This is a genomic window from Salmonella sp. SAL-020, assembly GCF_017372215.1.
GTDB lineage: Bacteria > Pseudomonadota > Gammaproteobacteria > Enterobacterales > Enterobacteriaceae > Salmonella > Salmonella enterica.
Genome location: NZ_CP071690.1, coordinates 288358 through 346028, shown reverse-complemented (window position 1 = coordinate 346028; position 57671 = coordinate 288358). Strand labels below are relative to the sequence as shown.

Below are 57671 nucleotides of genomic sequence, written 5' to 3'. Positions count from 1 at the left end.
TGCCAGCGCATCGCCTATCCCGGAAACCAAAAAGCGTACCGGCGCGGCAGCAATAATACTGCTGTCCACCAGCACAAGCGTCGGGTTACGTGGAATCATCAGGTAGCGTTTGAATTTCCCTTCTGGCGTATAGATAACAACCAGTGAACTGCACGGCGCATCCGTTGAGGCCAGAGTAGGAACCACGGCAATAGGCAGCCGCAGGCTGGCGCCGGTTGCTTTTGCCGTATTCAGGGTTTTCCCGCCCCCCATACCAACAATCACATCGGCGCCAATTTCCTGCGCGCGTGCGGAGATGCGAGCAATTTCCTCATCACTGCACTCGCTACTGAACACTTCGATATCAAATTCAATCACCCCGTGCAGTGCTGTTGCAACTGTATCCCGGTAGGTGTTGTGAACAACAGGATCCTGCAAAATCAGCGCCTTATGACCGAGTGCGGCCAATTCCTGCGGGAGATGCGTTGTCAACGCTCCTTTACCCTGAACATATCGTGACGGAAAGATCGCGGTAGTAACCATTGTTTCTCCTTAAAAAGCATTAAAGTTCAATATACAGAACACAAATTCCACATAAAGAATTTAATGCTGTTTACTCTGAACGCACAATGACCAGGTGAGAGCATAATCTTATCCTGTGAGGCAGCGCACAATTTTGGCTATGTATTAGACCGATGAGCAGTTTCCATTGGGTTATCCGCTCTTTCTCACCTTATCTCCGTTCATTTTTGAAGCAAATCACAAAATATAACCTTCCTTAGAGTATGGAATTGACGCTGTATGAATACGTCGGCATAGTGTCAATATACAGAACAGTAGTTCCATATACAGAACACATTTTTGATACTAAAGGGATGCAATGATGAGCATTGAAATAGAGAAACCGACCACACGAGGGCGCTGGCTGCATATTATTCCAGCCACGATCCTCGTTTATATCGTGGCCTATATGGACAGGACCAATATCGCCATTGGGATCGCAGGCGGCATGGATGAAGATTTAGGCATGACGGCTTCTTTTGCCGGTCTGGTCGCCGGGATCTTCTTTATTGGTTATATCTTCCTGCAAATTCCCGGCGGTCAGATAGCCGAGCGGCTAAGCGCCAAAAAGTTAATTGCCTGGACAATCGTCGCCTGGGGGGGCTTTGCCCTGCTGACCGGTTTTGTTCAGACACCGACGCAGTTGTTGATTATCCGCTTTGTGCTCGGCGTGGCGGAAGGTGCTGTGTATCCCGCCATTCTGGCGCTGATTGGCCACTGGTTCCCAAATGAGGAGCGCGCCAGGGCTATCGCCTATTTCCAGATGAACCTGGCCGTCGCTTCTATTATTACCGGGCCGCTTTCCGGCTGGCTTATTGAAACCTACGGCTGGCGGGAGATGTTTATCATCGAAGGCTTGCTCTCTCTGGGACTGCTCTTTGTCTGGCTACCTTTGGTTTCCGATCACCCGCATCAGGCAAAGTGGCTGGATCCGAAAGAGCGCGCCTGGATCGAACAAAAATTGCTGGCCGATCGCGCGTTGAGTATTGGCGGAGAGCAAAGCAGCATTCGCGGCGTATTAAAAAGCATCAACCTGTGGAAGCTTGTCGGTATCTATTTCTTCGTACAGGTCGGCTTCTATGGCTTCGCGCTATGGATGCCAAATCTGATTAAACACCTGACCGGCAGCGGCATGACCATCGTTGGGGTACTCACTGCGGCGCCTTACGTTCTGTGCATTATCGGTCAGTATTACATCGCCAAATGGTGTGATAAGACGATGAATCGCCGCCTTTACACGGCTATTCCTCTGCTGGGTTTCGCGGTCTGCCTCGCCCTCTCCTTATTACTGAAAGATAACGTCTGGCTCGCCTACGGCATGATGGTTATTTGCGGGTTCTTCCTGCAAGCCTATGCCGGTCCATTCTGGACGCTGCCGCCATTACTCTTCGCCCCCAACGTTCTGGGCGGCGTGCGCGGCACGATCAACGCCCTGGGCAACATTGGCGGCTTTATCGGTCCGTACCTCGTCGGGCTGTTAACGGTGACGTTCTCGCAAACAGCAGGAATGACCGTACTGGTTGCCGCCCTGCTTATCGCCGTTGGACTGCTTTTCAGCTTACCTTCTGTTACCGCTCGTCCTGCAGGTAGCAGTAACACACCTAACACCTCGACGCCGGGTGCGTCACTTAAACAGGAAGGAATCGCCAAATGAGCCAAAAATGTCAACATGCTCGCGACCTGTGGTCGCAGCTCGACGCCCTGCGTCTTGGAATGAATTACAGCAAAGAAGATGTCAATAAACTGCAGGTCCTGGTGGATGATTGCTATGGCGAAAGTCATCCGGGCAGTTTCCATCTTAACCAACTGGGCGATGAAGCCGTGCTGGGTGTTCATGAAAGCGGCGGGCGCGCGGTCCGTCACCATGTGACGGATATCTGCGACGGCTGGGGTCAGGGCCACGATGGGATGAACTACATCCTGGCATCTCGCGAAGCCATTGCCAACATGGTCGAAATTCATGCCTCAGTGGTGCCTTATGATGCCGGTATTCTGATCTCAAGCTGCGATAAATCTATCCCGGCGCATCTGATTGCCGCCGCACGCCTGAACCTGCCGCTGCTGCATATTCCCGGCGGTTCTATGCGTCCGGCACCGAATATGAGTACTTCTGACCTCGGCGGGATCACTGCTAAGTTGAAGAAAGGCGAAATCGGCATTCAGCAAGTAGAAGCCATGCAGCAATGCGGTTGCCCCACCGCCGGAGCCTGCCAGTTTATGGGAACGGCCAGTACCATGCAGTGCATGTCAGAGGCCTTGGGGCTGACCCTGCCAGGCAGCGCTTTGCTGCCATCGACCCTGGCGGAAATTCGCCGCGTTGCCAGAACCGCAGGCCACCAGGCGCTGTATCTGGCGGAGAAAAATATCACCACCCATAAGATCCTGACTCCTGCGGCGTTTGAAAATGCTATCAAAGTCCATGCTGCTATTGGTGGCAGCACCAATGCGATGATCCACCTTCCGGCCATCGCTCATGAACTTGGATGGGAGCTGAAGCCCGAACTGTTTGATCGGATCAATAACGAAATCCCTTATCTGACCAATATTCAGCCCAGCGGTGAATACGTTACCGAAATGATGTGGTTCGCTGGCGGCGTGCCAATGGTGCAATGGTATCTGCGCGATTATCTGGATCTTGATGTTCTTACCGTGACTGGCCGTACGCTCGGCGACAACCTGGAAATGCTCCATCAATCTGGCTTCTTTACCCGTAACCACGGTTACCTCAACAATTACAAAGTCAGTCCGGAGGAGGTGATCCGTAAACCAGAAAATGCCACCAAAAAAGGGTCGATTGCGGTACTGAAAGGCAACATCGCGCCTGAAGGAGCGGTCATTAAATACGCGGCCTGTGCGCCGGATATGCACCACCATACCGGTCCTGCTCGGGTCTTTAACTCCGAAGAAGACGCTCAGCAGGCCATCATCCATAACCATATCGAACCCGGCGACGTCATTTTCATTCGCTACGAAGGCGCAAAAGGCTCTGGCGCACCGGAAATGCTGATGACCACCGATGCCATCGTGTATGACAAACGCCTCGACGGAAAAGTCGCATTGATTACCGACGGTCGTTTCTCTGGAGCGACCAGCGGGCCATGTGTCGGACACGTCTCGCCAGAAGCCGCTGATGGCGGGCCGATTGCCCTGGTGGAAGATGGTGATTTAATCGAAATGGATGTGAAAGGCCGCAAGCTCAATATTGTAGGGATCGACGGGGTGTTTAAAACAGAAGAGGAAATACGCCGCTGCCTTGAAGAGCGTCGAGCAAGCTGGAAGAAACCTGATTATTCAAACCGTCACGGCGTCTTTAAACAGTTCACCGCTAATGCAACATCATTAATGGCCGGAGCCTGGCTTAAATAATATCCCTGGCGGGCTACGGCTCGCCTGTTTTAAGGATCAATACATGACTCAGATTACGAAATTTCACGGCGTATTTCCGCCAGTTCCGACCATTGTTAATGCGCAGGGAGAGTTAGATAAAGTCGGCATGGCAACCTTGCTGGATCATCTTATTGCAAGCAAGGTCAATGGCGTATTACTGCTGGGCAGCGGGGGGGAATTTTGCCATATGACCAATGCGCTGCGTCTGGAAACCGCAGAGTTTTGCGTCCGTCATATTAACCGCCGTATTCCAGTACTATTAGGTATTAGCAGCACCAGCACGCAGGAAGTGATTGAGTATGGTCAGCATGCCGACCGACTCGAAGTCGATGCCGTGCTGGTACTCAATCCCTACTATGCCAGATTGACCGATGAGTATATTTATCATCATTTCAAAACCGTGGCTAATAACATAAAAAGCCCGGTCATTCTCTACAACTTTCCAGCATTGACGGGACAGGACCTTAGCGTTGATTTAATTACCCGGCTGGCGCAGGATCACCCCAATATTATCGGCATTAAGGATACCGTTGATAATATCAGCCATATTCGTGAAATCATCAATAATGTCAGGCCAGTGCGTCCGGACTTCGTTATTTTCTCCGGCTATGATGAATATATGATGGATACACTTATCTTAGGCGGCAACGGCGGGATCCCAGCGACAGCGAACTTTGCGCCGCAGCTAACCTGCGGGATCTACCGCGCGTGGTGTGAAAAAGAGTATGAGACAATGTTCGGATTACAGCGCCGGCTGTCCGCGCTTTCCACTATTTACAGCCTGGATTCACCTTTCTTCGGGATAATCAAAAAGGCAATTCAGCTTAGCGGAGTCGATATTTCAACTCATGTAATGCCCCCCGTTTTGCCGGCAAATGAAGAACATATTTCGAATTTGAAGCAGATCTTACAGCGTGCGGGACTTTAAGCTATGACGAAAGCGGGCTTCTTGCCCGCTGTGTCTTTTTATTTCAGCACATCAGACGCGTCAGGCTACGGCTGGCATCCATCATCAGCGTAGCAAGCGACTCGCGTTTATCATCGGGGATCTGGAACGTAACGCCGGATACGCTCAGGGCGGCGATCACTTTCCCCTGCGTATTGAATACCGGCACCGCAATGCAGCGCACGCCAAGGGAGTCTTCTTCGTTATCATAACCCCAGCCGCGACGGCGAATTCCTGCTAACTCCTGCTTAAGGATATTCACATCTGTGATCGTCGTATCCGTAAAACGCGTTAATATCTGATCTGGAGGCAGCAACTCCTCCAGCTCTTCCCCGCTAAGCCATGCAATCAGCACCTTCCCCAGCCCTGAGCTATGTAATGAGAGGCGCTTGCCCTCCCAGCTTCGAATCACAATAGCCTGTGGGCTTTCGACTTTCAGAAGATAAATGGGGGCATCGCCCTCCAGAACGCCAAGATGGCAGGTCAGGCCGGTGTTATCGCGAATCTCTTCAAGAATCGGTAACGCGATTTTTTTAATGTCATACTGTTCCGCCGCTTTATTACCTAATTCATACAGGCGTAGCCCCAGATAATACTTGTCTTTTTCCTGGCGTAATAACCCATGCTCCACCATGCCGTTGAGCAAAGATGAGGTACTGCTTTTCGCAATCCCTGAATTTTGATGGATCTGGGTAAACGTTGCGCCATCGCACTCCAGAAGGTAAGCAAATACGCGCATAATTTTATCGAGAGCCGGAATAGATGTCGTAATCTTTTTCATATTATTATCAATTAATTATGGATTTTTCTGCTAATACTATACACCAGTACTCAACCCTTTTTCCATGACAGAGACCAAGTGCCGCTAACAGATTCAGCAGACGAATATCGGCATACCCCCCGAATATACCACGATAAAAAACGGGGCCGTTTGGCCCCGTTCTCAAGCGTTAAACCGCTACAACCGCACCGGATCAATATGCCAGATATTTTCGGCATACTCTTTGATGGTTCTGTCCGATGAGAAGTAGCCCATATTGGCAATGTTGAGCATCGCTTTCGTCGTCCATTCTTCCGGGCGACGATACAACTCATCCACCTTATCCTGGCAGTCCACGTAGCTGCGGTAGTCCGCCAGCACCTGATAGTGATCGCCAAAGTTAATCAGCGAATCTACCAGATCGCGGTAACGGCCTGGCTCTTCCGGATTAAAGACGCCGCTACCAATCTGCGTCAGTACCTGATGTAGCTCTTCATCTTTTTCATAATAGTCGCGAGGCTTATAACCCTGCCTGCGCAACGCTTCCACCTCTTCTGCAGTATTACCGAAGATAAAGATATTCTCCTCGCCGACATGCTCCTGCATCTCTACGTTCGCGCCATCCAGCGTGCCAATGGTGAGCGCGCCGTTCAGGGCAAATTTCATATTACTGGTGCCGGAAGCTTCTGTCCCTGCCAGCGAAATCTGCTCAGACAGGTCGGCAGCGGGAATGATCACCTGCGCCAGGCTGACGCTGTAGTTCGGGATAAACACTACTTTCAGCTTGTCGCCAATCTGCGGATCGTTGTTAATCACTTTCGCCACGTCGTTGATCAGATGAATAATGTGTTTTGCCATGTAATAGGCGGAAGCCGCCTTACCGGCAAAAATATTCACCCGCGGCACCCAGTCGGCCTCCGGATTTTCTTTAATGCGGTTATAGCGGGTAATGACATGCAGTACGTTCATCAACTGCCGCTTGTATTCGTGAATACGCTTAATCTGCACGTCGAATAACGCTTTAGGGTTCACCACCACATTCAGTTGTTGCGCTATCACTACCGCCAGCCGTTTTTTATTTTCCAGCTTCGCCTGACGCACCGCATGATTGACCAGCGGATAATCACAATGCTGCTTCAGCTCGCTGAGCTGACTAAGATCGGTACGCCAGGTACGACCAATATTCTCATCCAGCACGTCAGAAAGCGGCGGGTTTGCCAGCGCCAGCCAGCGGCGCGGCGTAACGCCGTTAGTGACGTTACAAAAACGGGTCGGAAAAATCTTCGCAAAATCCGCGAACAGCGACTGCACCATCAGGTTGGAATGGAGTTCAGAAACGCCGTTGACTTTATGGCTGACCACCACCGCCAGCCAGGCCATCCGTACCCGGCGGCCGTTCGACTCATCAATAATCGACGCGCGTCCAAGCAGGCTGGTATCGTTGGGATATTGCTCCTGCAACGTTTTAAGGAAATAGTCGTTAATCTCGAAGATAATCTGCAGGTGACGGGGCAGAATTTTCCCCAGCATATCGACGGGCCAGGTTTCCAGCGCCTCGCTCATCAACGTATGGTTGGTGTAAGAGAAGACCTGACAGCACACCTCAAACGCGTCGTCCCAGCTAAATTTATGTTCATCAATCAGCAGGCGCATCAGCTCAGGAATTGACAGCACCGGATGCGTATCATTGAGGTGAATGGCGATTTTATCCGCCAGATTCTCATAGGTTTTATGCAGTTGATAATGACGGTGCAGGATATCCTGCACCGTCGCCGAGACCAGAAAATACTCCTGGCGCAGGCGTAGCTCTCGTCCGGAATAGGTGGAATCGTCCGGGTAGAGCACCCGTGAAACGTTCTCAGAGTGGTTTTTATCTTCCACCGCCGCAAAGTAGTCGCCCTGGTTGAATTTACCGAGGTTGATTTCACTACTGGCCTGCGCATTCCACAGCCGCAGTGTGTTAGTGGCGTCGGTGTCGTAACCGGGGATGATCTGATCATACGCGACGGCCAGAATCTCTTCCGTCTCAATCCAGCGCGCTTTTTTACCTTCCTGCTGAATGCGCCCGCCAAAAAGCACCTTATAGCGTGTATTGTGGCGCTTGAACTCCCACGGGTTGCCATATTCCAGCCAGTAATCCGGAGACTCTTTTTGCCGCCCGTCGACAATATTCTGCTTAAACATGCCGTAATCGTAGCGAATGCCGTACCCGCGGCCCGGTAATCCTAGCGTCGCCAGCGAGTCCAGGAAGCAAGCCGCCAGCCGTCCTAAGCCGCCGTTGCCAAGCCCTGGGTCATTCTCTTCATCGATCAGCTCTTCGAGATCTAAGCCCATGGCCTCCAGCGCGCCTTTAACGTCGTCATAAATGCCCAACGAGAGCAGCGCGTTAGAGAGAGTACGACCAATCAAAAACTCCATCGACAGGTAATAAACCTGCCGGGTTTCCTGCGATAATTGGGCTCGATTAGAACGCAGCCAGCGCTCCACCAGACGATCGCGCACCGCGAACAACGTGGCGTTCAGCCATTCGTGTTTATTGGCAATGACCGGGTCTTTACCAATCGTAAACATCAGCTTATAGGCAATAGAATGCTTAAGCGCCTCAACGCTGAGTGTGGGCGATGCATAAGTAAACGGAGCATTCATATAAATGATTCCTGGATGACTATTTCAAGCGATAGTACAGCTCGCGGTATGATTTCGCGGCAACTTGCCAGCTAAAATCCATCGCCATCGCCTGCCGTTGTACAAACCGCCAAAGCGAAGGCCGTGACCACAACACAAAAGCACGCCGAATCGCGCGTAGCAACGACCAGGCATTACTGTCTTCGAAGACAAAACCGCTGGCGATACCGTCCGCCAGATTTTCCAACGAACTGTCGGAGACCGTATCGGCCAACCCCCCGGTACGCCGCACCAGAGGCAGCGTGCCATACTTTAAGCCATATAACTGCGTTAAGCCGCACGGTTCGAAACGACTGGGCACCAGAATAACGTCCGCGCCGCCCATAATGCGATGCGAGAAAGCTTCGTGATAGCCGATCTGTACGCCAACCTGCCCTGGGTGTTCCGCCGCCGCCGCGAGGAACCCTTCCTGAAGCACCGGATCGCCCGCGCCGAGTAGCGCCAACTGCCCGCCCTGCTCCAGCAGCCCCGGTAACGCCTCCAGCACCAGATCCAGACCTTTCTGGTTGGTCAGACGGCTTACCACGGCGAACAGCGGCACTTTGTCGTTAACCTTCAACCCCATCGCAATTTGTAGCTGACGTTTGTTTTCCGCCTTCTCTTCCAGGGTATCGCGCGTGTAGCGCGACGCCAGCAGCAGATCGGATTCCGGGTTCCAGATCTTCTCATCCACGCCGTTCAGTATGCCGGACAAGCGCCCTTCCAGATGACGCTGACGCAGCAGGCCTTCCATACCATAAGCAAACTGCGGTTCGGTAATTTCACGCGCATAGGTCGGGCTCACCGCCGTAATATGGTCGGCATAGTACAAACCGGCCTTCAAAAAGGAGAGTTGTCCGTTGAACTCCAGCCCATGCATATTAAAGAATGACCACGGCAGTTCGATGTCATCCATATGCTTTGCATAAAACATGCCTTGATAGGCCAGGTTGTGTACGGTAAAGACCGATTTCGCCGGCCGCCCGCGCGCCGCCAGATAGGCGGGCGCCAGCCCGGCGTGCCAGTCATGGGCGTGCACCACGTCGGGGCGCCAGAATGGATCAAGTCCGCAGGCCATTTCACAGCCGACCCACCCTAACAGGGCAAAGCGCAGCACGTTATCGGTATAGGCATATAAATTCGTATCGTGATAGGGACTGCCTGGACGCTCGTACAGATGCGGCGCGTCGATCAGATAAATGCCCACGCCGTTATAATGCCCGAACAGCAGCGATATCTTACCTGCGAAAGTATCGCGGCGGCTCACCACATGCGCGTCGGGTATCCCCCGACGGATATCGGGAAACCCTGGAAGCAGAACGCGAACATCAACACCATCCGCAATTTGTGCCGCAGGCAACGCGCCTATCACATCCGCCAGCCCCCCAGTCTTCAGCAGGGGGAACATCTCTGAACATACATGTAAAACCTGCATTATCGCTCCTGTTTGACCTGCAGTTTGCGCAGCATTTCACGCGTGACCAGTACAATACCTTCTTCTGAACGGTAGAAACGACGAGCGTCCTCTTCCGCATTTTCACCAATCACCATGCCTTCCGGGATAATACAGGCACGGTCAATAACACAGCGACGTAAACGGCAGGAGCGCCCTACCCAAACCTCAGGTAACAACACTGCCGAATCAATATTACAAAAAGAATTTATTCTCACCCGTGGGAAGAGCACAGATTGCACCACCACCGAACCGGAGATAATGCAGCCGCCGGAGACCAGCGAGTTCAGCGTCATACCGTGGCTACCGGAGCGGTCCTGCACGAATTTCGCAGGCGGTAGCGATTCCATATGCGTACGGATAGGCCAGTTCTGGTCATACATATCCAGCTCCGGCGTCACCGAGGCTAAATCCAGGTTCGCCTTCCAGTAAGCTTCCAGCGTACCTACATCGCGCCAGTACGGTTCGGCTTGCGGATCGGACTGCACGCAGGAGAGCGGGAAAGGATGCGCGTAAGCCATACCTTCGCGGGTGATTTTGGGGATAATGTCTTTACCGAAATCGTGGCTGGAAGCGTCATCTTTATCGTCTGCCGCCAGCAATTCATACAGGTAATCGGCGTCAAAAACGTAAATGCCCATACTGGCCAGCGATTTGCTGGCGTCACCAGGCATTGCGGGGGGATTCGCCGGTTTTTCGACAAAATCAATAATCTTGTCGCTTTCATCGACCGCCATCACGCCGAACGCCGTCGCCTCTTTGATCGGCACCGGCATACAGGCCACCGTGCAACGCGCGCCCTTTTCAACGTGATCGATCAACATACGCGAGTAGTCCTGCTTGTAGATATGATCGCCTGCCAGGATGACGACATATTCCGCTTTATAGCGACGAATAATATCCAGGTTCTGGGTCACCGCGTCTGCCGTGCCGCGATACCAGTTTTCGCCCTTCATACGCTGTTGAGCTGGCAGCAGATCGACAAATTCGTTCATCTCTTCGCTAAACAGTGACCAGCCGCGCTGAATATGCTGCACCAGCGTATGGGACTGATACTGAGTGATCACGCCGATACGGCGAATCCCGGAGTTCAGACAATTAGATAAGGCGAAATCGATGATGCGGAACTTCCCACCAAAGTGGACGGCTGGTTTGGCGCGTTTGTTCGTTAAATCTTTTAGACGCGTGCCACGGCCGCCGGCCAGGATTAGGGCAACAGATTTCAATGGCAGCTGGCGCGCCAACATTACACGATCGTTCTTCTCTAAACTCACCATGATTAACTCCTTTTTTATCCTCTCTGGAACACACACAGTCCATGCGCAGGTCCCTGCCAGACCGCCGTTATCACCGGATTATCCTCTCCAGCGAATGGGGGAACGGCGCGCCATTCCCCTTCGGGTAAAACTATATCTGTCACCTCAAGCGTGGCATTTATCGCAATCAGAAAACGGTCCGACAACAGAATTTGCATCAGCTTAGGCCCGTTTTGCCACTCATCCGCACTCAAGGGTTGCGCGTTTTTATTCAGCCAACGCACGTTGCCATCGCCCTCTTCCCACCAGCTATTGCCGGTTAAAGCCGGTATCTGCTGACGCAAACGAATCAGCGCGGCGGTAAACGTGGTTAACCCACGATTTGCCTGCTGCCAGTCCAGCCAGGTTAAGGCATTATCCTGACAGTAGGCGTTATTGTTGCCGTGCTGGCTATGGCCGTGTTCATCGCCTGCCAGCAGCATCGGCGTTCCCTGAGAGAGCAGTAGCGTCGCCAGCAGGGCATGAATGCTGTCGCGCCGCCGCTCCATTAAATCAAGCGGACCGCCTAATCCTTCTTTACCATGATTGTCGCTGTAATTGCTGTTGGTGCCGTCGCGATTTTCCTCACCGTTCGCCTCATTGTGTTTCTGATTGAAACAGACGCAGTCCCGGAGCGTAAAACCGTCATGCGCCGTGAGCAGATTGACAGAGGCGCCGGGCGCGCGGCCATTGCGTTTAAACACATCGCTGGAAGCGGCGAAACGACAGGCAAACTCCCCGGTCGTCAGGTTACGCGGCAACCAGAATCGGCGGGCCGCATCGCGAAAATGATCGTTCCACTCGGCAAACGGTGGCGGAAAATTCCCGACCTGATAGCCGCCCTCGCCAATATCCCACGGTTCAGCAATCAGCTTGACCGTTGATAACACAGGACACGCTTTAATCGCGGCAAACAGCGGCGCATCCTGGCGAAACGTCGGCGTGCGCCCCATGACGGACGCCAAATCAAAACGAAAACCATCGACATGACAGGTTTCCACCCAATAGCGCAAACACTCGCACGCGTATTCCACCACGCCGGGATGGCTTAAATTGAGCGTGTTGCCGCACCCCGTCCAGTTGTGATAATCGCCATCGTCCCTTATCCAATAATAGCTACGGTTATCAATTCCGCGCAGGGAGAAGGTTGGACCGTCCAGATCCAGCTCGGCGCTATGGTTTAATACGATGTCCAGAATGACCTCAATCCCCGCGCGATGCAGCGCTTTCACCGCATCGCGAAACTCGTCCAGCGCCATCTCGGGCGAACTGGCCCAGGCGGGATGCAGCGCGAACATCGCCATCGGGTTATAACCCCAATAATTGGTCAGCCCCATACGTTGCAGGCGCGGCTCGCTGGCAAACTGCGCCACCGGCAACAGTTCCAGCGCCGTAATGCCAAGCTGTTTGAAGTACGCCACCATGACCGGATGACCGAGCGCTTTATAGGTGCCGCGTATCTCCTGGGGGAGTTCCGGATGCAGATAGGTAAGCCCTTTGACATGCGCTTCATAGATGACCGTTTTTCCCCACGGCGTGCGCGGCGCGGCGTCATCTTCCCAGTCATAATGGTCGCTGATTACCACACTTTTCGGCGCCACCGCCGCGTTATCGCGGTAGTCCGGTTCATCGTGTCCGCCGTGCAACAGCGGATGATCTTTTAGTTCGCCCTCGACCCGGCGCGCATAAGGATCAAGCAGTAACTTCACCGGATTAAACCGATGCCCCTGCGCTGGCTGCCACGGGCCATGTACGCGATAGCCATAGCGCAAACCTGGCCTGGCGCCGGCCAGATAACCATGCCAGACATCGCCGCGACGTCCTGGCAGGTCATAGCGACGCTCATTCCCTCGGGAATCAAAAACGCACAGCTCTACGCGCTCCGCATGGGCGGAAAAGAGCGTGAAATTCACGCCATGACCGTCATACGTTGCGCCATGCGGCGTTGCTTCGCCGATCGCAAGCTGCGTCATTCCCCCTCCCGCATCAGCCAGATCGTCGCCAACGGCGGTAACGTCAGGTTAAGAGAGTGCTGACGGCCATGGCTTTCGATCTCATCGCTGTGCACCACGCCGCCATTGCCGGTGTTGCTACCGTGATAATGCATCGAATCAGTATTGAGAATTTCACGCCAGCGTCCCGGCTGGTTGATGCCAAAGCGGTAGTCGTGGCGAGGAACGGGCGTAAAGTTGCTGGCGACGATGATCTCGTTACCGGCTTTATCACGGCGTACAAAAATCAGTACCGAGCGTTCATTGTCATCGACCACCAGCCACTCAAAGCCGTAAGCATCAAAATCCAGCTCATGCAACGCTTTATGGTGGCGATAGGTGTGGTTGAGATCGCGCACCAGACTCTGAACCCCGTGGTGCCAGTTATCGCCCCCCTCCAGCAGGTGCCAGTCGAGGCTGGCGTCATGGTTCCACTCGCGTCCCTGGGCAAACTCATTCCCCATAAACAGCAGTTTCTTGCCGGGGAAGGCCCACATCCAGCCATAATAGGCGCGCAGGTTGGCGAATTTTTGCCACGCATCGCCCGGCATACGATCGAGAATGGATTTCTTGCCGTGAACCACCTCATCGTGCGACAGCGGCAGAACAAAGTTTTCGGTATGGTTGTACAACATACCAAAGGTCAGCTTGTCGTGATGATACTGGCGGTACACCGGGTCCAGCTTCATGTAGTCCAGCGTGTCGTGCATCCAGCCCAGGTTCCACTTGTACCAGAACCCCAGGCCGCCCGTTTCCGGTGGACGCGTCACGCCAGAGAAGTCTGTCGACTCTTCCGCCATGCTGACCGCGCCGGGCACCTGCTCGCCAATAATGCGGTTGGTATTGCGCAGAAACTCAATGGCTTCCAGGTTTTCACGACCGCCGAACTCGTTCGGTATCCACTCGCCCTCTTTGCGGCTGTAGTCGCGGTAGATCATAGAGGCCACCGCATCGACACGCAGCGCATCAATCCCAAAACGCTCCATCCAGTACAGGGCGTTACCCACCAGATAATTACTGACTTCACGACGACCATAGTTGTAGATCAGCGTATTCCAGTCCTGGTGATAGCCCTCGCGCGGGTCGCTGTGCTCATAGAGGTGGGTGCCGTCAAACTCCGCGAGGCTAAATTCATCGGACGGGAAATGGCCCGGCACCCAGTCGAGAATGACGTTAAGGCCCGCCGCATGGGCCGCATTGATGAAATAGCGGAAGTCGTCCCGCGTACCAAAGCGGCGGGTCGGCGCGTAGAGGCCGGTCGGCTGGTAGCCCCAACTGCCGTCAAACGGATGTTCGTTGACCGGCAAGAGTTCAAGGTGCGTAAAGCCCATCCATTTGGCGTAAGGCACAAGCTGATCCGCCAGCTCACGATAGCTCAGCCAGAAATTGTTATCCGTATGGCGGCGCCATGAACCTAAATGCACCTCATAAATCGAGATCGGCGCATCAAACTGATTGGCTTTTTGTCGTTCTTCGCTTGGCGTCACTTTCTCCGGCAGTCCGCAAATCATCGACGCCGTTTCCGGACGCATCTGCGCCTCAAAAGCATAGGGATCGGCTTTAATGCGCAGATTACCGTTCGCATCAAGCAGCTCGAATTTATACAGTTGTCCATTATGCGCGCCGGGGATAAACAGCTCCCAAATACCGCTCTCTTTGCGCAGACGCATCGGGTGGCGACGCCCATCCCAATAGTTGAATTGCCCGACAACCGAAACGCGACGAGCATTAGGCGCCCAAACGGAGAAACGGGTGCCGGTGACGCCATCCATCGTATCGGCGTGCGCGCCCAGCGTTTCATAAGGACGCAGGTGGGTGCCTTCCGACAATAGCCAGGCATCCATTTCCTGTATTAATGGACCAAAACGGTAAGGATCGTCGATGAGATTCTGCTGTCCGTGCCAGGTCACGGCGAGCTGATAGCGAAAGAAATTTTTACGTCGGGGTAAAACGCCGCAGAAAAAACCGCGAGCGTCGAGACATTCCAGTTTGCCGACTTTACGTCCGGTTTTGGGTTCAATCACCCATACGTCGGTGGCGTCAGGTAATAGGGCGCGGACTTCTAGTCCGGCTTGGGTCTGGTGCATTCCGAGTACGGAAAAAGGGTCCGCAAAATGTCCTGCAATTAGCGCATTAATCACGTCTCTATCGATACGACTGGACATGGTTTGTCATCCTGTTTTGTGGCGTCACTCCATCTCACTGAATTCAACATCAGGTAGTGACACTTCTTTGACCTGAACGGCGCAGCACACTGTGCATCCTATCTGCGTCGTCCTACCTTCAGGTTAGGCTTAATACCCGTGGGATTAAGCTACCCTTAAAGAATAGCCAATGCTCTGCTTAACTCCTGATAAAAATGAAACATCTGCGTTTACTCCTGTATTACGCAAAAAAAGGGTGACGATGCACCCCTGGTTTAACACAAATTTCCCCGCCGGATGGCGGCGCTGACGCGCCTTATCCGGCCTACAGAACCACACGCAGGCCCGATAAGCGCTGCAATAGCTACTACGCCAACTGGCGCAGCATTCGACGCAGCGGCTCGGCGGCGCCCCATAACAACTGGTCGCCTACGGTAAACGCCGACAAGAACTCTGGCCCCATGTTCAGCTTACGCAGACGACCAACCGGCGTAGTCAACGTGCCGGTCACCGCCGCCGGGGTTAATTCGCGCATAGTGATATCACGATCGTTCGGCACCACTTTCGCCCACGGATTATGTGCCGCCAGCAGTTCTTCCACCGTCGGAATGGATACCTCTTTTTTCAGCTTGATGGTGAACGCCTGGCTGTGACAGCGCAGCGCGCCGACGCGCACGCACAAACCATCAACCGGAATCACAGAGGCAGTATTGAGAATCTTGTTGGTTTCCGCCTGGCCTTTCCACTCTTCGCGGCTCTGGCCGTTATCGAGCTGTTTGTCGATCCAGGGGATCAGGCTTCCCGCCAGCGGTACGCCAAAGTTATCAACCGGCAGCTCGCCGCTGCGGGTCAATGCCGTAACTTTGCGTTCAATATCAAGAATTGCGGAAGACGGCGTCGCCAGTTCATCGGCGACATGGCCATACAACTGACCCATCTGGGTTAACAGCTCGCGCATATGGCGCGCGCCGCCGCCGGAGGCGGCCTGATAGGTCGCGACGGATACCCAGTCAACGAGATTATGGGCAAAGAGACCGCCCAGCGACATCAACATCAGGCTAACGGTACAGTTACCGCCCACAAAGGTCTTCACGCCATTGTTCAGGCCGTCGGTAATCACGTCCTGGTTAACCGGGTCGAGAATAATAATGGCATCATCTTTCATGCGCAGCGTAGAAGCCGCGTCAATCCAGTAACCCTGCCATCCGCTTTCGCGCAGCTTTGGATAAATTTCGTTGGTATAATCGCCGCCCTGGCAGGTCACGATGATATCGAGCGCTTTTAGCGCATCCAGATCAAAAGCGTCCTGTAGCGTGCCGGTGGAGGTGTCGCCGAAGGTGGGCGCCGCCTGTCCAAACTGGGAGGTAGAAAAGAAAACAGGGCGAATAGCGTCGAAATCGCGCTCCTCTACCATGCGTTGCATGAGAACAGAGCCGACCATTCCGCGCCAGCCGATAAAACCAACATTTTTCATAGCGTTTTTTTCCTGCAAAGAGATGTGCTGTGTATGAGCGCCAGTATCCTGTGGCGCATCCTTCACCATACAAAAAGCAGCCAAAGTCGCAAGTGAAATTAATCAATGATAGCGAAGCCATCAGTAATGCGACTTATCCTGCCTTACCGCGCAAGCAGAAAGTCCAGTGGCGATTATCAGGGAATTTGCGTTAGGAAGGGAATCATTTCCGTCGCTGTTTTATTGATCCTAATTATGGATCAGCGTAGAAATTTGCCTGCTTTTATGCGCGTACTGAAACATGGCGAGGCAAAATGTCGTTGGGCGATTGCCATGCACACCTCAATAAAAAAACCGGGTAGCGATTACGCCTTACCCGGCTTACGGTATCGATATGTGCCCGTTTCCAGGCCCGGTAAGCACAGCGCCACCGGGCAACAAGACTCAGCTCAGCAGTTGGAAAGCAATCATCCCGACAATCGCGCCGACCGTGCCGAGGATAGTTTCCATCATCGTCCAGGTCTTCAGCGTCTGCGCTTCGGTCGCGCCGGTAAATTTACCGAACAGCCAGAAGCCGGCGTCGTTAACATGAGAAACCACAATTGAACCGCCGGCGATACAGATAGAGAGCGCCGCCATCTGCGCGCCGGAGAAATTCAGTTGCTCAATGACCGGCATCACCAGACCGACCGCGGTTAAACACGCCACGGTCGCGGAACCCTGAATGATGCGCACCGCCGCCGCCAGCACAAAGCAGGTAATGGCAATCGGCAGTCCCATGCCGGTTAACGCTTCGCCCAGCGCCGGGCCGACGCCGGAGTCAACCAGTACCTGTTTAAATACCCCGCCTGCGCCAATCACCAGCAGAATAATGCCCGCCGGTTGTAGCGCGTGGCCGCAGATTTCCATCACTTTGTCTTTCGGCATCCCCTGGCGCATCGCCAGGCCGTAAATCGCTACCAGACAAGCGACCAGAATCGCAGTGAAGGGGTGACCGATAAACTCAAACCATTCGTAAGCGGTGGAACCTTCCGGCACAAAACGCGCGGCGATCGTTTTCAGCCCTACCAGCACCAACGGCAGCAGAATCAGCGACAGGCTGAAGCCGAAAGAAGGCATTTTACCTTCACCCAGATGCGGCTCGGTAATGTCGTCAGGAATACGCAGCTCAACATAACGGCTGATAAAATTCCCCCACAGCGGCCCGGCGATAATCATGCCAGGAATGGCGGCGCACAGCCCAATCAGGATCATCCAGCCGAAATCAGCATGCATCTGGGAAGCCAGCAGCATCGGCGCAGGCCCAGGCAACAAAAACGCCGCGGCTGCCGCCACGCCCGCAAACAGCGGAATGACCAGCTTCACCAGGTTTGTGCCGGTATGACGCGCCATAGAGAATGCCACACTTATCAGCAGCACAATCGCCACTTCAAAGAACAGCGGAAGCGCACAAATCAGCCCGGCCAGGCCAATCGCATAGTGCGCGCGGTTATGACCAAAGGATTTAAGCATTTTCACGGCTATCTGATCGACCGCGCCGGTTTCATGCAGAATCTTGCCGAACATCGCCCCCAGCGCGACCACAATCGCCAGGAAGCCCAGCGTGCCGCCCATCCCTTTTTCCATGGTCGCGGCGATTTTATCAAGCGGCATCCCTGAAAAAAGCCCCGCGCCCATTGAGACGACCATTAACGCGACGAAGGCGTGCATACGCGCCTTCATCACGAGAAACAGCAGCAGTAAGACGGAACCGACGGCGGTTAAAACCAGTGTTAATGTACTCACAGCGTACTGCCTTTATTGATGACCTCAATGGTGCTCGCCACGACGTCTTCCAGCGGCTGGTCGATATCCACCACCAGAACATCGCGTTCGTCGGCACCCGGCTCTTGCAGCGTTTCAAACTGCGTCACCAGCATCTGGGTTTTGAAGAAATGACCTTTGCGCGCTTTCAGACGGCTTTCAATGACGTCGAAATCACCTTTCAGGTAGATAAAGGAGAGGTTCGGGTTTCCCTCGCGCAGCAGGTCACGATAATGTTTTTTCAGTGCGGAACAGACGATCAGCGAGATTTTATTGGTTCGCTGCATCGCGAAAGCGGCGTCGTTCAGCGCCTGTAACCACGGTTTGCGGTCATCATCATTCAACGGCTCGCCGGAAGCCATTTTTTCAATATTGCAGCGCGGATGCAGAAAATCGCCGTCCAGAAACGCGGCATGAAGCTGATGCGCCACGGCGCTTGCGACAGCGGATTTACCGCTGCCTGATACGCCCATCAGAACGTAAACGTGGTGATCATGATTAGTCGTGCTCAAAGCGGGCCCCCACTCTACAAGTTGCAAAATTTGTTACGGGTAACTGTTATCGGTAACATTGTCCAACCGCACCATTCACGACGCAATGACCATTCGTGCCAAAAGTGAATAAGTGTGAGCTACTTCAAAGTTGTCAGACTAAATAGATCCGCCCGGTGACAAGGTGAAACCTAAATCTAACATTTTCGGCGTGACCGTTTCGCCGCGAATGCGGGCTAACAAACGTTCCGCGCCAATGCTGCCCATTCGCTCGCGCGGCGTCAGGACGCTTGCCAGACGCGGTTCCATCACCTGGCCGATGTCATGACCGTGGAACCCGGCGATCGCCATGTCGTCCGGGATTTTTAGCCCCAGGCGCTGGCATTCGAAGGCCGCCCCCACCGCCAGGTCATCGTTGGTGCAAAAAATACCGTCAAGCTGTGGGTATTCGCGTCGCGCCTGGCGCATGAGTTCGATACCGGAAGAGTAGGATGAAGATTGCTCCATCATCACACTGTAAGGAACCAGGCCTGAGTCCCGCATCGCCTGTTCATAGCCCTTCTGCTTGATGATAGTACGTTCGTCGAGGCGCGCCCCCAGATAGGCGATATGACGATGACCACGCGCGATAATCGCGGCGGTCATCTGACGGGCGGCCTCGAAGTTGTCAAAACCGACGGCAATATCGAGACACGGCGACTGGCTGTCCATCAGTTCCACCACCGGAATCCCGGCGACTTCGATCATTTTTAAGGTGCGCGGCGTATGGGTACGCTCAGTGAGGATCAGGCCGTCGATATTCCAGGAGAGCATCGATTCCAGGCGCTCCTGCTCCATCTCCGGTTTATAGCCGTAGTGCGCCAGCATGGTTTGATAACCATGCGCGTCGGTGACAGCCTCAATGCCGCGTAACACTTCCGCAAAGACCTGGTTGGTTAAAGACGGCAGCAGAACGCCAATGGCGCGGCTGGTGGCGTTGGAAAGAATGTCAGGCGCGCGATTAGGAATGTACCCGAGCTCATCAAGCGCAGCCGCAATTTTACCCCGCAGCGCGACGGAGACCTGCTCCGGATTACGCAAAAAACGGCTGACCGTCATTTTGGTCACGCCCACGCGGTCGGCTACATCCTGAAGTACGGGTCTTTTCTTTTTCATCGTCCTGAAAGGTATAAAAGGGATAGATTTGCCCAGTTTACCACGGACGTGCGTGAACCTTCGCAGAGAAAAAAAGTCGTTTTTTTATTGTGAGAAATACACAAAATCATTCGAGTTGCATCAAGGCGGCGACGCAGTGACAAATTCGTCAGGAACGAATTTGAACAACCGAAGGTTGCCTCTGGTGAGGGACAAGGATGTCCCTCAGTAAATCCCCGGGAGCGTACATTAAGTATGCGACCGGGGTGAGCGACAAATCTGCCGGGAGCAGATTTGAACGCTGCTCGCAGCGGCCCCGAAGGGGCGAGGCCTATGGATGGGCCGAGTAATAAAGCCAACACAGATGCGGCTTGAAGGATGACGTGTATTTTTAGACTGGCGGCAAGTCAAACAACAACACTTCACTGTCGCTATCGGCATGAATCGAGATTGCCTGCTCATCCCAAATCGCCAGGCCGTCGCTGGTGGTGGCTTTAGTACCGTTAATGGTCACGTTACCTTTTACCACCTGGATCCAGACGCGGCGCTCAGCGGCAATCTGATGCACCGACTGCTCATCTTTGAGCAGCGCCCAGCGGTACAGCTCCATATCCTGGTGGACCTTCAGCGAACCATCGCGAGCATCTGGCGAAAGCACCAGTTGCTTGCCCTGCGCGGCGTCGAAGCGGCGCTGTTCGTAGCGCGGCGTGATGCCTGTTTCTTGCGGAATGATCCAGATCTGGTACAGCCGCAGACGATCCGTTTTGCTCGGGTTGTACTCGGAGTGGCGAACGCCGGTCCCGGCGCTCATAATCTGGAATTCACCGGCCGGAACCTGTTCTTTATTGCCCATACTGTCCTGGTGTTCTACGGCACCTTCCAGCACATAGGTCAAAATTTCCATGTCTTTATGCGGATGCGTGCCGAACCCCTGGCCTGCGTCGATCACATCGTCGTTAATCACACGCAGCGCCGAGAACCCCATAAAGTTCGGATCGTAATAATCGGCAAAAGAAAAAGTATGCCAGGAGTCAAGCCAGCCATGATTCGCATGACCGCGGTCGTTTGCTTTGCGTAAGTAGATCATTGTGTTCATCCCCAGATGTTTTCGATGGAATAAGTGTGGACTCATTCCGTCCGGGATCATAGAGGGTGAAAATTGACTCCTCTGTTCAAAAAATATGAATAAGCGCAGAGGAGTCTGTAAGGGCTATTTAGCGAGGGTTATCGTCGCAGGCGATGCCTGTTCGAAAGCACGCTCGAGGATTTCCAGGTTGGTAAGAACTTCAGATTCCTTGACGTAATTAGGCGTACCGACGGTCAACGTCTGGTACAGCGCATCATAGACGCGACCATAGTCACCCGTTTCCGGTTTCACCTCTTCTTTCACGGTCACGCCGTCATCGTTAACATATTCCAGCACGCCGACGGATTCGTCAGCGGCGAAACCGGGTTCACCGGGCATAATGTTCGCTTTCAGGCTGGTTTCTTGTTGATCGATACCGTATTTCACAAACGAACCTTTGGTGCCGTGAACAATAAACTTCGGATAGTCGATTTTCACCAGATGGCTGGTTTTAACGATAGCCTTCAAATCGCCATAAAACAGTTGCGCTTCAAAGGTGTCATCCGGATTCGCTTTATTACGCAGGCTACGAATGTCATACGCGACATGATCCGGGCGGCCAAATAGCGAAATAATTTGATCCATGGTGTGGACGCCAAGTCCATAGAATGCGCCGTCCTGCGGCAGGCCCGGTTTGGTTTCTGCTACCGGGCGGTAATAATCGAAATGGCTTTCAATTTCGACAATCTTGCCCAGTTTGCCGCTCTCTATCGCTTTTTTAGCCGTGAGAAAACAGGAATCAAAACGACGATTCTGATACGGCGTAACGGTCAGTCCTTTGCTTCGCGCCAGGTCGAACAACACTTTTGCCTCCGCCAGCTTCGGCGTGAAAGGTTTCTCAACCAGCACATTTTTACCCGCTTCCAGCGCGCGTTTGGCGTATTCGAAATGGCTGTCAGCATGCGTACAGACGATCACCAGCTTTACCTGCGGATCGCCCAACACCTCATCCAGATCGTTGGTGAAGTGAATATGTGAATACTGTGGCGCCTGCTCTTCCGGTTTAGCGTGACGACGGAAAATATGCGCGACATGCCAGGTATCTTTACGATTCAGAACATAGGGGAGATGGTAACGGGTGGTACTTTTGCCGAATCCAATAAATGCGCAGTGTAAGGTCATGAGACGATCCTTTTGAAGATGATTGTTTACACCATAGCGCAAAGCGTGAGGAGACTGAATGTTGGATTCTTTGCCGGATGCGGCGTTGCCTTTTTGGGCCTACAAAAGCAGATGCCTCAAGATCGGGCGTAAGTGGCGCAGGCAGATTGTTCACGGCAAGCGCGCAGGGCCCGGAGCGTACTAAATGTACGTGAGGAGCACGAGCACTTCCCGGGGACAAAATGACAAGTAAGCCAGGCTGAAACAAAACCCAAAAAAAAAGCCAGCAAAAGCTGGCCAAAATAATACTGGAAGCAATGTGAGCAATGTCGTGCTTTCAGGTTCTCCGTAGGGGTTCCCCTGAATGCAAGGCAATAATAATCATTCTCATTCGCACTTGTCTACTTCTTTTTGCAAAAAAATGCAGTTGACGGAATTTTCTTTCTCAGCGAGTGTAAATACACAATTCCCCCTGCAGGAGATAAGGAATGAGTGAAATAGTGATACGCCACGCTGAACCGAAAGATTACGACGCCATTCGTCAGATCCACGCCCAGCCGGAGGTGTACCACAACACGCTACAGGTTCCTCATCCTTCCCTCGAAATGTGGCAGGCGCGGCTAACCGAGCAAGCCGGGGTTAAACAACTGGTTGCCTGCATTGACGATATTGTCGTTGGCCATCTTTCTATTCAGGTCACCCAACGTCCCCGTCGCAGCCACGTGGCCGATTTTGGTATCTGCGTGGATGCCCGGTGGCACAATCGTGGCATTGCCAGCGCGCTGATCCACACCATGATCGACATGTGCGACAACTGGCTGCGCGTCGAGCGTATTGAGTTAACGGTGTTTGTTGATAACGAGCCCGCGGTGGCGGTGTATAAGAAGTACGGCTTTGAAATCGAAGGCACCGGTAAGAAATACGGCCTGCGCAACGGTGAGTACGTTGATGCGTACTTTATGGCGCGCGTGAAATAGCGCTTCCCCGCCCCACCCTGTGGGGCGAAACGTCACAAACCTTCACAACATCCCAGTTATTGCAACCTACTTCCCCTATATCAAAACAATAACCACCTGAATTTCATGGTTATTGCCGCTTTAAGCTTTATCACCGTTTTTTCCGTAATTTTAGCAATATTAATATTACATTTTTGTTTTTTTTTGGTTTCTGCCATCACTTTATGGTGACAATCACAACAATATACTCCTCCCGGGACTAATTTAACCACGGTGAGGTAAAAAATGAAATTTGAACGCCATCATAGAATATTGAAGGAACTCAGTATTTCGGGAGTTGTAAAAGTTTCAAATCTGGCGAAAAGTCTCAAGGTAACAAAGGAAACTATTCGTTCAGATCTCAATGAACTTGCCGGACAGGGATATCTTACTCGCTGTCATGGTGGTGCATTTATTACCCTTGATTCTCTTGATAACGTCGCAAAAAATGAAATTGCTTATGTGCTGGAAAAATATGAATCAGCGCAGAAAATAAAAAAAGGTCTCTCTGCCATGAAAAATAATGTATGTGTTATTGGCTCGTTCAATGTTGATATCATCAGTTATCTACCGAGATTACCCTCAACGGGAGAATCATTGCTGGCCGATAAATTTATTTTTTCACCCGGCGGTAAGGGATGTAATCAGGCATTAGCAGCAAGCTATGCCGACTCTGATGTGCATTTTATTACTAAAGTCGGCTCAGATCATTTTAGTGATTACGCCATTAATTTTATAAACTCATCAAAAATCCATAAAAGTGTTATCTACCAGACCAAAGAAACACAAACAGGTACAGCAACCATCATGGTGAATGGAGATACCGGAGATAACGTCATCGCTATCTACCCTGGCGCCAACATGACAATTTCCCCTGATGAAATCACCATTCAGAAAGAAGCCATTGTTCATTCAGATATTGTTCTTGTCCAACTGGAGACGAATTACGAAGCGCTGCAGCAAACAATTCGTCTCGCACAAAAAAATGACATACCGGTCATCATCAATCCAGCGCCGTACAATGACATGGTTAACACCATCATTGATAACATTGACTATATTACGCCAAATGAAACGGAAGCAGGCCTGCTGGCCAATATGGCGGTTAATGATATCGAATCAGCCAAATGCGCGGCCAAAATTATTCACCAGAAAGGCGTCAAAAATACCATTATTACGTTAGGTAGCAAAGGTTCGCTTGCTTATGATGGCACACAATTCATCTATTCCCCGGCATTTCCGGCGGTTGTAAAAAATACTGCGGGAGCGGGTGACGCTTTCAATGGCGCACTCGCATCTGGTCTTGCAAAAGGAAAGTCACTGGCATCCGCATTGTGCTACGCCAGCGCATTTGCCTCACTTGCGGTTGAAACGCCTAATGCCTCTGATATGCCGGAAAACGACTCCGTTCTTCATCGTATTCAGGGTTCACATTACAAACAAACTATCTCTACTCACTAAATCAAGGAGCAGACTATGAACAATACGCAGAAAAAACTAAAGGTGCTCTTTATTGGAGAATCCTGGCATATTCATATGATTCATTCAAAAGGTTATGACAGTTTCACCTCCAGTAAATATGAAGAAGGCGCTACATGGTTACTGGAATGCTTGAGGAAAGGCGGCGTTGATATTGATTACATGCCTGCCCACACGGTACAAATTGCCTTTCCAGAGAGTATTGACGAATTAAACCGTTACGATGTGATTGTTATTAGCGACATTGGTAGTAATACCTTCCTGTTGCAAAACGAGACATTTTATCAGCTAAAAATAAAACCAAACGCTCTGGAGTCCATTAAAGAGTACGTCAAAAATGGCGGTGGACTACTCATGATTGGTGGCTATCTGTCGTTCATGGGTATTGAGGCAAAAGCCAATTATAAGAACACCGTTCTTGCTGAGGTTCTGCCAGTTATTATGCTTGATGGCGATGACCGGGTAGAAAAGCCCGATGGTATCTGTGCTGAGGCTGTCTCACCTGAACATCCTGTTGTTAACGGGTTCTCAGATTATCCGGTATTTCTTGGATATAACCAGGCCGTCGCCAGAGACGATGCCGATGTCGTATTAACAATAAATAATGACCCATTGTTAGTGTTCGGTGAATACCAACAGGGTAAAACCGCCTGCTTTATGAGTGACTGCTCCCCACACTGGGGAACCCAGCAGTTTATGTCATGGCCGTTTTATACCGACCTGTGGGTCAACACACTTCAATTCATCGCCAGAAAATAAAAAACAATGGAGTAACGAAAGTTACTCCTTTTATAAAATATAAGGATTGATGTATGAACAAGAATAAGTACTCAACCCCCTTACTGATGCTTGCCACCATCTTAGCCGGTATGCTTTCCCCGATGCAGTCTGCCGTTAATGGGCAGTTAGGACATTGGTTACAAGACGGTAATGCTTGCGCAGTAATCTCGTTTGCCAGCGGTCTGGTCGTCATGTTTTTTATTATTATTGCGCGCAAAGAAACACGCCAGCAATTCGCCTCAATCCCTACTCTGATTAAAAAGAGAAAAATCCCGCTATGGAATTGGTTTGCAGGATTATGCGGGGCGATGGTCGTATTTTCTGAAGGCGCATCCGCCAGCGCGCTGGGCGTTGCCACCTTTCAAACGGCATTAATTTCCGCTCTGCTTCTTTCCGGCCTGCTGTGCGACCGTTTTGGCATCGGTGTGGAGGAGAAGAAATATTTTACGCCATGGCGCATTACTGGCGCATTATTCGCCGTTATCGCCACCATTTTTGTCGTGTCGCCACAGTGGCACTCAACCTCGTTTATCCTGCTCGCTATCCTCCCCTTTTTGGCAGGGTTACTCGCTGGCTGGCAGCCTGCGGGAAATGCGAAAGTCGCCGAGGCAACGGGCTCCATGCTGGTGTCCATTACATGGAACTTCATCGTCGGCTTTTGTGTCCTGGGCGCGGCGCTGGCGATACGTATCGCATTAGGCCATGTCACCATTCAGTTACCCGATACATGGTGGATGTATCTCGGTGGTCCGCTGGGTCTGCTGTCCATCGGGCTAATGGCGATTCTGGTGAGAGGCTTAGGGCTATTGATGCTGGGCGTAGCGTCAACAGCAGGCCAACTGCTTGGCTCAGTGCTAATTGATGAATTGATCCCTTCATTAGGCAATACGGTCTACCTGGTCACCATCATCGGTACGCTGTTCGCGTTAGTCGGTGCGATTGTGACCACCATCCCTGAATACAGAGCATCCAAAATGGCGCAAAGAATAGAGGTGTCAGAATGAAAGGTTTCCTGCAAACCGTAACAGGCCCGGTGGCGCATACGGATATGGGGCTGACGCTACCGCATGAACATCTGTTTAACGATCTGTCTTCGGTCGTAGACGAGCCACATTATGCTTTTTCACAGCAACTGGTGGGAAAGAAAGTCAGTGCTGACCTGCAGTGGGGGCTGAAACACGACCCATACTGCTGCGCCGATAACATGGACCGCAAAGAGATTGATGATGTTATCTTCGAAATCAATAATTTTATGTCTTTAGGCGGCAGGACGATTGTCGACGCCACCGGATCAGAATCCATTGGACGGGATGCCTCAGCGCTGCGAGAAGTTGCCTTAAAAACGGGTTTGAATATCGTTGCGTCATCCGGACCTTATCTGGAGAAATTTGAAAGTACCCGGATCCATAAACCTGTTGAGCTGTTAGCCTCACTCATTGATAAAGAACTGAATCAGGGTATTGGCGAGACGGATATTCGCGCTGGCATGATCGGTGAAATCGGCGTATCCCCCGCGTTTACCCAAGCGGAGCGTAACAGCCTGCGGGCAGCGTCTCTGGCACAATGTAACAACCCCCATACGGCGATGAATATCCATATGCCGGGGTGGCTGCGGCTGGGGGATGAGGTGCTGGATATCGTGCTGGAAGAAATGAACGTCTCTCCGGCAAAAGTCTCGCTGGCGCATTCGGACCCTTCAGGAAAAGATGTCGTCTATCAACGTAAAATGCTCGACCGTGGCGTATGGCTTGAATTTGACATGATTGGTCTGGACATCACCTTCCCAAAAGAAGGTGTCGCGCCGGGCGTTCAGGAGACCGCAGATGCAGTAGCGAATCTGATTGTACTGGGTTACGCCGACCAAATCGTTTTAAGCCATGATGTTTTTCTCAAACAGATGTGGGCGAAAAATGGCGGAAATGGCTGGGGGTTTGTCCCGAATGTCTTCCTCGCCTATCTGGCTGCTCGCGGAGTAGACAACGATACTCTGCGCAAGCTTTGTATTGATAATCCAGCCCGATTACTCACGGCATAATCTGCAAATAGCCCGGTGTCTGACACCGGGCCTGGAATTAAAAATCAGTATCCCGCCGTTAAATCATCCACCGAACGCGGGTCAGACGCACCGTACAGTTCGCCATCCGGGCCAACCATAATACTTTGGGTACTGCCCATCGCTTCTTTCAGCGCGACTTTCTGCCCTTTCTGTTCCAGCAACTTCAGCGTATCGGGACTGAAGCCCTTTTCTACCCGCAGTTCGTCCGGCAACCATTGATGATGGAAACGCGGCGCGTTGGTCGCTTCGGCGACGTTCATGCCGAAATCAATGCTGTTCACTACCATTTGCAGTACGGTAGTGATGATTCGACTCCCGCCAGGGCTGCCGGTCACCAGCCAGGTTTTGCCGTCTTTTACCACGATAGTGGGCGACATCGACGACAGCGGACGCTTCTTCGGACCGACCGCGTTAGCATCGCCGCCCACCAGGCCATAAACATTAGGTACACCGGGTTTAGCAGAAAAATCATCCATTTGATTATTCAGCAGAATACCGGTATTTCCCGCCACAATTCCTGTGCCGAAGGTGGTGTTCAGGGTATAGGTCACCGCCACAGCATTGCCGTCTTTATCCACCACCGAGAAGTGGGTGGTCTGGTTGCTTTCATACGGGGCGAGCTTGCCCGGTTTTATCTGGCTGGAAGGTTTGGCCTTGTTGATATCAATTTGATCGGCCAGCGTTTTCGCATAGGCTTTGTGGGTCAGCGCCTGCCACGGCACTTTCACAAAGTCCGGATCGCCCAGATACTCTGAGCGGTCAGCGTAGGCGTATTTTTCCGCTTCCGCCATGATTTGCATGGCATCGGCGCTGCCAAAGCCGTACTTCTTCATGTCGAAATTTTCAAGAATATTAAGGATCTGTACGATGTGAATACCGCCCGAGGATGGCGGCGGCATGGAGAAGACCTGATACCCGCGATAGTCACCGCTGATTGGCGTACGCTCAACGGCTTTATAGTTGGCTAAATCCTCTTTGGTCATCAGACCGCCGTTCTTCTGCATTTCTCCGGCTATCTGGTCAGCAATCGCCCCTTTATAAAACGCATCCGGGCCGTTTTCGGCAATCATTTCCAGGCTTTTCGCCAGATTCTTCTGGATCAGCTTATCGCCTTTTTTCAGCGGCTCGCCGTCTTTCCAGAAAATGGCTTTGCTGTTCTCATGGTTGGGGATCACTTCGCTGCCGTAAGTTTTTAAGTCGTCGGCCAGCGCATCGTTAACCACAAAACCCTCTTCCGCCAGCTTCATCGCCGGACGCACCACTTTATTCAGCGGCATCGTGCCGTATTTCTCCAGCGCCAGCGAGAACCCCGCCACGGTACCCGGCGTACCGGATGCCAGATGCGACGTCAGCGACTTTTTCGCATCGGCGTTACCCTGATCGTCGAGGAACATATCACGGGTCGCGCCAGCCGGCGCCATTTCACGAAAATCAATCGCCGTAGTGTTACCGTCTTTGGTGCGCAGCAGCATAAATCCCCCGCCGCCCAGATTCCCGGCTTGCGGATGCGTGACAGCCAGCGCATAGCCCACGGCGACGGCGGCATCCACGGCATTACCGCCCTGCTTTAAGATATCCACGCCAACCTGCGTCGCCATTGCATCCACCGAGGCCACCATCCCTTGCGTCGCCCGCACAGGATGAAAGACATCTTCTTCAACACCATAGGAGACTGGCGGCGCGACGGGAGGATTGGCCACCGCGCTAAACGTCCCCCCGGCCAGCAGAGCGGCGATCGCCACCCAGCGCATAAACGTTGGTTTCATCGTTGTTTTTCTCCAGATAAATGGGTGTATGTCCCGTTTAATCCTGGTCCACAACGCTTAAAAAATCATCATCATGGCGAAATAGAGGTACACTTAAAAAGAGGCCTCATCGGGAGGAGACGACAATGAAACGCTTACTACTTATTACGGCTTTGTTACCCTTTGCTGTATTGGCCCAGCCAATTAACACTATGAATAATCCTAATCAGCCAGGTTATCAGATCCCCAGCCAGCAGCGTATGCAGACGCAGATGCAAACGCAGCAGATTCAGCAGCAGGGTATGTTGAAACAACAGATGCAAACGCAGGCGCGCAGCCAGCAGCAAAATCTACAGTCGCAGTTGAATGCCAATACGCAGCGGGTTCAGCAGGGACAGCCGGGCAACGGTATGCTCGGTCAGCAAACGCTGCCCAATACGCAGGGCGGAATGCTCAGCGGCAGCGGAAATCCGGACCAGATGCTAAACCATTCCCAGCCAATGTTGCAGCAGGACAGCGGGACGCCGCAGCCTGACATCCCGCTGAAAACCATCAGCCCTTAAAACTGACGGCCCTTAAAACTGAAAGTGAGGGCCGATGTCATCAATGCGATCGGTGCAGATACAATCCACGCCCCAGCGCAGCAGCTCTGCCGCCCGCTGGGACTGATTGACGGTATACACCAGAATCCGCAGACCCGCGGCCTTAATCTCTTGCACTCGCGTCTCATCGAGTAATTTATGGTTGAGATGGAGGGAAACACAGCCCAGACGGGTCGTCAGTTCACGCCAGTCTTCACGCCATTTATCCAGCAGTAACCCGCGCGGCAGTTCAGGTGCTGCCGCCTGCGCCGCTTCCAGCGCCTCTATCTCAAAGGAAGAAAGCAGCGGCGGCGTCATCCCGGCCCACAGTTCGCGGGCGGCCGACGCCACGACGCGTCCTGTTAGCCTTCCGCTCCCCGTTGTCGGTTTGATCTCAATATTCGCCATCATGCCGTGTTTACGGCAGCGCTCCGCCACCTGCGAGAGCAACGGCAGCGGCTCGCCTTTAAATTCGCCGCTAAACCAACCGCCAGCGTCCACACGCAATAAATCCTGCCAGTTCAACTCGCCCGCCACGCCCCAACCGTTGCTGGTGCGCTCCAGGTTATCGTCATGCAGCAGGAAAATTTCGCCGTCTTTCGACAGCTTGGCATCAAACTCAATCATGGTGTGCCCGTATCGCGCGCCCACGTCAATCGCCGCCAGAGTGTTTTCCGGCGCCAGTTTACCGCCGCCGCGATGGGCGACAATGTGGGGATAAGGCCAGTTACTCATACACGTTGTCCTGTTTCGCCATCAAAAAGATGCCGCTGATGTTCCGGCAGATGCAGCCATAGCATACTGCCCGCCGCCGGGCGTTGCTGATGCGCCAACCGCACCACCAGTTTCTGATCGCCCCAGCGCCCATGCGCCAGATTATCCGCGCCCAGAATCTCCAGCGTATCTACCGTTAGCGGCACGCCGCCTTCCGCCTGCGAGCTTAACGCAATATGCTCCGGGCGGATACCCAGCGTCATTTTACGTCCGGCATGACCCCGATAGCCCGCACCAATCGGCAACGCCAGACCGCCAGGCAATTCGAAACGGTCGCCGGAAGCGCTGATAACACCATCCAACAGATTCATCGCCGGGCTGCCAATAAAGCTCGCCACGAAGCGACTGGCCGGTTTTTCATACACCTCTACCGGCGTGCCAATCTGTTCTGCGACGCCTTTATTCATCACCATCACCCGCTGGGCCAGCGTCATCGCCTCTACCTGATCGTGAGTAACATAGAGCGAGGTGGTACGAAGACGACGATGCAGATGTTGTAACTCCAGACGCATCTGCACACGCAGCTTGGCGTCGAGGTTAGAGAGCGGTTCGTCGAATAAGAAGACTGCCGGTTCGCGGACGATCGCGCGCCCCATTGCCACGCGCTGCCGTTGACCGCCGGAAAGCTCGCGTGGACGGCGTTTAAGCAGGCCGTCCAGCTCCAGAATGCGCGCCGCCTCCCGCACGCGTTCTTCAATATGCGCTTTGCTCATACCGCGAATTTTCAGCCCCCACGCCATGTTCTCCTCTACGCTCATATGGGGATAGAGAGCATAGTTCTGAAATACCATCGCGATGCCGCGATCTTTGGGCTCCATCTCGGTGACACGTTTGCGATCAATCCAGATATCGCCGCTGGTCACGCGTTCCAGACCGGCCACCATCCGCAACAACGTTGATTTGCCGCAGCCGGACGGCCCGACCATCACGATAAATTCGCCATCCGCCACGTCCAGCGTTAACGGTTGAATGACCTGGGTTTTGCCGTCCCAGCTTTTGGTTACTGCCTGTAGTTTTAAACCAGCCATTTTATTTCTCACTATCGACCAGGCCACGCACAAACGCGCGCTGCATGGCTAACACAATTACGACCGGGGGAATCAGAGTCAGCAGCATCGCGGCCATCACCTGGTTCCATTGCGTGGTACCTTCGCCGGTGGCGATCATCCCTTTGATACCCGCTACGGCAGTGCCAAGATTCACGTCGGTGATAATCAACAGCGGCCACAGATACTGGTTCCAGCCGTAGATAAAGGTGATGACGAATAACGCCGCCAGGTTGGTTTTTGACAGCGGCAACACGATGTCGCGGAAAAAGCGCATCGGCGACGCGCCGTCAATACGGGCCGCCTCCACCAGTTCATCCGGAAGCGTCATAAAGAACTGACGAAACAGGAAAGTGGCGGTAGCGGACGCCATCAGCGGTAGCGTCAGACCGGCATAGCTGTCGAGCATTTTCAGGTTGGCGATCACTTCCACCGTCGGGAAGATACGCACTTCAACCGGCAACATCAGGGTGATAAAAATCATCCAGAAGAACAGGTTACGCAGGGGAAAACGAAACCAGACGATGGCGAATGCGGAAAGCATAGATACCGTGATTTTGCCTACCGTAATGCTGAACGCCATAATGAAACTGTTAAGCATCATCAGCCAGAATGGCGCGCTATTAACACCGACGCCGTTGACCCAAATAGTTTTGATATTCTCCAGTAACTGCGTGCCGGGAAGCAGCGTCATCGGCGTCTCAAACACCGCGCGGTCGTCCAGCGTCGCCGCGACAAACGCGACATACAGCGGAAACAAAATGACCGCGATCCCCAGAATCAGCATGGTATGGCTGAATATTGTCAGCCCGCGACGATTCTCTATCATTGGTAACGCACCTTACTTTCCACATAGCGGAACTGCACCACCGTCAGAATGATGACGAGGAACATCAACACCACCGACTGCGCGGCGGACGCCGAGAGATCCAGGCCGGTAAACCCTTCGCGATAGATCTTATAAATCAGCGTCGTGGTGGCTTGTACCGGCCCGCCGGCGGTCGCGGCGTCAATCACCGGGAAGGTGTCGAAAAAGGCGTACACCAGGTTGACCACCAGCAGGAAGAAACTGACCGGCGCAATAAGCGGCAAAGAAAGCCGGAAGAAACGACGAATCGGCCCGGCGCCGTCAATGGCCGCCGCTTCCACCAGCGAGCGGGGAATGGATTGCAGCGCGGCAAAGAAGAATAAAAAGTTGTAACTAATCTGCTTCCAGACTGACGCAAATACCACCAGGAACATCGCCTGACCGCTGTTTTGCGCGTGGTTCCAGTCATAGCCGAATTCGCCGAGGAAATGGGTGATTAATCCCCGCCCCGGGTTAAACAGGAAAATCCACAATACGGCGGCGACGGCGGGCGCGACGGCATAAGGCAGCAGCATCAGCGTCTGATAAAAACGGCTGCCGCGCACCACGTAATCCACCAGGGCGGCGAAAAACAACGAGACCAGCAGGCCGCTAAACGTGACCAGCGCGCTGAATTTAATCGTCGTCCAGAAGGCATCGAGATAATAACTGTCGTGAAAAAGCGCGACGAAATTCTCCAGCCCGACAAATTGGCTGGAAAAACCAAACGGATCGACGCTTTGCAGCGAATACCACAGCGCTTCGCCCGCAGGCCAGATAAAGAAAATAACGGTGATAACCAACTGCGGAGCAACCAGTAAATACGGCAGCCAGCGCGAGCGGAACACCGGACGGGATGATGACATGAAGATTCTTTTCCTGGAAGGTGCCGGATGGCGGTGCAAGCACCTTATCCGGCCTACAAACGCTGTAGGCCTGATAAGCGCAGCGCCATCAGGCACTTATACACTTAAGATTTGCTCGCTTTCTCAAAACGACGCAGTAACTGATTCCCGCGATCCACCGCGGTATCCAACGCCTGTTGTGGGGTTTTCTTCCCGGTCCAGACGCTTTCCAGCTCTTCGTCCACGATGGTACGAATCTGCGGCATATTGCCCAGACGCAAGCCTTTGGTGAAGGGTAACGGCGGCTTATTCAACATCTGGCGAGTGGCGATATCCGCACCGGGGTTTTTATCGTAATAACCCTGCTCGCGGGTCAGCTCGTAGGCGGCGGTGGTAATCGGCAGGTAGCCGGTTTTTTGATGCCATTCAGCAGCGTTTTCCGGTTTTGCCAGGAAGTCGAGGAATTTGGCGACGCCGGTATAGGTTTCTTTATCTTTACCCTGCATGACCCATAGGCTGGCTCCGCCGATAATAGCGTTTTGCGGCGCGCCCTTGATATCCGCGTCGTACGGCATCATACCCACGCCATAGTTAAATTTGGCATACTGGCGGATATTGGCGAGCGAGCCGGAGGACGCGGTTGTCATCGCGCAGTCACCGTTATAAAACTTCTCGGTAGACTCGTCCTTACGCCCAACATAGCTAAAATCGCCTTTTTTATTCATCTCTTCCAGCAGCGCGATATGTTTCACCTGCTCTGGCTTATTAAACTCCAGCACCGCATCTGTACCGTCAAAACCATTGTTTTTACTGGCGAAGGGGAGACCGTTCCAGGCGCTGAAGTTTTCCAGTTGGATCCAGCCTTGCCAGCCGCTGGCGTAACCGCATTTCATGCCTGCCGCTCTCAGTTTCGCGGTATAGTCAGCCAGCTCCTGCCAGGTTTTCGGCGGCTGTTCCGGATCTAAACCGGCTTTCTTAAAGGCGTCTTTGTTGTAGTACAGTACCGGCGTGGAGCTGTTAAAGGGCTGGGAGAGCAGATGCCCGCTTTTAGCATCGGTGTAGTAGCCTGCAACGGTCGGTACAAACTGGGACTCGTCAAAGTTAATACCGGCGTCTTTAAACACTTCATAAACCGGCTTAATGGCTTTCGAGGCCATCATGGTCGCTGTCCCAACCTCATAAACCTGCAATATTGCCGGCGCGTTGCCGGTACGGAATGCCGCGATCCCGGCGCTCAGGTTCTGTTCATAGTTCCCCTTATAGACCGGAACGATTTTGTAATCCGGATTGGCCTGGTTGAAACGTTGCGCCAGTGAATCAACTTCTTTGCCTAACTCCCCTTCCATTGAATGCCAGAATGGAATAGTGGTGACGGCCAACGTCTGACCCGTAAATGCCAGACTCAGCGCCAGTCCTAAAGCTGTATGTCGTAACGATATCATCGGTTATCTCTCTTTTTGTGCCGGGATGCGCGATATCACGCGTTTTATGTTCGCGGGGGTAACATGACATGCTCGAATGACAGAAAAATAACTTTTTTATTACAAAAAAAAGATAGTAAGGCGACAGAGAGATGGCAAGGCAGTGAAAGCGCCGGAAAAGAAAAGTGGGAGCTACGGCACGGATAGGTACGACATTATTCCCGGGGGCGGCGCACATGCCGTAACTCAACCAGGCGGAGCGTCGCCGGGATTAACGTCTCAGGCGCGTAAGCGAACGACAATTTGCTCCAGCGTAAGCCGCCCTGCCGCCGCATCGACTGTCATATCGACAAAATCCGGATTCGCAGCGAGTGAGATCCCGTTACGCTTTAAAAACAGCAGCGTAATAAATAAGGCGGTACGTTTGTTACCATCATTGAAGATATGCCCACGGGATATAGCGAGCAAATGCATTGCCGCCAGCAGCCACACGTCGGTCACCCCTTCATATTCGATTTGATTGAGTACCCGGTACATTAGCGCTTCCGCGCGGCCAGGATCAGGCATGCCTGTTACACCAGGCGTAACGCGGAGAAGCCTGTCGTGAAACTGAATTATCTCTTCCGCTGAGATAAGTTGTAGGGTCATTTATCCGCCAGCTCCCTGAGCTCATTGCCATGAACCGCCATAATGGCAGCAAACTCATCATCCATTCGCGCCGTCTGATAACGCTCAAACTCCTCGGCGCTGATGATCACTGCGGACTTATGCCCACGACGCGTGATGGTGACAGGGCCCGCCGTCACCGCGCTTTCCAGGACTTCGGCCAGATTTTGCCGCGCTTCGCTATAGTTAACCGTACGCATAAACATCTCCCCAGTTGTACATGTTTATTGTACAACAAACACGTACAAAAAAAGAGCCATCAGGCTCTTTTGAAAAATTTTACCGCTTGCCGTTACCGGGCGCGGCGCACGCGCTTCCCCCTGGCACAGTCTAACCGCCCAGATAGGCGCTGCGCACCGCTTCGTTCGCCAGCAGTGCATCACCGGTATCGGATAGCACCACGTGGCCGTTTTCCAGCACATAACCGCGGTCGGCGAGCTTCAGCGCCTGGTTAGCGTTTTGCTCGACAAGGAAGATGGTCATACCCTGCTCGCGCAACTGCTCAATGGTGTCGAAGATCTGCTGGATGATGATCGGCGCCAGCCCCAGCGACGGTTCATCCAGCAGCAATAGCCTCGGCTGGCTCATCAGCGCGCGGCCAATCGCCAGCATCTGCTGTTCGCCGCCGGACATGGTGCCCGCTCGCTGGATACGGCGTTCATGCAGGCGCGGAAACAGCTCGTACACCCATTTGATACGCTCCTGAAACCGATCGCGCTCGGCAAAAAAACCGCCCATCGCCAGGTTCTCTTCTACCGTCATCCGCGAGAAGACGCGCCGCCCTTCCGGCACTATCGCCACCGCTTCACGCATGATTTTCGCCGTCTGCCAGTCGGTTATGTCTTTACCGTCAAACACCACCCGTCCGCTGGAGGCGCGCGGATCGCCGCACAAGGTGCCAAGCAGCGTCGTTTTCCCCGCGCCGTTAGCGCCAATCAGGGTAACGATTTCCCCCTGGTTGATGTGCAGACTGACGTCGTGCAGCGCCTGAATCTTGCCGTAGTGGGCGCTGACTTTTTCAAACGTTAACATCGTTTTTTCCATCTTATGCCTCACCCAGATAAGCGCGGATGACGTCCGGGTTGTTGCGGATCTCTTCCGGCGTGCCGTTCGCCAGCGGCGTGCCCTGGTTCACCACGTAAATGCGATCGGAAATGCCCATCACCAGCTTCATATCGTGTTCAATCAGCAAGATAGTGGTGTTGTGATGGTTACGTAGTTCGGCAATCAGCTCATCCAGCTCTTTGGTCTCTTTCGGGTTAAGGCCGGCCGCCGGTTCGTCGAGCATCAGAATTTCTGGCTGCGTCACCATGCAGCGGGCAATCTCCAGCCGGCGCTGGTCGCCGTAGGCCAGATTACTGGCCTGGCGATTGGCATGTTCCAGCAGGCCAATACGCTCAAGCCAAGTCGCCGCGCGGTCCAGCGCTTCACTTTGCGCGCGGCGGAAAGCGGGCGTTTTCAACAGGCCGGAAAAGAGGCCCGTTTTCAATTGCTGGTGCTGCGCCACCAGCAGGTTTTCAATCACCGTCATTTCACGGAACAGACGCACATGCTGGAAAGTACGTACCACGCCCATGCGGGCGATCTGCTGGCCCGGCAATCCTTCCAGATGCCGCTCGCGCAACATGATCGTACCGCCTGTCGGCTTATAAAAACCGGTCAGGCAGTTAAACACCGTCGTTTTACCCGCGCCGTTAGGGCCAATCAGCGACACAATTTCCCGCTCACGCAATTCCAGCGATACATTGTTGACCGCCAGCAAACCGCCAAAGCGCATCATCAGGCCGTTAACCGCTAATAATGGCTGACTCATGCCTGCTCTCCTTTCGCCTGACCACTTTTCAGCTTCAACTGCGGACGCGTCATCGGCAGCAATCCCTGCGGGCGCCAGATCATCATCAACACCATCAAACCGCCGAGCATCAACATGCTGTATTCGTTGAAATCGCGCATCAACTCGCGCGACACCACCAACAGAACCGCCGCCAGGATCACCGCAAACTGCGAGCCCATTCCGCCCAGCACCACAATCGCCAGCACGAAGGCGGATTCGGCGAAGGTGAAAGATTCCGGGCTGACAAAGCCCTGGCGGGCGGCAAACAACGTCCCGGCGAAACCGGCAAACGCGGCGCTGATAGTAAAAGCGGTCAGCTTGATGCGCGTCGGGCTTAAACCTAATGAGCGACAGGCGATCTCATCCTCACGCAACGCTTCCCACGCCCGGCCCAGCGGCATACGCAGCAGGCGGTTAATGACAAACAGCGACAGGACCACCAGCAACAGGGCCACCAGATAGAGGAAAATGACCCGGTCGGATGGGTCGTACTTCACGCCAAAGAAATTGCTGAAGGTATCCCAGCCGCCTTCTCGGGTGTTGCGGCTAAACTCCAGACCAAATAGCGTCGGTTTGGGGATCTGGCTGATACCGTTCGGGCCGCCGGTAATTTCCGTGTTGTTGAGCAGCAGGATACGGACGATTTCGCCGAAGCCGAGCGTCACAATCGCCAGATAGTCGCCGCGCAGACGCAGTACCGGGAAGCCGAGCAGGAAACCAGCAGCGGCGGAGACCAGTCCCGCCAGCGGCAGGCAGGTCCAGAAACCCAAACCATAATAGTGGTTGAGCAGCGCAAAGGTATAAGCGCCGATGGCGTAAAAGCCGCCGTAGCCCAATACCAGCAGGCCGGACAGCCCCACCACCACGTTCAGCCCCAGACCGAGGATGATATAAATCATGGTCATAGTGGCGATATCCACGCTACCGCGCGACACCATAAACGGCCACGCCACGGCGATAACCAACAGCGCCATCAGAAACAGCTTTTGCTTAACGGTAGAGCCATCGATCGCCGGCAGAATAAACTTCGGTCCGGAGACGTGCTTCACCGCTTTCTGGAACATCGGACGCAGCAACTGAAAGAAAAAAACCACTGCCGTACCGATAAAGATCCACTGCCAGCGGATGTCGGCGGCGGTATCCACCACCAGTTTGGTGCCGTCCAGCTCCAGTTGTACGCCCATGAAGACGCCAGCCAGAACGAAGAACATCGCCGCAGAGAACAGAGCCATCGCAATATGCATCGGTTTCATACTTTCTCTACCTCCGGACGCCCCAGGATACCGGTCGGCATCACCAGCAGTACCAGAATCAGCAGAGCGAACGATACGACATCTTTATATTCGGTACTTAAATATGCAGACGAGAGCGCTTCGGCGACGCCCAAAATCAGACCGCCGATCATCGCGCCCGGAATGCTGCCAATACCGCCCAGCACCGCCGCGGTGAACGCTTTCATCCCGGCCATAAAACCGATGTAGGGGTTAATTACGCCATAGAACTGACCGAGTAGCACGCCCGCCACCGCCGCCATTGCCGCGCCGATAACAAACGTTAGCGCAATGACGCGGTCGGTATTAATGCCGAGCAGGCTGGCCATTTTTAGATCCTCCGCGCAGGCGCGGCAGGCGCGGCCCATCCGGGAGTAGCGAATGAAAATGGTGAGCGCCAGCATAGCCAGAAAGGTGACTATCCAGATAACCGCCTGCATGGTGGTGATGGACGCGGAAAAGTTTTCGCTGCTGCCCACAATCCACTGGCCGTTAAACAGGCTGGGTAACGCCACGTCGCGCGAACCTTCCGTCAGGCTGACGTAGTTTTGCAGGAAGATGGACATCCCGATGGCGGAAATCAGGGCAATCAGGCGCTTGGAGTTGCGCACGGGCCGGTAAGCGACTCGCTCGATACTCCAGCCGTAGGCGCTGGCAATAATAATCGCGCCGATAAATCCGGCGGCCACCAGGAGCCAACTGGTGTCTATTCCCATCATCATTAGCGCGGCGATGATCATAAAAGAGACGTAGCTGCCGATCATATACACCTCGCCATGAGCGAAGTTGATCATGCCGATAATGCCGTACACCATCGTATAACCGATAGCAATCAGCGCGTAGGTGCTCCCCAGCGTGACGCCGTTAAACATCTGCTGCAAGAAATAGAGAAACTGCTCGGACATAAGGTAACCTTTTTAAACCCGCCCGGCGTGCGGGCGGTGGGATAACTTATCTTCTGGCATTACTTCGCGACGGTTGACGAGCCGTCGGCGTGCCACTGGAAGACGCCAAATTCAAATCCCTTAAGATCGCCTTTTTCATCCCATTTCAGCGGCCCAATAACGGTATCAGCCCCGTTAGCTTTAAGATCTTTCACCAGATCCAGCGGAGCATGGCTGGCGCTACGCGTCATTGCGGTCGCCAGTGACTGGACGGTGGCGTAGGTGATCCAGACGTACGGACCGCTGGGATCTTTCTTGTCGGCTTTCAGCGCTTCGACAATCGCTTTATTCGCCGGGTCCTGGTCATAACGTTTTGGCATCGTCACCAACATGCCTTCCGCCGCACCGCCCGCAATATTGGACAGCGACGCGTTACCTACGCCTTCCGGCCCCATAAATTGCGTTTTCAGGCCATTAGCCCGCGCCTGGCGCAGCATCTGCCCCATTTCCGGGTAGTAGCCGCCGTAATACACAAAGTCGATATTCTCTTTTTGCAAGCGGGCAATCAGGGCGGAGAAATCTTTTTCACCGGCGGTAATACCATCAAAAAAGACAATATTGGCATTGCCCTGCTTCAGGCCATCCTGCACGGAGCGCGCCAGTCCTTCGCCGTATTGCTGTTTATCGTGAATGATAGCGATGCGCTGCGGCTTCACCGTTTCCAGGATGTATTTCGCGGCCGTTGGCCCCTGGGAGGAGTCCAGGCCGGCGGTACGCATAATGTACTGATAGCCGCGCTGGGTCAGCTCCGGGTTAGTCGCCCCCGGAGAGATCATCAGAATACCTTCATCTTCATAGATATCGGATGCTGGCTGAGTAGAAGAAGAACACAAGTGACCAATAACGTACTGAATACCGTCGTTAACGATTTTGTTGGCCACCGCCACCGCCTGTTTTGGATCGCAGGCATCATCGTACTCTACGCCGACCAGCTTATCGCCTTTAATACCGCCTTTAGCGTTGATGTCTTTAATGGCCTGGCGCGCGCCGTTAAATTCCATATCGCCCCATTGCGCTACCGGGCCGGACATCGCCCCGACTATGGCGACTTTAATATCATCTGCCATTGCCCCCTGCGAGACTGCTAATGCAACAATCCCTGCGATTATTGTTTTCGCTTTCCGTTTCATGTGCCTGTATCCCCATTCGTGATGTTATATGTTTTGTTTTTGCTGGTTAAAAAGCAGACTGTACTTTTTATAAATGGTGCGCTTTTTACTGACTCATTAATGAGTTAGCGCAGCATTTAAAGCATAATAAGATTAAAATCTCTATTTTTCAGTCTATTAAGAAAAGATAATATTCTGCTTTTCGCTATAGATAAACAAAAAAAAGCACGCTTGTCAGCATAAAATAACGGCATATTAAGTGGAATAATTCACTAGCATTCAGGGAATTATGCTGCCTGTTTTCCATTCTCTAATGCTTCAAACTGTAATTATCGTTGTTAAAAAATTAATAACCTGGTAAATGACACAAAAAAGAGAAAGCATCTGGCCTGCCTGTTTCGGTACACTGATCGCATCTTTTGAAATCGGGACAAGCCGTCGATGAAGCTGACTATTCTTCGTTTAGAACACTTTAGCGCTCAGGATCAGATCGATCTGGGCAAAATCTGGCCGGAATATTCCGCCTCCTCATTAAGCGTAGATGAAACGCACCGGATTTATGCCGCGCGGTTTAACGAGCGTTTGTTGGGCGCCGTAAGAGTGACGCTGAGCGGAACGCAGGGCGCGCTGGATTCCTTACGCGTGCGTGAAATCACCCGTCGTCGCGGCGTCGGGCAATACCTGGTAGAAGAAGTCATCCGCGATAATCCCAACGTCTCGTCGTGGTGGATGGCGGATGTCGGTGTTGAAGACCGCAGCGTGATGGCCGCGTTTATGCAGGCGTTAGGTTTTACCGCCCAGCATGACGGCTGGGAGAAGCGCTAAAAGAAAGCCGGATGGCGCTGACGCTTATCCGGCCTACATGCCGGGAGAAAAGATAAAAACCACCTCGCAATTTTCCAAGAATTTCGCGTTGCAGGCAGGCGGCAAGTTATGAAATCCCCGGGAGCTTACATAAGTAAGTGACCGGGGTTGAATAACGTAGCCAACGCACCTGCAGCGCGAAAGGCGCCAGGAAAATCACTTGGCGTCTGTCGCCGTACCATTCGCATGCCAGTCAAACACGCCGAACTCAAATCCTTTCAGATCGCCTTTCTCATCCCACGACAGCGGTCCCATTACGGTGTCGACCGTGGCGCCTTTCAGGTATTTGGCAATTTCCGCCGGATCGTCAGACTGGTTCAGACCCGCCTGCAACGATTGCAGCGCGGCGTAGGTGGTCCAGACAAACGCGCCGCTAGGATCTTGTTTCTTGGCTTTGATAGCATCCACAATCGGTTTGTTCGCCGGGACCTGGTCGTAGTTCTTCGGTTTGGTGACCAGTAAGCCTTCCGCTGACTCTCCGGCGATGTTAGACAGCGACACGTTCGCCACCCCTTCCGGCCCCATAAACTGGGTTTTCAGCCCTGCGGCGCGGGACTGGCGCAGGATCTGCCCCATTTCCGGGTGATAACCGCCGTAGTAGACAAAGTCGATATTCTCTTTTTTCAGACGCGCTACCAGAGTGGAGAAATCTTTTTCGCCGGCGGTGATGCCGTCAAAGAATACGACGTTAACGCCGCCTTTCTTCAGACCGTCCTGCACCGCGCGCGCCAGCCCTTCGCCGTACTGCTGCTTATCGTGGATAATCGCGATGCGCTGCGGTTTTACCTTCTCCAGAATATACTTTGCCGCCGTTGGCCCCTGGTCAGAGTCCAGACCGGTGGTGCGCAAAACCAGCTTATAGCCGCGTGCGGTCAGCTCCGGCGCGGTCGCCGCCGGGGTTATCATCAGGATGCCTTCGTCTTCGTAGATATCAGAGGCTGGCTGTGTGGAAGAGGAGCATAAGTGTCCGATAACATACCTGATGCCGTCGTTCACCACTTTGTTAGCGACAGCTACCGCCTGTTTCGGGTCGCAGGCGTCGTCATATTTCACCGCGACGAGCTTATCGCCTTTAATACCGCCTTTCGCATTGATATCGGCAATTGCCTGCTCCGCACCGGTAAATTCCTGGTCGCCATACTGCGCCACCGGACCGGACATCGCGCCGACAACCGCGACTTTAATGTCCTCTGCGAATGCCATATGGCTTAATGACAGGGCGATACATCCTGCCAATAACGTTTTACCCTTCATATTCATCCTGATAATCCCCATTATTCTGGTTGTTACGTGTGTTGTGGTGTTATTGTTCAGCACTTTATTTCGATTATTGGCTAGCTACCCGTGCTTTAGCAGCATACTCTGCTAAAACATACCCGATTTTTATTATTTTGGAATAGCTAAATTTACATTCAGATAACAGATTTGTGTCGGTGGGGGAGAGGAAGGGTCCGTAGGCCCGATAAGCGAAGCGCCATCGGGCAAACGTGTTGCCGGATGGCAGGGTAAACGCCTTATCCGGCCTACAAAAAACAAAACCCCCGAATTCACATTCGAGGGTTCATTGGCAATTCGCGAAGATTACGCTTCGATCGCAGCGCGAAGCTTTTTCATGGCGTTCTTTTCAAGCTGGCGCACACGCTCAGCGGAGACGCCGTAACGATCGGCCAGCTCCTGCAACGTAGACTTATTGTCTTCGTCCAGCCAGCGAGCGCGGATAATATCCTGGCTACGCTCGTCGAGCCCCTGCATCGCGTCGGTCAGTCGGTTGGCGGCCTGCTCTTCCCAGTTATCGTCTTCAATGCCGTCGGCAAAGTTAGACGATTTATCCTGCAGATACAGCACCGGCGCCATTGGCTGGCTGTCGGACTCATCGTCCGAAGACATGTCAAACGTCATGTCCTGCGCCGCCATACGCGACTCCATCTCACGCACGTCTTTACTGGAAACACCCAGTTCGCGCGCCACCATTTCAACCTCATCCTGATTAAACCAGCCCAGACGCTGCTTGGTTTTACGCAGATTAAAGAACAGCTTACGCTGCGCTTTCGTGGTTGCGACTTTAACGATACGCCAGTTACGCAGCACGTATTCGTGAATTTCTGCTTTAATCCAGTGTACGGCGAAGGAAACCAGGCGCACGCCTACTTCCGGGTTAAAACGACGTACGGCTTTCATCAGGCCGATGTTGCCTTCCTGGATCAAATCCGCCTGCGGCAGACCATAGCCCGCATAGTTACGAGCAATATGAACAACAAAGCGCAGGTGAGACAGGATCAGCGTTTTAGCTGCTTCCAGATCGCCCTGGTAATGCAGCCTTTCAGCCAATGCCCGCTCCTCGTCAGCCGATAACATCGGCCACGCGTTCGCCGCCCGGATATAAGATTCCAGGTTGCCAACAGGGGCTAAAGCTAAATTTTGCATTTCTTTGGTCATTCAAATCCTCTCAATCAGTATTGCCTGGCACCGTCAGCGAGCAACAACCGTGCCAAAGCCGATGAGCAACGAGAATATCATCCACTCTTTTATCAGACAGTGATTTTATCCACAAGTTCAATGTAACACTGTGCATAATTTACACACATAATGTGACATGAAGATGAAACGCGGGGAAGAGACAACAGGGACTCTTTCCCTGCGAACGGAAGCCCATTGCAGGGAAAGATTATACCACGATTTTATCAATCGGGAGTAAAGTGACGTAAATGTTGCACCGTAGCCAGCCAGGCGGCGATCCAGCCAATCATGGAACAGACCAGCAGCAGCAACAGGCACTCATCGAACGATAAGCCATTGAGATCAAACTTCGTGCCGAAGACCTGCGCCACTTCAGTCACCGCCGATGATAAACGCATCACCAAAATTTCAGACAATATCAGTGAAAGAAACGCGCCGGAAAAACCGAGCAACGCGCCGCCGTAGAGGAACGGACGCAGGATAAAGCCATCGGTCGCGCCAATCAGCTTTTGCACGTTAATGGTGTCGCGACGGGCAAAAATGCTCAGGCGCACGCTGTTGCCGATAACGAGGAAGACCGCCGCGACCATCAGCACGCCGATCATCGCCGACACGCGGCCCACCAGCCCGGTGAGCGCCGCCAGGCGCGCAAACCAGCTATCATCCATGCGGACTTCGTCAATGCCGTTAATCTGCGAGATACGGTCGCGCAGCGTATTAAGCGAGGCGGTACTCTGGAAGTCCAGCTTGGGGATCACCACTGCCACCGCCGGTAGCGGGTTCTCTTCCAGCATGTCCAGCGCGCCGCCAAAACCCGACCAGTTGCGGAATTCTCCCAGCGCGTCCTCACGGGACAGGTAGTTGACCTTCTCAACGCCCTGCTCGGCCTGAAGCTGTCCAACAACCCGCGCCGCCGCGTCATCATCCAGCGTTTTTTGCAGATAAACGGTGATCTGCGGCGACGGATAATACTGAGTCGCCGCCTGGTTGACGTTCTTATAGACCATGTAACAGACGCTGGGCAGCGTCAGGGAGATGGCGATCACCATCACCGTCAGAAACGTCGCCAGCGGTTTGCTTTTCAGATCTTGCAGCGCGCCGTGCCAGGCATAGCGCACCTGTTCATTAAAGACATTCGTTTTACGTGAGTTCGGTTTCGGTGTCGGCTTCTGGCGTCCTGGCGCGTTGCGCCCGCCGCCTGTTCCGCCGCGAGACTTACGCAGTCGATCCAGCCGTCCGCCGAACTGCCTGATTTGGTTAATCGCGTCGCGCCTATTCATTGGCCAGGCCTCCATGCAGATGTCCATCGCTCAGGACGAGCTGCCTATAGGAACGACGGGAGATAAGTCCAATATCGTGCGTCGCCATCAGTACCGTCACCCCTACGCGGTTAAACTCTTCAAACAGACGTAAAATCCCTTCCGACAACGCGTCGTCCAGGTTCCCGGTCGGTTCATCCGCCAGCAATACCGCTGGCTTATTGACCACCGCGCGGGCGATGCCCACGCGCTGTTGTTCGCCTCCGGAGAGTTGAATCGGGAAGTTTCTCGCTTTGTCCAGTAGTCCAACCTTATCCAGCGCCGCCGACACACGACGACGGATATCATCGCCGCTGGCGCCGGCAATGATTAACGGTATCGCCACATTGTCATAGACCGTGCGATCCATCAGCAGATGGTGATCCTGGAAAATCATCCCAATCTGGCGGCGCAAAAACGGCACTTCGCGGTTTTTCAGGCGCGTAATATCATGCCCGCTGAAGAAGATTTTGCCGGCGCTGGGCCGCTCAATCCCACAGATTAGCTTCAGCAGGGTACTTTTCCCCGCGCCGGAGTGGCCGGTCAGAAACGCCATCTCGCCTGGCCGCATATGGAATGTCACTCCCTGCAGCGCTTGTCTCCCGCCGAGATAGGCCTTGCTGACATGTTCAAAGCGAATCATTGTTAATCCTCTCGGGCAAAAAGTGCCTCAATAAAATCGTCCGCCTTAAACGGACGCAAATCCTCGATACGTTCGCCCACGCCAATGTAACGGATAGGAATGCCAAACTGGTCAGCTACCGAGAAAATCACCCCGCCTTTCGCCGTACCGTCCAGCTTGGTCAGGGTAATACCGGTTAAGCCTACCGCTTCATGGAACAGTTTGGCCTGGCTTACCGCGTTCTGTCCGGTGCTGGCGTCAATGGTCAGCATAACTTCATGTGGCGCTTCTTCGTCCAGCTTTTTCATGACGCGAACGATTTTTTTCAGCTCTTCCATCAGGTGCGACTTGTTCTGCAGACGCCCTGCCGTATCGGCAATTAACACATCCACATTACGCGCCTTCGCGGCCTGGATAGCGTCAAAAATCACCGAGGCGGAGTCCGCGCCGGTATGCTGGGCGATAACCGGAATGTTGTTACGCTGTCCCCAGACCTGTAGCTGTTCGACCGCCGCCGCGCGGAAAGTATCCCCCGCCGCCAGCATCACTGATTTACCCTGCTGCTCAAACTGGCGCGCCAGTTTACCGATAGTAGTGGTTTTACCCACGCCGTTCACGCCAACCATCAGAATAACAAAAGGCGTTTTACCTTCAATATTAAGCGGTTCGTCTACCTTCGCCAGAATCTCGCCCATCTCGTCTTTCAACAGACCATACAGCGCCTCGGCATCTTTAAGCTGTTTGCGGCTGGCGCCTTCCGTCAGATTAGCGATAATCTTACGCGTGGTTTCCACCCCGACATCAGCGATGAGCAACTGCTCTTCCAGCTCCTCGAACAAATCATCGTCGATTTTCTTGCCGCGGAACAGACTGATAAATCCGGAACCGAGATTTTCTTTGGTTTTCAGCAGACTGCGTTTCAGGCGGGCAAAGAAACCTTCTTTAGTCGGTTTTTCCTGCTCCTGAACGATCGCTTCCACCGGCTCGTCTTCTTCCGCCGGCGGAACAACCATCACCGCCTCTTCCGCCGCCTGAGCGGCCAGCGCCTGCGCTTCCAGCTCTTCGTCGGTGAATTTCGCCGCGTTTTCGCCCTCTTCTTCTACCGCGGCAATGACCTCTACGGTTTCCGCTTCGGCCTGCCACTCTTCCGGCGAGATAGCCTCGTCTTTGACCTCTTCCGGCAGCGGCAATTCCTCGCGTTCCACCGCGATCTGCGGCGCTGCCATCTCAATGGCCGCCGCGGGCTCCGGCTCTACCGGCTGCGGTTTTTCGCTCTCCTGAACTTTCTCAGTAACGTCCACCACCTCTTCCGCAAAGGCTTCGGTTTCTGCTTTGCTGTGCGCGGGCGTTTGCGCGTCTACGTCTGCCGCCGTTTCAACAGGGGGCTCAACCGGTCGTTGTTCCTCAACAATCTGCTGTTCTTCGGTCTGTTCCTGCTTCTGCTCTTTATCACCGAAGCCCAACCAGGAAAAGAAGCCACGTTTTTTCTGTTTTGCCATCTGCGACTACACCCCTCGCGGCGCTATATACATGGAAGCTAAAAAAATGATGAAATAGTCTATCACTTAACTTAATTCACATCACCGCCTGGAATAACTTGCAACAGGCGGTTCGAGCAAGAGAAATGAAAAAACCGACTCACTCTGGCAGCGGCCAAATCCGCATTATTGGCGGGCAATGGCGTGGCCGTAAATTACCGGTTCCGGACAGCCCGGGTCTGCGTCCCACCACCGATCGCGTGCGCGAAACGTTATTTAACTGGCTGGCTCCGGTAATGGTAGACGCCCATTGTCTGGATTGCTTTGCCGGCAGCGGCGCGCTGGGTCTGGAAGCGCTATCACGTTATGCGGCCCAGGCAACGTTACTGGAAATGGATCGCGCCGTATCGCAGCAGTTGCAAAAAAATCTGGCGACGCTGAAAGCCAACAATGCTCGCGTCGTCAATACCAATACTCTGACCTTCCTCAGCCAGCCGGGGACGCCGCATCACGTCGTCTTTGTCGACCCGCCGTTTCGTAAAGGGCTGCTGGAAGAGACGTTACAATTGCTGGAAACCCAGGGATGGCTGGCCGACGACGCGCTAATCTACGTAGAAAGCGAGGTGGAAAACGGTCTGCCGCCCGTTCCGGCGAACTGGGCATTGTATCGAGAAAAGGTGGCCGGACAGGTCGCTTATCGTCTGTATCAGCGCGACGCGCAAGGAGAAAATGATGTTGATTAATCTGGGCCGCTTATTAATGCTCTTCGTGTGGGCATTTTTGATTCTTAATCTGGTGCATCCCTTCCCGCGCCCGCTCAATATCTTCGTCAACGTGGCGTTGGTGTTCATGGCGCTGATGCACGGTATGCAACTGGCGCTGCTGAAATCAACGATACCGAAAGAGGGTCCGCAGATGACGACGGGAGAGAAAATCCGCATTTTCCTGTTCGGCGTGTTTGAGCTGCTGGTCTGGCAGAAGAAGTTTAAGAACAAAAAATAATGTTTGCTGCCGGATGACGGTTTATTCGTTATCCGGGGTACGGCTAACAAACCCGACGAACCGCGTTCCCTTATAGCTCAGCGTACCTTGATCGCCCACCGTCAAAGCGTGGTACTGCTGCGCTTGTAAACGGAACGTTTTTTCGAGACCGCCATTGAGCGGCTTAAAACTGGCCTCATAGCGCATACTGGTTCCCGCCGGGCTCACTTCCTGCTGGCGAGAGCGTCGGTCGTTAACCGGCTTCTCCCGTTTACTGCTGACCACGACCAGCTTTTGCTGTAACGGCGCCGCCTCATTAGCGGCTTTTTCCCGCCGTTGCTGAACGAAGCGGAACGACGCGGCAACTACGATTAATGCGATGATTATAATGAAGAAAAGCGGTGGCTTACTCATACTGTTAACCTGTCAGAAAATGCGGAAATAAGCATACCCTGCCCGTTATAGTGTTGTCATCTGACCGTCACGGCCTCTACACTGAATAATAGAGCCGCAAGCATACCGTTTGCGAAAAAATAACGAATTCAAGGAATTAAGATGCTTTGGTCGTTTATCGCTGTCTGCCTGTCCGCATGGCTGTATGTGGACGCCTCCTATCGCGGGCCAGCCTGGCAACGCTGGGTTTTTAAGCCCGTCACGTTATTACTATTGCTGTTACTGGCCTGGCAAGCGCCGATGTTTGACGCCATCAGTTATCTTGTGTTGGCCGGACTGTGCGCCTCGCTGGTCGGCGATGCGTTAACGCTCTTACCGCGTCAACGCCTGCTGTACGCCGTCGGGGCATTTTTCTTATCGCATCTGCTCTACACCATTTACTTTGCCAGCCAAATGACGTTGTCGTTCTTCTGGCCGCTGCCGCTGGCGTTACTGATAGTCGGCGCGTTGCTTATCGCCGTTATCTGGACGCGACTGGAGGAGCTACGCTGGCCGGTATGTACTTTTATCGCCATGACGCTGGTCATGGTCTGGCTGGCGGGCGAACTGTGGTTCTTCCGCCCAACGGCGCCAGCCCTTTCGGCCTTTACCGGCGCGACGCTGCTGTTCATCGGCAATATCGTCTGGCTGGGTAGCCATTACCGCCGCCGTTTCCGGGCGGATAACGCGATTGCCGCCGCCTGCTACTTTGCAGGACACTTCCTGATTGTTCGCTCGCTGTACCTGTAAATAATAGCGCTTGACTCTGGAGTCGACTCCAGAGTGTATCCTCCGGTTAATGAGAAAATTATCATCAACCGGAGGACGTTATGTCGACCCCTGATACCGATGGCAAAAAAGTCCCGCCCTTTACCTCCTTCAGATTAGCCCCGGCAATACAGAAGGCCGATAGCTGCTGCTGCGAAGAACATTGCGCGTCCAGCGCGCCTGTTTCTACTGCCGTGGCAGGCACGCGCTATACCTGGAAAATCTCCGGCATGGACTGCGCCGCCTGCGCCCGAAAAGTGGAGAATGCGGTCCGCCAAATTCGCGGCGTCAACCAGGCGCAAGTGCTGTTCGCCACCGAAAAGTTAGTGGTCGATGCCGACGCCGACCTCCGCGCGCAAATTGAACGCGCCGTACAGAAGGCGGGTTATACCTTGCGTAGCGAAGATTCGCGCGACGCCGCGCCTGAATCTCGTCTTAAAGAGAACCTGCCGCTTATTACGCTGATCATTATGATGGCGATAAGCTGGGGGCTGGAGCAATTTAACCACCCGTTCGGCCAACTGGCCTTTATCGTCACCACTCTGGTCGGTCTGTATCCTATTGCCCGCCAGGCGCTGCGGCTGATGAAAAGCGGCAGTTGGTTCGCTATTGAAACGCTGATGAGCGTCGCCGCCATTGGCGCGCTGTTTATAGGCGCGACGGCGGAGGCAGCAATGGTATTGCTGCTGTTCCTCATCGGCGAGCGCCTGGAAGGATGGGCCGCCAGCCGCGCCCGTAAAGGCGTCAGCGCGTTAATGGCGCTTAAACCGGAAACGGCGACCCGTCTGCGCGACGGCGTACGGGAAGAGGTCGCGATTAATACCCTGCGACCGGGCGATATTATCGAAGTCGCCGCCGGGGGGCGTTTACCCGCCGACGGTAAACTGGTTTCCGGTTTCGCCAGCTTTGATGAAAGCGCGCTCACCGGCGAGTCTATCCCGGTGGAGCGCGCAACGGGCGACAAAGTCCCGGCAGGCGCGACCAGCGTTGACCGTCTCGTCACCCTGGAGGTGTTATCTGAACCTGGCGCCAGCGCGATTGACCGTATCCTGACGCTGATTGAAGAGGCGGAAGAGCGCCGTGCGCCTATTGAGCGGTTTATTGACCGTTTCAGCCGCATCTATACGCCAGTCATTATGGTCATCGCGCTGCTGGTGACGCTTATTCCGCCGCTGATGTTCGATGGCGGCTGGCAGGAGTGGATTTATAAAGGGCTGACGCTGCTATTAATCGGTTGCCCGTGCGCGCTGGTGATCTCCACGCCCGCGGCCATTACCTCCGGGCTGGCGGCGGCGGCACGGCGCGGCGCATTGATTAAAGGCGGCGCAGCGCTGGAGCAACTGGGCCGTATCACGCAGGTCGCCTTTGATAAAACCGGTACGTTGACCATTGGTAAACCACGGGTGACGGCGATTCATCCGGCAAGCGGTATCAGCGAGGCTGAACTGTTGGCGCTGGCGGCAGCCGTAGAACAAGGCGCTACGCACCCGCTGGCACAGGCTATTATCCGCGAAGCGCAGACACGCGATCTGGCGATCCCGACGGCGGAATCGCAGCGAACGCTGGCCGGCACCGGAATTGAAGCGCAGGTTAACGGCGAACGTATTCTGATTTGCGCGGCGGGGAAACAGCCTGCGGCGGCGTTTGCCGGGCAAATTAGCGAACTGGAAAACGCCGGGCAGACGGTGGTTCTGGTGCTGCGTAACGAGACCGTACTTGGCGTCCTCGCCCTCCAGGATACATTGCGTGACGATGCGCGCGACGCCATCCGCGACCTGCATCAGTTAGGCGTTAACGGCGTGATTCTGACCGGCGATAACCCACGGGCGGCGGCAGCGATTGCCGGCGAGCTGGATCTGGCGTTTAAAGCCGGGCTACTGCCGGAAGACAAGGTGCGGGCAGTCACCGCCCTTAACCAACAAGCGCCGCTGGCGATGGTGGGCGACGGCATTAACGATGCGCCCGCGATGAAAGCCGCCAGTATCGGAATTGCGATGGGCAGCGGTACTGACGTCGCGCTGGAAACGGCTGACGCCGCCCTTACTCATAACCGTCTGCGCGGGTTAGCGCAGATGATTACGCTGGCGCGCGCTACCCACGCGAATATCCGGCAGAACATCACCATTGCGCTGGGGCTGAAAGCCATTTTCCTGGTGACGACGCTACTTGGTTTTACCGGGCTATGGCTGGCAATCCTGGCGGATACGGGAGCCACGGTATTGGTGACCGCCAACGCGCTACGTTTGCTGCGTAAAAACTAATCTTCTCCCGCCCGGCGGCGTCGTGTCGCCGGGTTATCCCGCGGTATTCCTTTCTTTGTACATATTATTCACGCGAAAATTATTTATTTTCTATTACTTATCAAACCATTAATCAGAAATAGCGTGATTTGATGTAAGGTTAATTTTTATCCAACCGATATTGATCATACCGTCTACAAAATAAGGAATGTTAGGCACTATGAAAAATATCAAAGTCATCACCGGCGTTATCGCGACGCTGGGCATATTTAGCGCCTTATTGCTGGTGACAGGAATACTGTTTTATTCCGCCGTCAGCAGCGATCGGCTGAATTTCCAGAATGCGAGCGCACTGAGTTACCAACAACAGGAACTGGGCGGCAGTTTTCAGACATTGATCGAAACCCGCGTTACCATTAACCGCGTGGCGATACGCATGTTAAAAAATCAGCGCGATCCCGCCTCGCTGGACGCCATGAACACGCTGTTAACCAATGCTGGCGCGTCGCTCAACGAAGCGGAAAAACATTTCAACAACTACGTGAACTCCGAAGCGATCGCGGGCAAAGATCCGGCGTTGGATGCCCAGGCCGAAGCCAGCTTTAAGCAGATGTATGACGTTTTGCAGCAGTCTATCCACTATCTTAAAGCCGATAATTACGCCGCCTATGGCAACCTTGACGCGCAAAAAGCGCAGGATGACATGGAGCAGGTATATGACCAGTGGCTCTCTCAAAATGCGCAATTAATAAAATTAGCCAGCGATCAGAATCAGAGCAGCTTTACCCAGATGCAATGGACGCTGGGGATAATTCTACTTATCGTACTCATCGTGCTGGCGTTTATCTGGCTGGGGCTGCAACGCGTTCTACTCCGCCCGCTGCAACGGATTATGGCGCACATTCAAACGATCGCCGACGGCGATCTTACCCATGAGATAGAGGCCGAAGGACGCAGTGAAATGGGCCAACTGGCCGCCGGTCTTAAAACGATGCAGCAGTCGTTAATCCGTACCGTCAGCGCGGTGCGCGATAACGCGGACTCTATCTATACTGGCGCAGGCGAAATTTCCGCCGGCAGCAGCGACCTCTCTTCCCGTACCGAACAACAGGCCTCGGCGCTGGAGGAGACCGCCGCCAGCATGGAACAGTTAACCGCCACGGTACGGCAAAACACCGATAACGCACGCCAGGCGACGGGTCTGGCGAAAACCGCATCAGAAACCGCGCGTAAAGGAGGACGCGTGGTGGATAACGTAGTGAACACCATGAACGATATCGCCGAAAGCTCGGAAAAAATCGTGGACATCACCAGCGTGATTGACGGTATCGCCTTCCAGACTAATATCCTGGCGCTGAACGCCGCGGTAGAAGCCGCCCGCGCCGGCGAACAGGGGCGAGGATTCGCGGTCGTGGCCGGAGAGGTACGCACGTTGGCCAGCCGTAGCGCGCAGGCCGCCAAAGAGATCAAAGTACTGATTGAAAACTCCGTGTCGCGCATTGATACCGGCTCTACGCAGGTACGCGAAGCGGGAGAAACCATGAAAGAGATCGTTAACGCCGTGACCCGCGTGACCGATATTATGGGCGAAATCGCCTCTGCCTCCGATGAGCAAAGCAAAGGCATTGAGCAGGTGGCGCAGGCGGTATCGGAAATGGACAGCGTGACGCAGCAAAACGCCTCGCTGGTAGAGGAATCCGCAGCAGCAGCGGCGGCGCTGGAAGATCAGGCTAACGAACTTCGTCAGGCGGTCGCCGCGTTCCGCATCCAGAAACAACCTCGTCGGGAGGCGTCGCCGACGCCGTTAAGCAAAGGCTTAACGCCACAGCCCGCCGCAGAACAGGCGAACTGGGAAAGCTTCTAATCAGAATGCTATCTGCCGTGCGGTTAATGCGCTTTACGCAATAAATAGCGGTACGGCAGACCCTCCGTCTCTTGCGCCAGCAAATCGTGTTCCATAAAGGTACAGAACCCCGGAATATCACGCGTCGTCGCCGGATCGTCGGCGATAATCAGCAATGTTTCGCCAGTTTGCATGTTGCGCACCGTTTTGCGCACCATCATTACTGGTTCAGGGCAACGCAGCCCCAGGGCGTCAAGCGTATGGTCAGGGGAGGAAAACAGATCGCTCATCTTCGTCTCAATGGTAGAAAAACGGCGATATTTTACGCCCATCTTCGTCAGTAAGCCAGGCAGGTTAACGATTGCGTGAAAATTAGCCATTGCAATGCCAGCGCAAAACAGTATTATGCGGCGGTTCTTTATTGGGTTCCCTCACCCCATCCAACAAAAAGGTCACAATATGACTCCGTTTACACAATCACAGCGCGTAAAAGCGTTGTTCTGGCTATCGCTATTCCATTTACTGGTGATCATTTCCAGTAACTATCTGGTGCAGCTCCCCATCACTATTTTTGGTTTCCACACGACCTGGGGCGCGTTTAGTTTTCCTTTTATTTTTCTTGCCACCGATCTTACCGTGCGTATTTTTGGCGCACCGCTGGCGCGCCGCATTATCTTCGCCGTCATGATCCCTGCGCTGCTGGTGTCGTATGTGGTGTCATCGCTGTTCTATATGGGCGCCTGGCAAGGTTTCGCCGCGTTGGCGAACTTTAATCTGTTTGTCGCCCGTATCGCCGCCGCCAGCTTTATGGCCTACGCGCTGGGACAGATCCTTGATGTCCATGTGTTTAACCGCCTGCGCCAAAATCGTCGCTGGTGGCTGGCGCCGACCGCTTCAACGCTGTTTGGCAATATCAGCGATACCCTTGCCTTTTTCTTCATTGCGTTCTGGCGAAGCCCCGATGCCTTTATGGCCGAACACTGGATGGAAATTGCGCTGGTGGATTATTGCTTTAAGGTGCTCATCAGCATTATTTTCTTCCTGCCGATGTACGGCGTTCTACTGAATATGTTGCTGAAAAAGCTGGCAGATAAATCTGAAATTTCCCCATTACCGGCAAGTTAAAGGTTCGTTTTCCGAGTTGTGATAAGATGAGCGAATGAGCCGTTATGGCCGTTTATCGAAAGGAAGAAGTCAATGCGCAATTTGGTTAAATATGCCGGTATTGGCCTGCTGGTTATGGGGCTTGCGGCCTGTGATAACAACGATACAAAAGCGTCGGCAGAAAGCGCCGCCGCAGAAAGCCAGGCCTCCGGCCAGCCCATCAGCCTGATGGATGGCAAACTCAGTTTCTCGCTGCCGGCGGATATGACCGATCAAAGCGGTAAGCTGGGCACCCAGGCGAATAATATGCACGTTTATTCTGACCCGACGGGCCAGAAAGCGGTGATTGTTATCGTCGGCGATAATACCGATGAAGCGTTGCCGGTGCTGGCAAACCGCCTGCTTGAGCAACAGCGTAGCCGCGACCCGCAGCTTCAGGTGGTCACCAATAAGTCTATTGAGCTCAAAGGCCATACGTTGCAACAACTGGACAGCATTATCTCCGCGAAGGGCCAGACGGCGTATTCTTCCATCGTGCTGGGCAAAGTGGATAACCAATTGCTGACGATTCAGGTCACGCTGCCTGCGGACAATCAGCAAAAAGCGCAAACCACGGCTGAAAACATCATCAATACGTTGGTTATTAAGTAACCTTTACGACGATGATGCGGCCTCCGGCAGTGCAGACGGAGGCCGTTTTTTTAAGCGCCAGGTCAGCAATAGCGCCATCGCTACCAGCCCGGCCGCCGCCAGATAAATCACCGGCACGCCCGCCCAGGTCATCACCAGCCCCGCCAGCGGCCCGGTAACCCCCAAAGACATATCCATAAAGACGGTATAGGTCGCCAGCGCCGCGCCCTGGTTCTGCGGCGGCACGGCTTTGACGGCCACCACGCCCAGCGCCGGAAAGACCAGCGAAAACCCCATCCCCGTGAGTAAAACGCCGATTTTTGCCATCCACGGCATGGCTGCCGTCCCCACCAGTAACAGACCAATAATCTCCACGCCAAAGCAGATCATGGCGACATTCAACCCGCCTAAACGATTGATGCCGTTAGGGAACAGCAAACGCGTGCCGACAAACGCGACGCTAAATAACGTAAGCGCAAAGGCGGCGCCATCCCAACCTTTAGCATCATAAAATAAGGTAATAAACGTCGCGATGACGCCAAACCCTGCCGAGGCCAGCGCCAACGCCATACCATACAGCCAGACACGCCCCAGCACCGCGCGAAACGGCAGCGGCTTGCCTTTGTTCGCCTTCACCGACGGACGTGGAAGGGCTAACAGTACCGCCAACAGCGCCACGCCCATCACCGTTAGCGCCAGTCCCTGTAACCCGCCCCAGGCATAACACAGCACGCCCAGCGGCGCGCCCATCGCCATTGCGCCGTAGGTGACGATACCGTTCCAGGAGATGACCCGACCAATATGCAACGACCCGACGACGCCGACGCCCCATAGTGTCGAACCGGTGCCGGCAAAACTTTGCCCAATCCCCAAAATCACGCGACCCAGCCCCAGTAGCAACAAACTGATCATCGGCCAGGCGCTGGCGATATCCGCCAGCAGGTAGCCGAGTCCGCTTAAAAAACAGCCGCATAAGCCAAAGACAACGATTTTTTTCGGCCCTAATACATCCGCATACCGCCCGGCATGGGGACGGCTTAACAGAGTGGCGAAGTATTGCAGGCTGATAATAAGCCCCGCCCAGAACGCGCTGAATCCCATCGCATCATGCACATAGCCGGGCAAGACGGCGAGCGGCAGGCCGATGGTCAGGTAGCTGGCAAAGTTAAACATCACAATGGAGACAATACGCAGATTGAGGCGCAATCCGTTTAGCGCCGGTTCAGCGACGGGTTCGGGCATGAGTATCACCGCATTTTTACAACATGTTTTCTTTTCTATCATGGCGCGCGGTGAAAATCAGTAGTGAGATTCAGATTATCGGTATCAGGGCAGCCGCTACACTTAGAAAAAAACACAACAAGGAAAACTTCATGGCAACCGCTCAACCCGACAAAACGGGTATGCATATTCTGCTGAAACTGGCCTCCCTGGTTATTATTCTCGCCGGGATTCATGCCGCGGCGGGTATTATTGTACAACTCTTGCTGGCGCTCTTTTTCGCCATCGTTCTTAACCCATTAGTGACCTGGTTTATTCGTCGGGGCGTGAAGCGACCGCTGGCGATTACTATCGTGGTGGTTGTCATGCTGATCGTGCTTACCGCGCTGGTGGGTGTGCTTGCCGCATCGCTTAATGAATTTATCGCTATGCTGCCTAAATACAGCAAGGAGCTGACGCGTAAGGTCTTACACCTTCAGGAGTTAATGCCCTTCCTGAATTTACATATGTCGCCGGAACGTATGCTCCGCGGGATGGATTCCGATAAAATCATGCTCTTCACCACAACATTAATGACCGGCGTATCGGGCGCGATGGCAAGCATTGTGCTGCTGGTAATGACCGTGGTTTTTATGCTGTTTGAGGTGCGTCACGTGCCTTATAAATTACGTTTCGCGCTAAACAATCCACAAATTCATATTGCCGGCCTGCACCGCGCCCTGAAAGGCGTCTCGCATTATCTGGCGCTGAAAACGCTGCTCAGTCTATGGACGGGCGCGATTATCTGGCTGGGGCTGGCGTTAATGGATATTCAGTTTGCGCTAATGTGGGGCGTACTGGCCTTTTTGCTCAATTACGTTCCTAATATCGGCTCGGTGATTTCCGCCGTTCCCCCCATGATTCAGGCGCTGTTATTTAACGGTTTTTACGAGTGCGTACTGGTCGGCGCGCTCTTTTTGCTGGTCCATATGGTGATTGGCAACATTATGGAGCCACGCATGATGGGCCATCGTCTGGGAATGTCCACGCTGGTGGTATTTCTTTCGTTATTG

Annotated in this window: 53 protein-coding genes and 1 pseudogene (2 of these 54 only partly in view); 20 read left to right on the top strand and 34 right to left on the bottom strand. The window is 53.7% G+C overall.

The features are described from left to right. Nucleotides 1–522 carry the beginning of a glycerol dehydrogenase gene (locus tag J1G48_RS01560; RefSeq protein ID WP_000258844.1) on the bottom strand. 588 nt of this gene lie to the left of the window's left edge, so the window shows 522 of its 1110 coding nt (coding positions 1–522); the start codon lies at nt 520–522; the stop codon falls past the left edge of the window. A gap of 337 nt (nt 523–859) precedes the next feature. Between J1G48_RS01560 and J1G48_RS01555 the strand changes: the two genes are divergently transcribed. Genes J1G48_RS01555 through J1G48_RS01545 form a run of 3 tightly spaced genes read left to right on the top strand, consistent with a single transcriptional unit; the run spans nt 860 to nt 4855 of the window. Then, on the top strand, nt 860–2194 hold the full coding sequence (locus J1G48_RS01555) for an MFS transporter (RefSeq protein ID WP_001518078.1): 1335 nt from the start codon (nt 860–862) through the stop codon (nt 2192–2194). Next, nucleotides 2191–3906: a dihydroxy-acid dehydratase gene (locus J1G48_RS01550; RefSeq protein ID WP_000078499.1), complete on the top strand. Its 1716-nt coding sequence runs from the start codon at nt 2191–2193 to the stop codon at nt 3904–3906. The genes J1G48_RS01555 and J1G48_RS01550 overlap by 4 nt, the downstream gene beginning before the upstream one ends. Nucleotides 3907–3949: 43 nt before the next feature. After that, the gene (locus tag J1G48_RS01545; protein WP_000192193.1) at nt 3950–4855 is read left to right on the top strand and encodes a dihydrodipicolinate synthase family protein; all 906 of its coding nucleotides are present in this window, start codon (nt 3950–3952) and stop codon (nt 4853–4855) included. Between the two features lie 43 nt (nt 4856–4898). Here the strand turns inward: J1G48_RS01545 and J1G48_RS01540 are convergent, their stop codons facing one another. The 7 genes from J1G48_RS01540 to asd all read right to left on the bottom strand — a co-directional run bounded on the left by J1G48_RS01540 (nt 4899) and on the right by asd (nt 16654). Continuing rightward, entirely contained in the window at nt 4899–5654 is a 756-nt protein-coding gene (locus J1G48_RS01540) for an IclR family transcriptional regulator (protein ID WP_000724553.1), read from the bottom strand. Between the two features lie 177 nt (nt 5655–5831). Continuing rightward, nucleotides 5832–8279 (bottom strand): glycogen phosphorylase, encoded by a 2448-nt coding sequence (gene glgP, locus J1G48_RS01535; RefSeq protein WP_000993424.1) that lies wholly within the window; start codon nt 8277–8279, stop codon nt 5832–5834. A gap of 19 nt (nt 8280–8298) precedes the next feature. Beyond that, nucleotides 8299–9732 carry a glycogen synthase GlgA gene (gene glgA / locus J1G48_RS01530; RefSeq protein ID WP_001197669.1) on the bottom strand — a complete coding sequence of 478 codons (1434 nt, stop codon included), beginning with the start codon at nt 9730–9732 and terminating at the stop codon, nt 8299–8301. Next, nucleotides 9732–11027 carry a glucose-1-phosphate adenylyltransferase gene (glgC, locus tag J1G48_RS01525; protein ID WP_000253995.1) on the bottom strand — a complete coding sequence of 432 codons (1296 nt, stop codon included), beginning with the start codon at nt 11025–11027 and terminating at the stop codon, nt 9732–9734. The genes glgA and glgC overlap by 1 nt, the downstream gene beginning before the upstream one ends. 14 nt (nt 11028–11041) lie before the next feature. Next, nucleotides 11042–13018, bottom strand: coding sequence for a glycogen debranching protein GlgX (glgX, locus tag J1G48_RS01520; RefSeq protein WP_000192496.1), 1977 nt, complete (start codon nt 13016–13018; stop codon nt 11042–11044). Then, nucleotides 13015–15201, bottom strand: a complete 2187-nt coding sequence (gene glgB / locus J1G48_RS01515) for a 1,4-alpha-glucan branching enzyme (protein WP_000098554.1) — start codon at nt 15199–15201, stop codon at nt 13015–13017. The genes glgX and glgB overlap by 4 nt, the downstream gene beginning before the upstream one ends. 346 nt (nt 15202–15547) lie before the next feature. Continuing rightward, a complete protein-coding gene (gene asd / locus J1G48_RS01510) occupies nt 15548–16654 on the bottom strand; it encodes an aspartate-semialdehyde dehydrogenase (protein WP_000799940.1) in 1107 nt (368 codons plus the stop codon). Between the two features lie 126 nt (nt 16655–16780). Here asd and J1G48_RS01505 point away from each other — a divergent pair. Then, nucleotides 16781–17155: pseudogene (locus J1G48_RS01505) on the top strand (MarC family protein); the annotation flags it as partial. Here the strand turns inward: J1G48_RS01505 and gntU are convergent. The 5 genes from gntU to J1G48_RS01480 form a co-directional block, all read right to left on the bottom strand. Further along, complete coding sequence (gene gntU, locus J1G48_RS01500) at nt 17078–18418, bottom strand: gluconate transporter (RefSeq protein WP_000105950.1); 1341 nt, start codon at nt 18416–18418, stop codon at nt 17078–17080. The pseudogene J1G48_RS01505 and the gene gntU sit on opposite strands and share 78 nt — an antisense overlap. Continuing rightward, the gene (gene gntK / locus J1G48_RS01495) at nt 18415–18948 is read right to left on the bottom strand and encodes a gluconokinase (RefSeq protein ID WP_000108340.1); all 534 of its coding nucleotides are present in this window, start codon (nt 18946–18948) and stop codon (nt 18415–18417) included. Before gntK ends, gntU begins: the two co-directional genes overlap by 4 nt. A 138-nt stretch (nt 18949–19086) precedes the next feature. Further along, nucleotides 19087–20082, bottom strand: a complete 996-nt coding sequence (gene gntR, locus J1G48_RS01490) for a gluconate operon transcriptional repressor GntR (protein ID WP_000730243.1) — start codon at nt 20080–20082, stop codon at nt 19087–19089. Between the two features lie 370 nt (nt 20083–20452). Next, nucleotides 20453–21148 carry a pirin family protein gene (locus J1G48_RS01485; RefSeq protein ID WP_000639789.1) on the bottom strand — a complete coding sequence of 232 codons (696 nt, stop codon included), beginning with the start codon at nt 21146–21148 and terminating at the stop codon, nt 20453–20455. A gap of 123 nt (nt 21149–21271) precedes the next feature. After that, a complete protein-coding gene (locus tag J1G48_RS01480; protein ID WP_000172387.1) occupies nt 21272–22309 on the bottom strand; it encodes an oxidoreductase in 1038 nt (345 codons plus the stop codon). A 467-nt stretch (nt 22310–22776) separates the two neighbouring features. On the opposite strand from J1G48_RS01480, the gene yhhY reads away from it, so the two are divergent. The 5 genes from yhhY (at nt 22777) to J1G48_RS01455 (ending at nt 27577) form a co-directional block, all read left to right on the top strand. After that, the gene (yhhY, locus tag J1G48_RS01475; RefSeq protein WP_001290277.1) at nt 22777–23265 is read left to right on the top strand and encodes an N-acetyltransferase; all 489 of its coding nucleotides are present in this window, start codon (nt 22777–22779) and stop codon (nt 23263–23265) included. 264 nt (nt 23266–23529) lie between these two features. Continuing rightward, nucleotides 23530–24744, top strand: coding sequence for a PfkB family carbohydrate kinase (locus tag J1G48_RS01470; protein ID WP_000667440.1), 1215 nt, complete (start codon nt 23530–23532; stop codon nt 24742–24744). Nucleotides 24745–24759: 15 nt separating this feature from the next. After that, nucleotides 24760–25521 (top strand): glutamine amidotransferase, encoded by a 762-nt coding sequence (locus tag J1G48_RS01465; protein ID WP_001066507.1) that lies wholly within the window; start codon nt 24760–24762, stop codon nt 25519–25521. Nucleotides 25522–25574: 53 nt separating this feature from the next. Further along, entirely contained in the window at nt 25575–26546 is a 972-nt protein-coding gene (locus tag J1G48_RS01460; RefSeq protein ID WP_001038948.1) for a DMT family transporter, read from the top strand. Then, a complete protein-coding gene (locus J1G48_RS01455; RefSeq protein WP_000675711.1) occupies nt 26543–27577 on the top strand; it encodes a phosphotriesterase in 1035 nt (344 codons plus the stop codon). The genes J1G48_RS01460 and J1G48_RS01455 overlap by 4 nt, the downstream gene beginning before the upstream one ends. A gap of 44 nt (nt 27578–27621) precedes the next feature. Here the strand turns inward: J1G48_RS01455 and ggt are convergent, their stop codons facing one another. Beyond that, nucleotides 27622–29364 (bottom strand): gamma-glutamyltransferase, encoded by a 1743-nt coding sequence (gene ggt / locus J1G48_RS01450; RefSeq protein WP_000805107.1) that lies wholly within the window; start codon nt 29362–29364, stop codon nt 27622–27624. A gap of 125 nt (nt 29365–29489) precedes the next feature. On the opposite strand from ggt, the gene J1G48_RS01445 reads away from it, so the two are divergent. Continuing rightward, complete coding sequence (locus tag J1G48_RS01445) at nt 29490–29906, top strand: DUF2756 family protein (RefSeq protein WP_000826040.1); 417 nt, start codon at nt 29490–29492, stop codon at nt 29904–29906. A gap of 12 nt (nt 29907–29918) precedes the next feature. Here J1G48_RS01445 and ugpQ read toward each other — a convergent pair whose 3' ends face one another. The 12 genes from ugpQ to livK all read right to left on the bottom strand — a co-directional run bounded on the left by ugpQ (nt 29919) and on the right by livK (nt 40702). Further along, nucleotides 29919–30659, bottom strand: a complete 741-nt coding sequence (ugpQ, locus tag J1G48_RS01440) for a glycerophosphodiester phosphodiesterase (protein WP_000073555.1) — start codon at nt 30657–30659, stop codon at nt 29919–29921. Then, a complete protein-coding gene (locus J1G48_RS01435; RefSeq protein WP_000907840.1) occupies nt 30656–31726 on the bottom strand; it encodes a sn-glycerol-3-phosphate import ATP-binding protein UgpC in 1071 nt (356 codons plus the stop codon). The genes ugpQ and J1G48_RS01435 overlap by 4 nt, the downstream gene beginning before the upstream one ends. Nucleotide 31727: 1 nt before the next feature. Then, nucleotides 31728–32573 carry a sn-glycerol-3-phosphate ABC transporter permease UgpE gene (gene ugpE, locus J1G48_RS01430; protein ID WP_000572196.1) on the bottom strand — a complete coding sequence of 282 codons (846 nt, stop codon included), beginning with the start codon at nt 32571–32573 and terminating at the stop codon, nt 31728–31730. Continuing rightward, on the bottom strand, nt 32570–33457 hold the full coding sequence (gene ugpA, locus J1G48_RS01425) for a sn-glycerol-3-phosphate ABC transporter permease UgpA (protein ID WP_000099303.1): 888 nt from the start codon (nt 33455–33457) through the stop codon (nt 32570–32572). The genes ugpE and ugpA overlap by 4 nt, the downstream gene beginning before the upstream one ends. Nucleotides 33458–33561: 104 nt before the next feature. Then, complete coding sequence (gene ugpB, locus J1G48_RS01420; RefSeq protein ID WP_000624755.1) at nt 33562–34878, bottom strand: sn-glycerol-3-phosphate ABC transporter substrate-binding protein UgpB; 1317 nt, start codon at nt 34876–34878, stop codon at nt 33562–33564. A 258-nt stretch (nt 34879–35136) separates the two neighbouring features. After that, nucleotides 35137–35505, bottom strand: a complete 369-nt coding sequence (locus J1G48_RS01415; RefSeq protein WP_000174964.1) for a type II toxin-antitoxin system death-on-curing family toxin — start codon at nt 35503–35505, stop codon at nt 35137–35139. Further along, the gene (locus J1G48_RS01410; RefSeq protein ID WP_001522145.1) at nt 35502–35723 is read right to left on the bottom strand and encodes a type II toxin-antitoxin system Phd/YefM family antitoxin; all 222 of its coding nucleotides are present in this window, start codon (nt 35721–35723) and stop codon (nt 35502–35504) included. Before J1G48_RS01410 ends, J1G48_RS01415 begins: the two co-directional genes overlap by 4 nt. A 130-nt stretch (nt 35724–35853) precedes the next feature. Further along, on the bottom strand, nt 35854–36567 hold the full coding sequence (gene livF / locus J1G48_RS01405) for a high-affinity branched-chain amino acid ABC transporter ATP-binding protein LivF (RefSeq protein WP_000416114.1): 714 nt from the start codon (nt 36565–36567) through the stop codon (nt 35854–35856). 1 nt (nt 36568) lies between these two features. Continuing rightward, complete coding sequence (gene livG / locus J1G48_RS01400; RefSeq protein WP_000082080.1) at nt 36569–37336, bottom strand: high-affinity branched-chain amino acid ABC transporter ATP-binding protein LivG; 768 nt, start codon at nt 37334–37336, stop codon at nt 36569–36571. After that, nucleotides 37333–38610, bottom strand: coding sequence for a branched chain amino acid ABC transporter permease LivM (livM, locus tag J1G48_RS01395; RefSeq protein WP_000803764.1), 1278 nt, complete (start codon nt 38608–38610; stop codon nt 37333–37335). The genes livG and livM overlap by 4 nt, the downstream gene beginning before the upstream one ends. After that, the gene (gene livH, locus J1G48_RS01390; protein ID WP_000003007.1) at nt 38607–39533 is read right to left on the bottom strand and encodes a high-affinity branched-chain amino acid ABC transporter permease LivH; all 927 of its coding nucleotides are present in this window, start codon (nt 39531–39533) and stop codon (nt 38607–38609) included. The genes livM and livH overlap by 4 nt, the downstream gene beginning before the upstream one ends. Nucleotides 39534–39592: 59 nt before the next feature. Beyond that, a complete protein-coding gene (gene livK, locus J1G48_RS01385) occupies nt 39593–40702 on the bottom strand; it encodes a high-affinity branched-chain amino acid ABC transporter substrate-binding protein LivK (RefSeq protein WP_000822978.1) in 1110 nt (369 codons plus the stop codon). 420 nt (nt 40703–41122) lie between these two features. On the opposite strand from livK, the gene panM reads away from it, so the two are divergent. Both panM and J1G48_RS01375 read left to right on the top strand, forming a co-directional pair. After that, nucleotides 41123–41506: an aspartate 1-decarboxylase autocleavage activator PanM gene (gene panM / locus J1G48_RS01380; protein WP_000778873.1), complete on the top strand. Its 384-nt coding sequence runs from the start codon at nt 41123–41125 to the stop codon at nt 41504–41506. Further along, complete coding sequence (locus tag J1G48_RS01375) at nt 41484–41618, top strand: hypothetical protein (protein ID WP_001517957.1); 135 nt, start codon at nt 41484–41486, stop codon at nt 41616–41618. The genes panM and J1G48_RS01375 overlap by 23 nt, the downstream gene beginning before the upstream one ends. An 83-nt stretch (nt 41619–41701) precedes the next feature. Here J1G48_RS01375 and livJ read toward each other — a convergent pair whose 3' ends face one another. From livJ to ftsY, 5 genes are all read right to left on the bottom strand, one after another. After that, nucleotides 41702–42805 carry a branched chain amino acid ABC transporter substrate-binding protein LivJ gene (gene livJ / locus J1G48_RS01370; RefSeq protein ID WP_001676601.1) on the bottom strand — a complete coding sequence of 368 codons (1104 nt, stop codon included), beginning with the start codon at nt 42803–42805 and terminating at the stop codon, nt 41702–41704. A 321-nt stretch (nt 42806–43126) separates the two neighbouring features. After that, the gene (gene rpoH, locus J1G48_RS01365; RefSeq protein WP_000159621.1) at nt 43127–43981 is read right to left on the bottom strand and encodes an RNA polymerase sigma factor RpoH; all 855 of its coding nucleotides are present in this window, start codon (nt 43979–43981) and stop codon (nt 43127–43129) included. Nucleotides 43982–44226: 245 nt separating this feature from the next. Beyond that, entirely contained in the window at nt 44227–45282 is a 1056-nt protein-coding gene (gene ftsX / locus J1G48_RS01360; RefSeq protein ID WP_001081707.1) for a permease-like cell division protein FtsX, read from the bottom strand. Next, nucleotides 45275–45943, bottom strand: a complete 669-nt coding sequence (ftsE, locus tag J1G48_RS01355) for a cell division ATP-binding protein FtsE (protein WP_000617729.1) — start codon at nt 45941–45943, stop codon at nt 45275–45277. Before ftsE ends, ftsX begins: the two co-directional genes overlap by 8 nt. A 2-nt stretch (nt 45944–45945) precedes the next feature. Continuing rightward, on the bottom strand, nt 45946–47421 hold the full coding sequence (ftsY, locus tag J1G48_RS01350; RefSeq protein ID WP_001118683.1) for a signal recognition particle-docking protein FtsY: 1476 nt from the start codon (nt 47419–47421) through the stop codon (nt 45946–45948). A gap of 125 nt (nt 47422–47546) precedes the next feature. On the opposite strand from ftsY, the gene rsmD reads away from it, so the two are divergent. Beyond that, nucleotides 47547–48143 (top strand): 16S rRNA (guanine(966)-N(2))-methyltransferase, encoded by a 597-nt coding sequence (rsmD, locus tag J1G48_RS01345; RefSeq protein WP_000743277.1) that lies wholly within the window; start codon nt 47547–47549, stop codon nt 48141–48143. Beyond that, nucleotides 48133–48402 (top strand): DUF1145 family protein, encoded by a 270-nt coding sequence (locus tag J1G48_RS01340; protein ID WP_000906759.1) that lies wholly within the window; start codon nt 48133–48135, stop codon nt 48400–48402. The genes rsmD and J1G48_RS01340 overlap by 11 nt, the downstream gene beginning before the upstream one ends. A gap of 21 nt (nt 48403–48423) precedes the next feature. Here the strand turns inward: J1G48_RS01340 and J1G48_RS01335 are convergent, their stop codons facing one another. Further along, nucleotides 48424–48795 carry a DUF2500 domain-containing protein gene (locus J1G48_RS01335; RefSeq protein WP_000042852.1) on the bottom strand — a complete coding sequence of 124 codons (372 nt, stop codon included), beginning with the start codon at nt 48793–48795 and terminating at the stop codon, nt 48424–48426. A gap of 141 nt (nt 48796–48936) precedes the next feature. Between J1G48_RS01335 and J1G48_RS01330 the strand changes: the two genes are divergently transcribed. The 3 genes from J1G48_RS01330 (at nt 48937) to J1G48_RS01320 (ending at nt 53685) form a co-directional block, all read left to right on the top strand. Further along, entirely contained in the window at nt 48937–49563 is a 627-nt protein-coding gene (locus tag J1G48_RS01330; RefSeq protein ID WP_000964735.1) for a lysoplasmalogenase, read from the top strand. Between the two features lie 80 nt (nt 49564–49643). Next, nucleotides 49644–51842, top strand: coding sequence for a Zn(II)/Cd(II)/Pb(II) translocating P-type ATPase ZntA (gene zntA / locus J1G48_RS01325; protein WP_000106653.1), 2199 nt, complete (start codon nt 49644–49646; stop codon nt 51840–51842). A 199-nt stretch (nt 51843–52041) separates the two neighbouring features. Then, complete coding sequence (locus tag J1G48_RS01320; RefSeq protein ID WP_000789678.1) at nt 52042–53685, top strand: methyl-accepting chemotaxis citrate transducer; 1644 nt, start codon at nt 52042–52044, stop codon at nt 53683–53685. A gap of 23 nt (nt 53686–53708) precedes the next feature. Here the strand turns inward: J1G48_RS01320 and tusA are convergent, their stop codons facing one another. Then, nucleotides 53709–53954 (bottom strand): sulfurtransferase TusA, encoded by a 246-nt coding sequence (tusA, locus tag J1G48_RS01315; RefSeq protein ID WP_001541054.1) that lies wholly within the window; start codon nt 53952–53954, stop codon nt 53709–53711. 169 nt (nt 53955–54123) lie between these two features. Between tusA and J1G48_RS01310 the strand changes: the two genes are divergently transcribed. Next, entirely contained in the window at nt 54124–54789 is a 666-nt protein-coding gene (locus J1G48_RS01310) for a 7-cyano-7-deazaguanine/7-aminomethyl-7-deazaguanine transporter (protein ID WP_001519906.1), read from the top strand. A gap of 72 nt (nt 54790–54861) precedes the next feature. Next, a complete protein-coding gene (locus tag J1G48_RS01305; RefSeq protein WP_001245277.1) occupies nt 54862–55419 on the top strand; it encodes a DcrB family lipoprotein in 558 nt (185 codons plus the stop codon). A gap of 3 nt (nt 55420–55422) precedes the next feature. Here the strand turns inward: J1G48_RS01305 and J1G48_RS01300 are convergent, their stop codons facing one another. Further along, on the bottom strand, nt 55423–56682 hold the full coding sequence (locus J1G48_RS01300) for an MFS transporter (RefSeq protein WP_001576500.1): 1260 nt from the start codon (nt 56680–56682) through the stop codon (nt 55423–55425). Between the two features lie 89 nt (nt 56683–56771). Between J1G48_RS01300 and J1G48_RS01295 the strand changes: the two genes are divergently transcribed. Continuing rightward, nucleotides 56772–57671: the 5' portion of an AI-2E family transporter gene (locus tag J1G48_RS01295; RefSeq protein WP_000179593.1), read on the top strand. The gene runs 150 nt beyond the window's last position; 900 of the gene's 1050 nt are visible here — the first part of the coding sequence; its start codon is at nt 56772–56774; the stop codon falls past the right edge of the window.

Excerpts from the sequence above, each read along its gene's own strand:
- J1G48_RS01555 (WP_001518078.1), top strand. The coding sequence starts at position 860 with ATGATGAGCATTGAAATAGAGAAACCGACCACACGAGGGCGCTGGCTG.
- J1G48_RS01550 (WP_000078499.1), top strand. The coding sequence starts at position 2,191 with ATGAGCCAAAAATGTCAACATGCTCGCGACCTGTGGTCGCAGCTCGAC.
- J1G48_RS01545 (WP_000192193.1), top strand. The coding sequence starts at position 3,950 with ATGACTCAGATTACGAAATTTCACGGCGTATTTCCGCCAGTTCCGACC.
- J1G48_RS01540 (WP_000724553.1), bottom strand. The coding sequence starts at position 5,654 with ATGAAAAAGATTACGACATCTATTCCGGCTCTCGATAAAATTATGCGC.
- glgP (WP_000993424.1), bottom strand. The coding sequence starts at position 8,279 with ATGAATGCTCCGTTTACTTATGCATCGCCCACACTCAGCGTTGAGGCG.
- glgA (WP_001197669.1), bottom strand. The coding sequence starts at position 9,732 with ATGCAGGTTTTACATGTATGTTCAGAGATGTTCCCCCTGCTGAAGACT.
- glgC (WP_000253995.1), bottom strand. The coding sequence starts at position 11,027 with ATGGTGAGTTTAGAGAAGAACGATCGTGTAATGTTGGCGCGCCAGCTG.
- glgX (WP_000192496.1), bottom strand. The coding sequence starts at position 13,018 with ATGACGCAGCTTGCGATCGGCGAAGCAACGCCGCATGGCGCAACGTAT.
- glgB (WP_000098554.1), bottom strand. The coding sequence starts at position 15,201 with ATGTCCAGTCGTATCGATAGAGACGTGATTAATGCGCTAATTGCAGGA.
- asd (WP_000799940.1), bottom strand. The coding sequence starts at position 16,654 with ATGAAAAATGTTGGTTTTATCGGCTGGCGCGGAATGGTCGGCTCTGTT.
- gntR (WP_000730243.1), bottom strand. The coding sequence starts at position 20,082 with ATGAAAAAGAAAAGACCCGTACTTCAGGATGTAGCCGACCGCGTGGGC.
- J1G48_RS01485 (WP_000639789.1), bottom strand. The coding sequence starts at position 21,148 with ATGATCTACTTACGCAAAGCAAACGACCGCGGTCATGCGAATCATGGC.
- J1G48_RS01480 (WP_000172387.1), bottom strand. The coding sequence starts at position 22,309 with ATGACCTTACACTGCGCATTTATTGGATTCGGCAAAAGTACCACCCGT.
- yhhY (WP_001290277.1), top strand. The coding sequence starts at position 22,777 with ATGAGTGAAATAGTGATACGCCACGCTGAACCGAAAGATTACGACGCC.
- J1G48_RS01470 (WP_000667440.1), top strand. The coding sequence starts at position 23,530 with ATGAAATTTGAACGCCATCATAGAATATTGAAGGAACTCAGTATTTCG.
- J1G48_RS01465 (WP_001066507.1), top strand. The coding sequence starts at position 24,760 with ATGAACAATACGCAGAAAAAACTAAAGGTGCTCTTTATTGGAGAATCC.
- J1G48_RS01460 (WP_001038948.1), top strand. The coding sequence starts at position 25,575 with ATGAACAAGAATAAGTACTCAACCCCCTTACTGATGCTTGCCACCATC.
- J1G48_RS01455 (WP_000675711.1), top strand. The coding sequence starts at position 26,543 with ATGAAAGGTTTCCTGCAAACCGTAACAGGCCCGGTGGCGCATACGGAT.
- ggt (WP_000805107.1), bottom strand. The coding sequence starts at position 29,364 with ATGAAACCAACGTTTATGCGCTGGGTGGCGATCGCCGCTCTGCTGGCC.
- J1G48_RS01445 (WP_000826040.1), top strand. The coding sequence starts at position 29,490 with ATGAAACGCTTACTACTTATTACGGCTTTGTTACCCTTTGCTGTATTG.
- ugpQ (WP_000073555.1), bottom strand. The coding sequence starts at position 30,659 with ATGAGTAACTGGCCTTATCCCCACATTGTCGCCCATCGCGGCGGCGGT.
- J1G48_RS01435 (WP_000907840.1), bottom strand. The coding sequence starts at position 31,726 with ATGGCTGGTTTAAAACTACAGGCAGTAACCAAAAGCTGGGACGGCAAA.
- ugpE (WP_000572196.1), bottom strand. The coding sequence starts at position 32,573 with ATGATAGAGAATCGTCGCGGGCTGACAATATTCAGCCATACCATGCTG.
- ugpA (WP_000099303.1), bottom strand. The coding sequence starts at position 33,457 with ATGTCATCATCCCGTCCGGTGTTCCGCTCGCGCTGGCTGCCGTATTTA.
- ugpB (WP_000624755.1), bottom strand. The coding sequence starts at position 34,878 with ATGATATCGTTACGACATACAGCTTTAGGACTGGCGCTGAGTCTGGCA.
- J1G48_RS01415 (WP_000174964.1), bottom strand. The coding sequence starts at position 35,505 with ATGACCCTACAACTTATCTCAGCGGAAGAGATAATTCAGTTTCACGAC.
- J1G48_RS01410 (WP_001522145.1), bottom strand. The coding sequence starts at position 35,723 with ATGCGTACGGTTAACTATAGCGAAGCGCGGCAAAATCTGGCCGAAGTC.
- livF (WP_000416114.1), bottom strand. The coding sequence starts at position 36,567 with ATGGAAAAAACGATGTTAACGTTTGAAAAAGTCAGCGCCCACTACGGC.
- livG (WP_000082080.1), bottom strand. The coding sequence starts at position 37,336 with ATGAGTCAGCCATTATTAGCGGTTAACGGCCTGATGATGCGCTTTGGC.
- livM (WP_000803764.1), bottom strand. The coding sequence starts at position 38,610 with ATGAAACCGATGCATATTGCGATGGCTCTGTTCTCTGCGGCGATGTTC.
- livH (WP_000003007.1), bottom strand. The coding sequence starts at position 39,533 with ATGTCCGAGCAGTTTCTCTATTTCTTGCAGCAGATGTTTAACGGCGTC.
- livK (WP_000822978.1), bottom strand. The coding sequence starts at position 40,702 with ATGAAACGGAAAGCGAAAACAATAATCGCAGGGATTGTTGCATTAGCA.
- panM (WP_000778873.1), top strand. The coding sequence starts at position 41,123 with ATGAAGCTGACTATTCTTCGTTTAGAACACTTTAGCGCTCAGGATCAG.
- J1G48_RS01375 (WP_001517957.1), top strand. The coding sequence starts at position 41,484 with ATGACGGCTGGGAGAAGCGCTAAAAGAAAGCCGGATGGCGCTGACGCT.
- livJ (WP_001676601.1), bottom strand. The coding sequence starts at position 42,805 with ATGAATATGAAGGGTAAAACGTTATTGGCAGGATGTATCGCCCTGTCA.
- rpoH (WP_000159621.1), bottom strand. The coding sequence starts at position 43,981 with ATGACCAAAGAAATGCAAAATTTAGCTTTAGCCCCTGTTGGCAACCTG.
- ftsX (WP_001081707.1), bottom strand. The coding sequence starts at position 45,282 with ATGAATAGGCGCGACGCGATTAACCAAATCAGGCAGTTCGGCGGACGG.
- ftsE (WP_000617729.1), bottom strand. The coding sequence starts at position 45,943 with ATGATTCGCTTTGAACATGTCAGCAAGGCCTATCTCGGCGGGAGACAA.
- ftsY (WP_001118683.1), bottom strand. The coding sequence starts at position 47,421 with ATGGCAAAACAGAAAAAACGTGGCTTCTTTTCCTGGTTGGGCTTCGGT.
- rsmD (WP_000743277.1), top strand. The coding sequence starts at position 47,547 with ATGAAAAAACCGACTCACTCTGGCAGCGGCCAAATCCGCATTATTGGC.
- J1G48_RS01340 (WP_000906759.1), top strand. The coding sequence starts at position 48,133 with ATGTTGATTAATCTGGGCCGCTTATTAATGCTCTTCGTGTGGGCATTT.
- J1G48_RS01335 (WP_000042852.1), bottom strand. The coding sequence starts at position 48,795 with ATGAGTAAGCCACCGCTTTTCTTCATTATAATCATCGCATTAATCGTA.
- J1G48_RS01330 (WP_000964735.1), top strand. The coding sequence starts at position 48,937 with ATGCTTTGGTCGTTTATCGCTGTCTGCCTGTCCGCATGGCTGTATGTG.
- zntA (WP_000106653.1), top strand. The coding sequence starts at position 49,644 with ATGTCGACCCCTGATACCGATGGCAAAAAAGTCCCGCCCTTTACCTCC.
- J1G48_RS01320 (WP_000789678.1), top strand. The coding sequence starts at position 52,042 with ATGAAAAATATCAAAGTCATCACCGGCGTTATCGCGACGCTGGGCATA.
- tusA (WP_001541054.1), bottom strand. The coding sequence starts at position 53,954 with ATGAGCGATCTGTTTTCCTCCCCTGACCATACGCTTGACGCCCTGGGG.
- J1G48_RS01310 (WP_001519906.1), top strand. The coding sequence starts at position 54,124 with ATGACTCCGTTTACACAATCACAGCGCGTAAAAGCGTTGTTCTGGCTA.
- J1G48_RS01305 (WP_001245277.1), top strand. The coding sequence starts at position 54,862 with ATGCGCAATTTGGTTAAATATGCCGGTATTGGCCTGCTGGTTATGGGG.
- J1G48_RS01300 (WP_001576500.1), bottom strand. The coding sequence starts at position 56,682 with ATGATAGAAAAGAAAACATGTTGTAAAAATGCGGTGATACTCATGCCC.